Raw genomic sequence first — 57671 nt, 5'->3', positions numbered from 1 at the left:
CGAGGCCTGGTCCTCTGCTTTTTTCAGCACATCGGACAGGGCCGACAGCATTTGCTTGAGGACGGGAACGGAACTGCTGAACAGGGCTGGGGTCATGGGAATCCTGGCGGTAGGCGGCGGGCGCGGGGTGCGCCCGAGGGTGAAAGCCTACCAGCAATGTGGCGTTGCCCGTTGCGCCGGGTTCGGCACGCCGCCCTCTCGGAGACGCGGCGGACCTTCTCCGGGGAGTCCCTCCAAAGAGGTACCTGAGTGAGGTACCGTACCCTACCGGCCATGGGTAGGGGCGTCAATCGATGGGGATGCTTGTTTGTCCTTCGAACCCGCATGGAGAGAGATCAGCGCCAGAAAGCCGATTGCGCTTAGTCCGATGGAAACCCACAAGGCTCCCGCTCCCCAGCGATCCAGGCACAAGCCGAACAGCCAGGGGGCCAATGCTTGGGCGACACGGGCGGGAACCATGAGCATGCCTTGGCGTGCTCCGTAACCCTGAGGACCAAAAATCACGAGAGGTAGCGTGCCCTTGGCGATGGTCAGGATGCCGTTTCCTGCGCCGTGGAGGATGACGAAGGCGGAGGCAAGGGGAGCCCCGAAGCACAGGAGCAATATCGCCCCGATGGGATGCGTCAAAGTTGCCAATCGTGCTGAGAGCAAGGGATGCACCCTGCGCAATAGTCCAAATTCCAGGATTCGGGCACCCACCTGCGCCGGTCCCATCAAGGCACCAGCCGCCACTGCAGCCGCAAAGGTCGCTCCTGCCGCCACCAGCAGGCGGGGTAGATGCGCGGCCAGGGCTGTGCTGATGAACCATGTAATTGCAAAGACCACGGCCAACGCGATAGATGACCAGGTGGATCTGCCTTTTGGGACTTCACCCCTAGGCTTTTGTTGCCGTGCATGGTGGGCAGTGGCGGCTGGCGATGGCAGGATGTAATTCAGCGGCAAGGCCAAAGTCAGGTGTAGGCCCGCCCAGACGAAACACGCTTCCCGCCAGCCGAATTCGACCTGCAGGAAGCTGGTCAGGGGCCAGCCAACTGTGCTGGCAAAGCCCGCGATAAGTGTTATGCCCGAAATGGCGCTACGCGAATCTTGGCCGTATAGGCGTACCAGTGAAGCAAAGGCTGCCTCGTAGAGGCCACTGCCCATGCCGATACCTAGTACTGCCCAAGCAGCGAAAAGTCCCACGGTGGATTGGATGGCACCAAGCCAACCCAAGCCCAACGCAAAGATGAGATTTGTGGCCATCAGGACTGGCCTGCCGCCCCATCGGTCAATGGCCTTGCCAGCATAGGGGCCGAGGAAAGCGGAAATTAGAAGCGCAAAGGAGAATGCCGCAAAAACCGTTGGTACCGCGATGCCTAAGTCCCGGCCCATGGGCGCGCTTAGCATGGCTGGCAGGTAGTAGGAGGAGGCCCAGGCAAGTGTCTGAGTCGTCCCAAGTGCAGCAACAACGCTCGTACGGCTTGATAAGCGCATGGGTCAGATAGAACGTTGGTTCACGCGCTTGGAAAGCTGCTCGGCACTTTCCTTTCGTTCACTGTAGCGATCTACCAGATAGCCGCTGATGTCGCGGGTGAGTAGGGTGAACTTCATCAGATCCTCCATCACATCGACCACGCGGTCATAGTAGCTAGACGGTTTCATGCGCCCAGTCTCATCGAATTCCAGGAATGCCTTAGGCACTGACGATTGGTTGGGGATGGTCAGCATGCGCATCCATCGTCCCAGCACTCGCATTTGATTCACGTCGTTGAAAGACTGCGAGCCGCCTGATACCTCCATGACTGCCAAGGTCTTTCCCTGGGTGGGTCGGACCGCACCAGCCTCGTGTGCGGTTGACGATCCGTACCACAGGCAGCATCACGGGTACTTCAATCAAGATGCCCGCCACGGTAGCCAGCGCTGCTCCGGACTGGAAGCCGAATAGGCTGATCGCTGCCGCCACGGACAACTCGAAGAAATTCGAAGCGCCAATCAATGCTGACGGACATGCCACGTTGTGTTTTTCCCCTGCCTCTTGTCACGCCTTGCCGATGCCGCGCAATTCGTGCTGCAGGGACATGGCATCCAGGCGGGCTAGCGGCAAGGAAAGGAAAAGCTCGATGCGGCGTTTGAGCGTTACCGCAGTGTCGTGAAAGGCCTTGCGTTGGATTTCATCGCTACCTTGGACCGCAGCAGGATCAGGAACTCCCCAGTGCGCCGACATAGGCTTGCCAGGCCAAACGGGGCAGACCTCACCCGCGGCGTTGTCGCATACGGTGAAGATGAAATCGAACTGGGGGGCATCGGGTTGCACGAATTCATCCCAGCTCTTGCTGCGGTAGCCATCAGCGGGAAGGCGCAAGCGTTCCAGGGTTGCCAGTGCTAATGGATGCACCTCCCCTTTTGGCATGCTACCCGCCGAATAGGCGCGGAACTTTCCTGTTCCTAGTCCATTAAGGAGGCCCTCGGCCAGGATGGAACGGGCAGAGTTGCCGGTGCAAATGAAGAGAACGTTGTAGATTTGTTGGGACATCGCGGCCTCAGCAGCAAGTTTTTTTGGGTTGGCTCTGTGGTGCGCAGCAAGAGGGGCTGGCTATGTTTGGAGCCTCGTTGAAGACTGGGATATTGCCTAGCGTATGGAAGTACTCCCACGCAATACTTGTGGGTCGGTGACCCAATGCTTATTGCTGCGGACGTAGCAACAGGTGGTTTGCCCCTTATCAAGGATGTCAGCATGAGCGGCCCGAGCCTGGGCCTTGAGAACCGCTAGCTCCGCATCGTCGTCTGCCGGGATGCCGAAGTGATCGACGCCTAACTGGCTATCACGGGTTGAAATGGCGACGTTCACTTGAGGGCCTTCCAGCATCCACTTTGCGTAGTCCGCTTCGATGCGGGTGGGCTGTGTGGCGAAAAGGCGCGAGTAAAAAGCGATGCTGCGGTCAAGGTCAGCTACGTGAAGGTGGATATGGAAGCGCTGCATCGCGAGCTCCGAATTAGCAGGTTCGGCAAACGACCGCGGGACTGCTGACTTCGCACGTCTCGCCTTGGCAGCAGTGTTCAGTTAGGTAGCCCATCAGGCCGTTCATTCGATCGAAATTCGCGCGGTAGATCAGGTTGCGGCCTTGTTGCTCGATCGTCACCAAGCCCGCGTGCGCGAGTTCTTTTAAATGGAAGGACAAGGCATTGCGTGCTACCCCCAACCGATCAGCCATGACACTGGGTGTCAAGCCTTCGTAGCCTGCAACGACGAGCGAGCGAAAGACTCGTAGGCGCTGGGGATGAGCCAGCGCGGCAAGCGCGGTGACAGCTTCGTCTTCGATCATCGAGGATGTTAATTCAATGATTCAGGAATAATTGAATTATAGTGAGGCAACTGCGCTTGCGCAACATGTTGTAAGTGACTTTTCTTTGCAGTGACAGGGTTCTTGGTGTTTAGCGAGAACCGTTTTTCGCGGCGCTTGCCAGCCTCGGTGAACTGGTGGCGATAGTAGTAAACGCCATGCCGCGACTGAGCAATGCGAGTGGAAAGCTTCATGGGACCATCTTCCAGAGGAAGAGGTACCCCACTGAGTGACCCAAAGGAGAGGGCGCTAATGAAAAAGCCCCCGAAGAATCAGGGGCTTAGGAATGCTTGGCGGAGAGGGTGGGATTCGAACCCACGGTACGGGGTTACCGTACGCCTGATTTCGAGTCAGGTACATTCGACCACTCTGCCACCTCTCCGGGTATCCGTTTTTCCTTGCCAAACCCGAAGATCTGACCTGGAACGATTGCCTGGCTGGGTATTGCTACCCCGGGTGTTTCCACCTGCCGCCGTGGTCGTTGGCTTTCGTCCGGACTTCCGCTTCCGTAAAAGCGAAGACCGCGATTATACCAGAAAAAATATTCCCGGTGCAAGGCGGGCAAGCCGCAACGAATTCCTTGCGGTGCCCGCCACGCGAGCCGGCGGCACGGCCACCCGACGGGGGGGAAGGACGGCGTGTGCCCAGGCCCGCCTGGCGCGCCCTTGGGGCCGTCCTCCCCGGTCAGGCCACCCCCATCTCCGGATCGCTGACGCCGTCCTGGCCGGTCTCCAGCCGGCCGGCGAAACGCCGCTCGAAGCCGCCGTCCATGGTCACGGTGAAGTCGTACCAGTGGTCGGTGTCCGCCAGCGACCAACTGGGTTCCACCTGCATGCCGGGATCGACCGTGTAGGTCCACGGTCCATCCTGCCGGTACGCGTTGGCGCGGACGGTGATCTGTGCGGGGGCATCGCCCATGTTCATGATGGTCAGGTACACCGCGCCGTCCTCGGGCGCATAGCAGACACGGATTTCCGGATTCGGACCGCTGGCCAGGCCGCGCAGGTCGCCCTGGAACTGCCTGTGGTAGCCATTGGGACCGAGCACCCACAGGCTGTAGGCGCCTTGGTTGTCCGTCACCGCGTTCCAGTCGTCCGAGATCGTTTTTCCGGCTTCGACGGTGTAGCGGCGCGGATAGCGCGACAGGTTCAGTTCGTCATAGACGTGGAACACCGCGCCCTGGGTGCCGGTGTTGCTGAAGGTCAGCCAGACCTTGCCGTTGGGCAGGTCCACGTTGGCGCTGGTGTGCAGGCGATACGGCAGCGCCCGCGAAGGGCGGGCCAGCCGCTGCTGGGTGGGCAGCGGCACGGAGCCGACGTCCGGCACGGGAACGCTGCCGGAGGCCACTTGCTGGGCCAGCGTGGCGTCCGCTTCGGCACGGGTCGGCGCGGGGCGCAGCGTGGGCAGGTCCGCGTTGGGCGTCTTGAAGTTGAAGCAGGACAGCATGTCCCCGAACACCGTGCGCCGCCATGGGCTGATGTTGGGCTCCTGCACGCCGAAGCGTTGCTCCAGGAAGCGCAGGGTCGAGGTATGGTCGAAGGCCTGCGAGTTGACCCAGCCGCCTACGCTCCAGGGAGAGATGATCAGCGTGGGCAGGCGCGGGCCGGCGCCGAACGGGCGTCCGTCGGGCGTGACTTGGCTCGTGTCCCCGGGCGGGGCCGGCATGGTGTAGTACTCGTTCTCGATGTCGACGGTCGATTTGCCCCACTGCGTGCCGTCGGCCTCGCGCCAGGGCGGCGCGGGCGGCGGCACGTGGTCGAAGAAGCAGTCGTTCTCGTCGTAATTCAGGATGAGCACGGTCTTGCTCCATACCTCGGGATTCGCCGTCAGCATGTCCAGCAGCGTCTGTACGTACCAGGCGCCCTGGCCGGGCACGGACATGCTGGGATGCTCGCTGTAGGCGCCCGGCGCCACGATCCAGCTGACCTGCGGCAGCGCACCGCGCGCGATGTCGTCGGCGATGGCCTGCAGGAAACCGCCGTCCGGCATGGTGTTGCCGAAGCCCTTGTACAGCGGCGATTGGGCTTCCATCGCCGCCGTGTACGGCGCGGATGGAGACCCTTGCGCCGCCAGTTGCTCATTGACGGCGCGATAGGCCGCGAACGCCACCAACTGGTTGTTGTTGCTGTTGTTGCCCGGGGTGTTGTAGACCTTCCAGCTGACGCCGGCGGCCTGCAGCCGTTCGGGATAGGTCGTCCAGTCCAGTCCGTCCGCGGAGGGCCCCAGGCCACCCCAGTTGGCGTTGGTCACGCAGGCATGTCCGCTGACGTTGGCGCCGTTCGTGCCGCTCCACAGGAACATGCGGTTGGTGAAGGTGCCCGTGTTGATGGCCGTGTGATAGGCATCGCACACCGTGAACGCATTGGCCAGCGACCAGTGGAATTCCATGTCGGATTGCCGCAGGTGGCCCATGGCGACCCGCGTGCTCTTGGCCCGGGGCCAGGCCGCCATCCGGCCGCCGTCCCAGGCGGCCTGCTGGTCGCCCCAGTTGTGGGCCCCGCCCACGCGCAGGGCGTTGCCTTTGGTGGCGTCCAGGTAATACGGCTGCACGGCGCCGGACGGTCCCTGCTGGATCCATACCGATTGGCCGGAAGCCATGGGAATGGTGATGCGGTCGCTGAAGCCGCGCACGCCGGGCATCGTGCCGTAGTAGTGGTCGAAGGAGCGGTTCTCCTGCATCAGGATGATGACGTGCTCGACGTCGTTGATGGTGCCGGTCGCGTTGTTGGCGGGGATGGCCAGCGCGCGCCGGATCGAGGGCGGAAACGCGCCCAGTCCCGCGCTGGCCGCGGCGGCGCGCAGGAAATTGCGGCGATTCAGAGTCGTCATGGTGTCTGCCTCGGGATCAGGGGGCGCAGTCGAGCTGCGTGTTCAGGACCGGGGGGCGGACGGCTTCGCCCCCTTGCGCGACGTCGCAGCCCTGCGTGGGCGGGGCGACGATCGGCGTCTGCGCTTGCGCGCTGCCGTCCCGTGCCTGGGCCGTATCGGCGGAGTCCTCGTCCCCGCCGCCGCAGCCCGCGACCAGCAGGCTGGCCGCGCACGCTGCGGCCAGCGCGCGCAGGCTTCGGAATGGCATTGCGAATTCGATGGGCATGGCGCGGCGTCCTTTCATTGGATGTCCAGCGTGGACAGCGGCTTGTTCGACAGGAAGATGGATTGCAGTTCGGCATCCGTCAGCACGCGGTTCCACATGGCCAGGTCGCCGAACATCTGCTGGAAGGTCGGCGCGACGGTGCATTTGCCGGCGTAGTACGGGGGCGTCACCGAGCCGTTGCACTTGTTCATCAGGAACGTGCCCGTGCCATCGCTGCCCAGGCCCCATTGCGGATAGGGCGACAGCCGGGACAGGTCGACACTGCCGGTCGACTTGCCGACGGCGGCGCGATTGGTCACGCCCGTCACGGGATCGAAGACGGTCATGTTCATGGTGCGCGCCACGCCATCGACGGAGAACGCCAGGTATACCCAGCGGTCGACCGTGATCTGCGTATAGAGCGGCCCGTCGGCGCGCACGCCGCCACCCGAGCCGATGTTGAAGGCGATCCCGCACTGGTTGCCCGAACTGGAGAACAGGCCGATGGCGACGCCGGCATTGCCGCCGCTGACGTAGCTCTTGTTGGAGATGATGGTGACGTTGTTGCGGGCGATGCAGGTCGGCGTCTTGAACCACAGGCCGATGGTGAACTGCGGCGTGGTGCCTTGCGAGACGTCGAATCCCTGGGCGGGCGTCAGCTTGTAGCCTTCCAGGCCTTCGGCCGTCGCGTAGTTGGTGTCGACCAGCAGCCCGTTCGTGCCGGGGAACGGGCCGGCCACGACCAGGCCGGCGGCCGGCGGCAGGTCTGCGGAGTAGGGAGCCATCGTGCTGTGGCCCGTGGCGTCGACCGGGGGCAGGTTGGCGCTGAAGGGGTAGTAGGACACCAACCCATCGCGCAGCGTCTCGGCCAGCGGGACGGGCGGCACATAGCTGACGGGAGTCGTCATCGTCGCGCGTGCCGCCGTGCCTGCCGCGCCACTCACTTCCACCGTGTAGTTCAAGGCTTCGCGGGTCTTGGCCGAAAAGAACTGGCCGAGCTGGTTGTCGGTGAACGTGGCGGTGCCCGCGGGCAGTTGCGTGGCGATGGCTTCGCCATTGCGCAGCACGGACAGGGTGCCTTCCGGTGGCGCATTCCAATCCAGTATCACGCTGACATCCGCCGAACCGTCGTCCACGATGCGTGTGCTCAGCTTGGACACGGCCTGCTGCCCGACCAGCGCGCCGCCGTCCATCAGGTATTGCGCCGTGGCGGGCAGCAGTCCCAGGTGGCGCATCAGCGTGGGGGCCAGATCGGCCAGGCTGGCGTAGTCGTAGAGCGCGTCGAGCTGCTGCGGCACCTCCGCGCCGACGCCCAGCTCCGCCGTGTTGGCCGGCCTGTTCATGGCGATGAACGTGGCCGACTCCGGCACCAGGGGCAGCCCGTCGTCCTGGCTGTTGGCGCTGAAGCCGTGGTTGCCGGTCACGGCGATCAGCCAGTCTTCGTTCTTGCGCTGCGCGGCGGCGTCGACGAGGCGTCCGATGGCCTTGTCCAGCGTGACCAGGGTGCCCGCATACTGCGCGGAGTTCTGGCCATAATTCAGCACGGCGTCGCTGGCCGAGTGGTACTGCGCCAGCACGGTCGTGTAGGCGGCGTCGATCATGCGAGCCGCCTCGTCCGTCACGCAGTCGGTGGCCGGGGCGCTGACGCCGCAATCGGTCAGGGCGTCCAGGTTGCCTGTCTCGCGGTCCGTGGCCAGCAGCCTGGCCAGGCCCTGCGAGGCCACGGCCGCGCCCGCCAGGCCGACGCTGTGCTCTCTGGCGGCCTGGAACAGCGTGGGGCTGCGCAGCGCCTGGTCGGGCGCCGACGAGATCACGCGGTGGCGATTGCCCCACGTTCCCGTCAGGATCGTGGCCCATCCCGGCGTGTCCAGCGTGGGCTGCTGGCTGGCGCTGCCGGCCACGCCGCCGGCATAGGCCAGGCGGACCTGCAGCTTCGCCAGGTTGGGCAAGGTGCCGGCGGCGATGCCTTGCTGGACGGCGGCGTAGGTGGCGCCGTCCAGGCTGACCAGGAGCGTGCGCGGCACGGGGGGCGCGCCGCTGGACCCGCCGGGATCGCCGGCCACGGGTGGCGGCGCCGCGGCGCCGGAGTCTTCGTGATCGCCGCCGCAGGCGGCCAGGGCCACGCAGGCGGCGGCGGACAGGGTCCACAGGCGCAACGCGCCCAGACGGCGCATGGCGCGGGGCGTGGAGCGCGCCGCGGGACAAGCAGACGGTTGGCTGACGGCAGCCGGTGCTTCGTACGACATGGGATTCGCCTTTTGGGTAGGGGCTGGGTAGCGGGGGGCGGGGAAACGGTTCAGGAAAGCAAGGAGGCGGAGTCGGGACGCACGCCGATCCGGGCCATGCCGGCGATTTCGTGCAGCACGTTCGGCAAGTGCGCCACGCTGGGAATGACATAGTGGGCGCCGGCCTGGACGAGCTTTTCCTCGGCGCGGGCCACCCGGGCCGCGATCTCCGCGGCGGGCGCCTGGGCGTGCTCCCGCGGCGAGTAACCGACCTCGTTGCCCGACAGGCTCAGGCCGATGCTCCACATGCCGGCGTTGCGGCCTTCTTCGATGCCGGGACTGGTGTCATCGACCTTCACGCAGGCGCCCACGTCCGTGATGCCCAGGGCCAGTACGTTGGCCAGGGCCATGAAGGGGCCGGGGCGTGCGCCGGCCGGAAACTCGTCGCCGGCGACGACGTGATCCGGCGCGATGCCGGCGGCCAGCGCCTGGGGCAGCAGTCGGTCCAGCACGGCGCGGGGATATCCCGAGCATGAGCCGATCTTCATGCCCTGTTCCCTGAGCCATTGCAGGGTGGCCACGGCGCCGTCGATCGGCGCGGAGTACTCGCCCACCTTGGCGATCTGCATGGGCATGAAGCGGGCGTAGATGGCGTCGACGTCGGCGTCCGCGGGCGCCTGGCCGAAGGTGGCGAGCCATTGCTGGCGGATGCCGGGGTCCTGCAGCAGCCGATGGATGTGCTGCCATTTCGACAGCCCCATCGGGCCCCGGGCCTGGGCGAGCGTGACCCGGATGCCGAACGAGGCGAACGCCTCGACGAAGATCTGCGTGGGGGCCAGCGAGCCGAAGTCAACCAGCGTGCCGGCCCAGTCGAAGATGACGGCCTGCAAGGGCGAGAGAGAGCCGCCAAGGCGCCGTGCGCTGTCGGCGGAGGCAGAGGCGATGGCGAGGGTCGATGACATGATGCGTTCCTGTGGAGGGCGTGGGCAGTTGGGGGATAGGGATCAAGGGAAGCAGGCAGGCGGCGAGCATGGCCTTGCGTTAGGCCAGGGCCCGGATGAAGTTGCGGCCACGAGGCCCCTGCGCCGCCGACCGCACCATCTCGCGCCAGTCGGCGGGGGCCAGGCCGTATTCGGTCGGGTCGGTGGCCACGCCCAGGCCCTGCAGGAACCGGCGCAGGCGGGCCGAGGCGGCTTGGCCGCTGGCGGCATCGAATATGGACATCAGCGCCTGATCGACCCCATCGTCCGCGCCCAGCGCCATCTCCAGCACGATGGGCAGGCTGAACGAGCACGCAATGCCGTGCGCGATGCCCTGGCGCAAGGTGATCTCGTAGGACAGCGAGTGGGCCAGCGCGGTCTTGGTGTTGGAGAAGGCCAGGCCGGCCATCAGCGCCGCCTGGGCCATGTCGGCGCGCAGGCCGGCGTCGTGCAGGTCGTGCATCAGGCGCGGCAACACGTCCAGGATGCGGCGCGCGGCCTGTATGGCCAGCGCCATCGAGACCGGGTTGCGGTTGACGTTCCAGATGGACTCCAGCGCGTGCGACAGCGCATCCAGGCCGCTTGCCAGGGTCGCGGCGGCGGGCAGGCTGCCCATCAGCGCCGGATCGATGATGGCGGCTTCCGGCCATGTCCACGGTTGGTGCAGCGAATGCTTGCGGCCCTGGGCCTGGTCCCACAACGTGGCCCAGGGAGTCACTTCGCTGCCGGTGCCGGCGGTGGACGGAATGGCGATCAGGGACTTGTGCCGGCCCGCGGGCAAGGTCTCGCCCCGCTCCAGCGCCGCCAGCAGTTCGGCAAACGTGCCTGCCGGCGTCGCACACAGCAACGCCTTGGCCGTATCGATGACGCTGCCGCCTCCCAATGCGACGATGCAGGGCACGCCCGCGTGCTCGCGGTGTACGCGGTCATACAACGGCGCCAGCCAGCCCACGTCGGGATTGGGCAGGATGTCGTCGATCACGCCCCGCAGGCGGTCGCCGGCAAGGGCGCGGATCGTGTCGACCAGCCCCAGACCGTGGGCCTCGGGAAACACGACCAGCAGGAAATCCCGGCGCTTGAGCAGTGCCGGCAGCCGCTGCAGGCAGCCGGGGCCGGCATGGATGTCGACAGGGTTGTGATAGGTCCACATGATGATTTGCCTTTGATACGGACGAGACGGGCCGCGGGCGGGGGCGATGGGGGGCCGCGGCCGTGCAGGGTGTGTTCGGGTGCCGTCCGGCTCGGCCGGACAGCCTGGGCGGGCGGGCTGCCGCCAGCGGGCCGCCGGGCCGGCGGCGCGGGGCAGTGTCAGTGCCGATGGCCTCGCTGTATGCGCCGCCGCAGCGTGCTCGACGCCAGGTCGGCCAGGATCACCATCACGGTGATGACGATGATGCAGGTGGCGGTTTCCTGGTAGCGGAACAGCTTGAGGCTGGCCACCAGTTCGAATCCCAGGCCGCCGGCTCCCACCATCCCCAGCACGGTGGCCGAGCGCAGGTTGACTTCGAAGCGGTACAGCACCACGGCGATCCACGCGGTGATGGCTTGCGGAATCACGCCGAACACGATGACCTGCAGCGTGTTGGCGCCCGCGCTGCGCAAGGCTTCCAGCGGGCCCTCATCGATCTCCTCGATGCTCTCGGCGAAGAACTTGCCCAGCATGCCCATGCCGTGCAGCGCCAGGGCCAGCACGCCAGGAAAGGGGCCGAGCCCGACGGCCGATACGAATACCAGGGCGAGGATCAATTCATTGATGCTGCGCACGACGTTCAGGAACTGCCGCGTCGCCACGCGCAGCGCGTTCCAGCCGTGCAGGTTGCCCGCGGCGATGAACGAGAGGGGCAGGGCGAGCAGGATGCTGAGCAGCGTGCCCCAGATCGCGATCTGGATCGTCTCCAAGGTGGGCCGCCACAGCCTGTCCAGGATGTCCAGGTCCGGGGGCACGGAACGGGAGAGGAAATCGGCGATCTGTGGCAGGCCGGCGGCCAGTTCGCCCCAGCTCATCTGCGCGCCCTGGGCGCTCCATTGCAATGCCCAGGCCAGGGCCAGCGCGACCGCGGCGGCGCCCAGCCAGCCCGTCTTGCCGTGCGGACGGCCGGCCGTCCAGCGATAGGGATCTCTTGCCGTCAGGGGGCTCACGAAAGTTCTCCGGTAGTGAGGGCGCTGTGCCAGGTCTCGGCGATGGCGGGGCCGGCCGCGGGCGGTTGCGCGTGGTAGATGGCGTCGAGCGAGGTCTCGTCCAGGCCGTCGGCCGGACCGTCGTACCGGACCCGGCCTTGCGCAAGGCCGACGATGCGATCGCCGAATTCGCGCGCATAGTCGACCTGGTGCAGGTTGCATACGACCGAGATGCCCAGCCCGCGGGTCGCGTCGCGCAGGTACTGCAGCACCGTGCGGGCCGTCTTGGGATCGAGGCTGGCCACGGGCTCGTCGGCGAGGATCACCCGGGGCTGCTGCGCCAGCGCCCGGGCGATGCCCACCCGCTGCATCTGTCCGCCGGACAGGGCCTCGGTGCGCTCGTGCGCCTTGTGCGAGAGGCCCACCCGGTCCAGGCATTCGAGGGCCAGATCGAGGTCGCTCCTGCGAAAGAGCTGCAGCATCGAAGACCACGTTCCCGTGGCGCCCAGGCGGCCCGTCAGCACGTTCTTCAGGACCGAGAGCCGGGGCACCAGATTGTGATGCTGGAACACCATCGCAACCTGACGCGCCAGCACCCGGCGCGAGTGCTGCTGCATCAGGTCGATGTCGCCAACCCGCAGGACGCCTGCGTCGGGCCGCACCAGGCCGTTCATGCAGCGCAGCAGCGTCGATTTGCCGGCGCCCGACAGCCCCAGCATCACGACGAACTCGCCCGCTTGCACGTCCAGGTCGATACCGTGCAGCACGTGGTTGCCGCCGTAGCGCTTGCGGAGTTGGCGTAGATGGATCATTTCATCTTGCCCAGATCGAGGTTCAGCGTCTTGGCCGTCTGGCGGATGACGTCGTAGGCCTGGTCGTTGGTCGGCGCAAAGCCGTTGAGCACGCCCTGGTCTCCCCACGGCAGGTCCTTGATCTCGCTCATCGCCGCCGAGACCTTCCGCTTGGTGGCCGCGTCCAGCTTCTTGCGCCAGACCATGGGCGATTCGGGAATGTCGGGCGAGCGCCACACCATCTGGATGTCTTCCTTCTTCACCAGGCCCTTGGCGAACGCCGAGTCCAGGATGCGGTCGGCGACGGCGGCGCCGTCCACCTTGCCGTTGGCCACCGCCATGATGCTGGCGTCATGCGAGCCCGAGAAGATCACGCGCGAGAAGTGCTTCTCGGGATCGAAACCGTCTTTCAGCAGGCCGGCCTTGGGGAACAGGTGGCCGGAGGTCGAACTGGGATCGACGAATGCGAACGTATGGCCCTTCAGCTTGGCCACGCTGTCCAGGCCCGAATCCTTGCGGGTGATCAGCAGGCTGTGATACGAGCTCGTGCCGGTCTTCTTGGTGACCGCCACGGCGAAAGCTTCGGCGTCGGCCACCTGGCTGGCCAGGACATAAGAGAAGGGGCCCAGATAGGCGATGTCCAGCTTGCCGGAACGCAGCGCCTCGATGACGCCGTTGTAGTCGGTGGCGACGAACGGCCGCACTTTCATGCCGGTCTTCTGCGCCAGCTGGTCCATGACCTGCTGGCTGGCGTGGATCATGGCCTGTGCGTCTTCCGAGGGGATCAGGCCCACGCGCAGTTCCGCCGTCTGGGCGGAGGCGGCGCCGGCAGTGGCCAGGGCGAGCAGCGTCGCGCTCGTGAATTTCATCCAGGTCTTGCGAGTCATCTTCATGGCGTATTCCGTTTTCATCTGAGGCTGGAGAAGGCCAGCCGGGAGGGAGGAGGGAGCGACGACCATGCTAGGGATGACACGTTGCCTTCATGTGAAGAAAGTAGACTGATATTTTCTTGATTCTGAAGATTTATCCTATAGATGACCTCCGCCCGTTACCGCGCTTTCGTCGCCGTGGCCCGCCATGGCAGTCTCAGCGCGGCTGCCCGCGCCCTGCACGTCAGCCAGCCGACCGTGTCTGCCCAGATCGCCTCGCTGGAACAGCAAAGCCATCTCGAGCTGTTCCACCGCCGCGGCTACCGCATGAACCTGTCCGTGGCCGGCGAGCAACTGTTGCCCCTGGCCCAGAAAATCCTGGCGCTCGAGGCCGAGGCCGAGTATTTCCTGCGCGATGCCGGCCAACTGAACCAGGGCACGCTGCACCTGGGGGCGGTGGGGCCGTTCCACGTGATCGAGATGGTCGCCGCCTATCGCCAGCGCCATCCCGGCATGAAGCTCTCCATCCGCATCGGCAACTCCCGCCAGGTCCTGGAGGATCTGGTCAACTACGCCACCGACCTGGGCGTCCTGGCGGGCAGGCACGACAACGACGCGCTGGATGCGCTGCTGTATGCCAGGCACGCCATCATCCTGTTCGCGCACAAGGATCATTTCCTGGCGCGCCATCGCAGCGTGCCGCTGGCCATGCTGGAGGGCGTCGAGTTGTTGCGGCGCGAAGCGGGTTCGACCACCCAGGCCACGCTGGACAAGGCGCTGCACGACGCCGGGGTGCGCACGGAGTGCGCGCTGGAGGTCGGCAGCCGGGAGTCGCTGCGCGAGGCGGTCGCGCGCGGACTGGGCGTCGGGGCCGTGTCCGAGGCCGAGTTCATCCCTGACCCGCGGTTCAGGCCGATTCGCATCGAGGGCGACCCCGCCATTACCAGCACCTACATCTACTTCGCCCGCGAGCGGCGGGAAAGCGTGCTGGTCCGCTCGTTCCTGCAGGCGCAGCAGAAGGTCCTCGAATCGGCCGCCAGCATGATGCAAAGCCCGCTATCCTAACGGGATCGTCTCGCGCCACCCGCATGGAACTCCTCACGCTCCTCCTGCTTGCCGCCGTCCTGTGCGTCCCGTTGGCCACGCGCCTGGGGCTGGGCGCCATTCCCGGCTATCTGCTGGCCGGCATGCTGATCGGTCCCTCCGGGCTGTCCATGGTCAGCGACGTGCCCGCCATCTGGAACATCTCGCAATGGGGCGTGGTGATGATGCTGTTCCTGGTCGGCCTGGAGTTGGCGCCGGCGCGGCTGTGGGCCATGCGGCGGGAGGTCTTCGGGCTGGGCACCTTGCAGATGCTGGGCTGCGGGCTGCTGCTGGGCGTGGTCTTCGGGGTCGGCCTGCGGCACCTGGCCGGCATGACCTGGGTGGGCGCCGTGCTGTGCGGCCTGTCATTGGCGCTGTCCTCCACGGCGGTGGCCCTGCGCCTGCTGGAAGAGCGCGGCCTGCTGCGCACCCCCTTGGGCCATTCCGCGCTGGGCGTGTTGCTGTTCCAGGACATGGCGGCGATTCCCATGCTGGTGGCGGCCGGCCTGCTGGGCGCCAGCGGGCAATCCGAACCCTCTTTCGGCGCCGCGCTGGTGGCGGTGGTCGTGGTGGCGGTCGGCTACAAGCTCAAGCTGCTGGACTGGGCCGCGCGCTCGCAACTGCACGAACTGTTCACCGCCGCCGCGCTGCTGGTGGTGCTGGGCACCGCGCAACTGTTCGACTATGCCGGGCTGTCGGCGGGCCTGGGCGGTTTCCTGGTCGGGGTGTTGCTGGCCGACTCGCGCTACCGCGACGACCTGGAACAGAACATCGAACCCTTCAAGGGCTTGCTGCTGGGCCTGTTCTTCCTGGCCGTGGGCATGTCGGTCAACCTGCATGAAGCGCTGGTGTATTGGCGCTATGTGTGCCTGGGCGTGCTGGCCCTGCTGGCGATCAAGGGCGCCATCCTGTACGGCATCGCCCGGCTGGCGGGGTTGCCGCACTATCACCGGCTGATGTACGCGCTGGTGCTGGCCCAGGGCGGGGAGTTCAGCTTCGCCATCTTCGCCGAGTCGCTGGACAACCACATCATCACCCGCTCGCAGAGCGACCTGCTGACCATCGTGGTGGCCCTGTCGATGGGCGTGGCGCCGCTGATCCTGAAGCTGGCCGAACGCCTGCCGTCGCGCTACGGCGGCATCCGGGGCATGGCCGTGCGGCCCGCGGGATTCTCCGAGACCGGCGCCGTGGAGGAACCGGCCGCCAAGGCCGGCGTCAAACCGTAGGCCCGGCCTCTGGACCTTCCCATGCAGGCCATGATTCATCTTCGCACCAGCCGGCAGGCGGTAGCATGTCGGCTGTCACTGTCCTCGTAGATCCCGCGCCCGGCGGCTACACTGCCGTCCTGCGCACCACTCTGTAGGAGCACGTTCATGCTGAAAGGTAAAGTTGCCGTCGTCACCGGTTCGACCAGCGGTATCGGCCTGGGTATCGCCACGACCTTCGCGCAAAATGGCGCTGACATCGTCCTGAATGGGTTCGGCGACGCCGCTGAAATCGAGAAGCTGCGCGCCGACCTGGCCGAGCAGCACGGCGTGAAGGTGCTGTACGACGGCGCCGACCTGTCCAAGGGCGAGGCCGTGCGCCAACTGGTGGCCAACACCGTGCAAAGCCTGGGCCGCATCGACATCCTGGTCAACAACGCCGGCATCCAGCACACCGCGCTGATCGAGGATTTTCCCGTCGACAAGTGGGATGCCATCATCGCGCTGAACCTGTCCGCCGTGTTCCACGGCATGGCCGCCGCGCTGCCACACATGAAGAAGCAGGGCTGGGGCCGCATCATCAACATCGCCTCGGCGCACGGCCTGGTGGCCTCGGCCAGCAAGTCGGCCTACGTGGCCGCCAAGCACGGCGTGGTGGGCCTGACCAAGGTCGCCGCGCTGGAAGCCGCCGGCCAGGGCGTCACCGCCAACGCCATCTGCCCGGGCTGGGTCCGCACCCCGCTGGTCGAGAAGCAGATCAGCGCCATCGCCAAGGACAAGGGCATCTCGCAGGACGACGCCGCGCGCGAACTGCTGGGCGAGAAGCAGCCGTCGCTGCAGTTCGTCACCCCCGAGCAACTGGGCGGCACCGCGGTGTTCCTGGCCTCGGACGCGGCCGCGCAGATCACCGGCGCGTCGATTTCGGTCGACGGCGGCTGGACGGCGCGCTGAGCGATTCATCTCAAGGAAGATTCCATGCTGTTCCTGTTGTCCCCCGCCAAGAAGCTCGACTACGACTCGCCCGTGCACGTGCAGACGCACACGCAGCCGCTGTTCGTGGATCAGGCCGCCGCGCTGATCAAGGTCCTGAAGACCAAGACCGCCGAGGATATCTCGGGCCTGATGGACCTGAGCCCGGCCCTGTCCGAGCTCAACGTCTCGCGCTATGCGGCCTGGAAGAAGACCTTCACGCAGGCAAACTCGCGGCAGGCGGTGCTGGCCTTCAATGGCGACGTCTACGAAGGCCTGCAGGCGGACAGCCTGTCCGAGCGCCAGCTCGAATGGGCGCAGGAACACGTGGTGATCCTCAGCGGCCTGTACGGCGCCTTGCGTCCACTGGACCTGATGCAGCCGTACCGCCTGGAAATGGGCACGCGGCTTGAAACGTCCAAGGGCGCCAACCTGTACGACTACTGGGGCACCACGATCGCCGACTACCTGAACGAGCGCCAGGACGGCAAGCGCGGCCCGGTCATCGTCAACCTGGCCTCCGAGGAATACTTCAAGTCGGTCGACCGCAAGGTCCTGAAGGCCCGTGTGGTGCAGTGCGTGTTCCTGGACTGGAAGAACGGCGCCTGGAAGATCATCAGCTTCCACGCCAAGCGCGCGCGTGGCCTGATGGCGCGCTACGCCATCGAGCACACGGTCGCCAAGGTCGAGGGCCTGCAGGGCTTCGATGCCGAGGGCTATGCCTACGACGCCAGCGCCTCAACCGAAGACAAGCTGGTGTTCCGCCGCAAGCTCGACTGAACGCTGGAATGCAAAAATCGCCGCCGCCTGTAATAGGGTGGCGGTTTTTTTTTGGGCGGGCCGTCAAAGATAAACTGTGGGCAGGCAGCGTGAACTCGTGCTTCAGGCGGCGGTGTGGGGGGCTGCGAGATGGGGATCGTTTCGTCCGCCCTGGTATCCGGCCTCCTCGAGCGTAGCGATGTACTCTTACCAAATCGCCATCACCGACGACTACCGCGACCGCGAGGATCGCTACTGATGGCGGTATCGGCGTGCGTGGTCGATACCTCGGCCTGGATCGAATGGCTCGTCGGAAGCGATGTCGGCAAGCGGTTGGGCAAGCAGTTCCCGGACAAAGCCGCAGTGCATCGTGCCGACCATTGTGCAAACCGAGCTGTCGAAGTGGCTGGTGCGCGAACTCGGCGAGGAGCGGGCTGACCAGGTGATCGCTTACACGCAGAAGTGCATTGGTCGTGCCTCTGGATACCTCCATCGCCCTGTTTGCGGCGGAGCCGCAGCGCGAACACAAGTGCTCTCGGAACCCGGGGGAAGCAAGAGCGGGCGGTTGATCGAAAAAGGCTTTGCTATGCCGCCGCCGTCGGCTGCGGGGCCGGCCGCACGGTCGGCTCGGCCAGCCCGATCAGTTCCTGGCGGATCTGCGTGCCCGCGCGCAGCATCTGCTTCAACGGATAGGCCAGCGCGGCCAGTTCGCCCTCGGTCTCGAACTGGGTGGGCAGCGTGGCCGGGGCAGGGCGGTTCTCGTCCAGCAGGTCCAGGATGCACTCCAGCGCGATGCGCATGTTCTCGGGCGTCTGCGGCAAGGCGGCCAGCGTGGGAATCGACGCCGTGATCTGCGAGGCCAGCACGTGGTTCTGGATCAGCAGGTTGTTGAACTCGGGCACGTTCACCTGGTGCGACTGCGGCTCGCTCATCATGCGGTAGAACGCCTCGGCATAGTTGCTGAAGGCGATGTGCACGTTCTTGCGGGCCAGCCGCCAGGCCACTTCGGATTCGGCCGCCTCGGTGGCGGCCTCGGCGGGCAGTTCGGCCGGCGCGATGCCGGCGTTCTTCTGCGTGGCGCGCACGTAGCGCAGCCCCGCGTGCAGGTACTCGCGGTTGGCGCGCGTGGCGGCCCGCGCCAGCGGCTTCATGTAGCGCGCTTCCCACCAGGGCAGCACGTAGCTGCACACCAGCGCCACGGCGCAGCCCAGCACGGTGTCCAGCGCGCGCTCGCTGATCACTTCCAGCGACACGGTGTCCGGCGCCACGAAGTGGAACACCAGCACCACGTACAGCGTATTGAAGATGGCGCTGCCCATGTAGTTCAGCAGCACCAGGCTGTTGCCCATGATGCAGGCGGCCAGCAGGGCGGCGAACAGGATGGCCGGCTTGGTGGTGATGGCGAACAGCCCCAGCGCCAGCAGGCAGCCTATCAGCGTGCCCATCAGCCGCCAGCCGTTGCGCTGACGGGTCAGCGCGAACCCGGGCTTCATGATGATGACGATGGTCAGCAGCACCCAGTAGCTGTGCGCCGCCAGATTGGCCGTCAGCGCGCTGCCGATCAGTCCCATGGCCACCGCGGCGGCCAGCGCCACGCGGCAGGCGTAGCGGAAGTGGGGGGAATCCAGCCGCAGGTTGCTGGTCAGCATGCCCAGGCGCAGTTCTTGTCGCGACATGAAGCGCGTCAGCGACTTGTCGATGCGCAGGTCGGTGGTGGGTTGGGGGTGCACGCTGTCCTGGGTATCGACGGCCAGCCGGTCGACGATGCGCGAGGCGTTGCGCAGGCGGCGCAGCACCTGCACCAGCAGGGCGATGATCTCGGGGTTTTGCCTGGCGATCTCGTGGTTGCGCAACTGCTCGATCTCGTATTCGATGGCGCGCAGTTCGGCGCGGGCGCTGCTGCGGTACTGCGTGGGGCGCGCGCGCGAGACGTCCAGCGCGATGCGGTTGAGTTCCAGCGACATCTTCACCATGGCGTCGCGCGCGAACAGCAGCACGTCGTGGCCGGCCAGCACGCGGCGCAGCGTGGCGTAGTCGGTCTGCGTGGCCACCAGCGTGTCCAGCAGCTGGAGCATGTCCACGAACATGTTCCAAAGCATGGTGCGCGCGCCGTCGCGGAATCCGTGGCCGCGCGGCAGGCTGCGCAGCACCACGTCGCGCGCGGCCTGGTGCTTCTCGGTCATCACCGACTGGCTCTGGATCAGGCGGCGGTACGACTCGTCCAGGTCGGCGGTCTCGTCATAGAAGCTGGCGCGGGCGGCCATGTAGTCGGCCGTGGCGAACAACGCCACCGACATGTTCTGGCGCTCTTCGCGCAGCCAGAAGATGCGGCTGAAGCCCAGGCTGAAGGCCACGTAGAACAGCGCGCCGCCCAGCGTGGCGATCGAATGCACGAAGACTTCGCTGGGGTGCAGGGGCGAATGCATGGTCAGCGTCATGATGAGCAGGCCGGCGAAGCCGATCAGGCCGCCGCGCTTGCCGAACACCGAAAACATCGAGAAGACGAAGCACTGCAGGATCACCACCAGCCACAGCAGCACGGGGTAGGTGGAGGCCGCGCCGGTCAGGGTGACGGCGACGGTGCCCAGCAGGGCGCCGCCCAGCATCTCGTTGGCGCGGTGGCGCTGCGGCCCGCCGGGCTGGTCGATGATGGCCACGCACTGCGCCCCGAAGGTGGCGACCAGGCCGATGGCGTAGTGCCCGAACAACACGCCGACCACCAGCACGGGCAGCAGCATGCCCGCGGCCTGCCGCACGCCGCCAAAGAAATAATGGCTGTACAGAAACCGCCGGAGGCTGGCGATGCGCAAATCCATGGTGCGTGCGGGATGGCCTTGAGAGGGGTGCCGGGGAGGGACTCGACGCAGACCCCGGTCAGGGCGTCCGCGACTGGCTAAGTATAGAGAGGGCGGTTACCTTTTTGGGGTCGGATGAAGGGGTTTTTACACACGGATAAACGATTTGCTCCCGATGCCGCAACGCGGTACAGTTCCCGCCTTGCGCCGGAAGACTATCCGCACCGGCGCGCGGGACAGCGGGCCCGCCGGACCACCTGCCGGTCTGCCCGCCCCAGCATTACCCTGCCGTTGGCCGCGCCAAAAGCGTGTGTTGCCAAGGCTTCCATTTCGACCTCCGACGTCCGCACTCCGGGCGTTTTGCACTGCGATCCTGACGGGCGCGTGCCGGGTCGGCAGGGTGTCCGGGTGGCGTGGCTCCGTGAGCCGCAAAGCGCCGGTCATGTTGTCGAAGCGGTATTCGTTCAGTTGCTGCCGTATCAGGGCAGGCAACGGCCAGGCAAGCAGGGCCGGCAATGAAAGGAATACAACATGGAAACCAATGGCGCCGATATCGTCGTGCGCTGCCTGGCCGATGAAGGCGTGGAACACGTCTTTGGCTATCCTGGCGGCGCGGTGCTCTACATCTACGACGCGATTTTCAAGCAGGACAAGTTCCAGCACATCCTGGTCAGGCATGAACAGGCCGCCGTCCACGCCGCCGATGCCTATTCGCGCGCCTCGCAGAAGGTGGGCGTGTGCATCGTCACCAGCGGCCCGGGCGTGACCAACGCCGTCACCGGCATCGCCACCGCCTACATGGACTCCATTCCGATGGTGATCATCAGCGGCCAGGTGCCCACGGCGGCGATCGGCGAGGACGCCTTCCAGGAGTGCGACACGGTCGGCATCACCCGTCCCTGCGTCAAGCACAACTTCCTGGTGCGCGACGTGAAAGACCTGGCCGAGACCCTGCGCCGCGCGTTCTACATCGCGCGCACCGGCCGTCCCGGTCCCGTGCTGGTCGACATCCCGAAGGACATCACGCTCACCCCCTGCAAGTACGTGCCGCCCAAGGGCGAGATCAGCATGCGCTCGTATGCGCCCGTCACCAAGGGCCACCAGGGTCAGATCAAGAAGGCCGTGCAGATGCTGCTGCAGGCCGAGCGTCCGATGATCTACACGGGCGGCGGCGTGATCCTGTCCGAGGCTTCCACCGAACTGCGCCAACTCGCGGCGCAACTGGGCGCGCCCGTCACCAACACGCTGATGGGCCTGGGCGCCATGCCCGCCAGCGACCGCCAGTTCGTCGGCATGCCCGGCATGCACGGCACGTACGAGGCCAACATGGCCATGCAGCACTGCGACGTGCTGCTGGCCATCGGCGCGCGCTTCGACGACCGTGTCATCGGCAACCCCAAGCATTTCGCCCAGAACGCGCGCAAGATCATCCACATCGACATCGACCCTTCGTCGATCTCGAAGCGCGTGCGCGTCGACGTGCCCATCGTGGGCAACGTCAAGGACGTGCTGCACGACCTGATCGCGCAGTACGAAGCCGCCCGCGCCGAGACCAAGCCCGCTTCCATCGAGAAGTGGTGGCAGCAGGTCGAGGCCTGGCGTGGCCGCGAGTGCCTGAAGTACGCCAATTCGGACGAGGTCATCAAGCCGCAGTTCGTGGTCGAGAAGCTGTGGGAAGTGACCGGCGGCAACGCCTTCGTCACCTCCGACGTGGGCCAGCACCAGATGTGGGCCGCGCAGTACTACCGCTTCAATGACCCGCGCCGCTGGATCAACTCCGGCGGCCTGGGCACCATGGGCGTGGGCCTGCCGTACGCCATGGGCGTGCAGATGGCCAACCCGGGCGCGCAGGTGGCCTGCATCACCGGCGAGGCCTCCATCCAGATGAACATCCAGGAGCTCTCGACCTGCCAGCAGTACCGCCTGACGCCCAAGATCGTCTGCCTGAACAACCGGTTCCTGGGCATGGTGCGGCAGTGGCAGCAGATCGACTACGGTTCGCGCTATTCCGAGTCGTACATGGATTCGCTGCCCGACTTCGTCAAGGTCGCCGAGGCCTATGGCCACGTGGGCCTGCGCATCGAGCGCCCGGCCGACGTCGAGCCGGCGCTGCGCGAAGCGTTCGTCAAGCACAAGGATCGCCTGGTCTTCCTGGACTTCATCACCGACCGCACCGAGAACGTGTGGCCGATGGTCAAGGCCGGCCGCGGGTTGACCGAGATGCTGCTCGGTTCCGAAGATCTGTAATCAAGGAGAGGCGATCATGAAACACGTGATTTCGGTCCTCATGGAGAACGAGCCCGGCGCGCTGTCGCGCGTGGTGGGCCTGTTCTCCGCGCGCGGCTACAACATCGAAACCCTGACCGTGGCGCCCACCGAGGACGCCACCCTGTCGCGCCTGACGGTCGTCACCGTCGGTTCGGACGAAGTGATCGAGCAGATCACCAAGCACCTGAACCGCCTGGTCGACGTGGTCAAGGTGGTCGACCTGACCGAAGGCGCCCACATCGAGCGCGAACTGATGCTGATAAAGGTTCGCGCCGTGGGCAAGGAACGCGAAGAGGTCAAGCGCATGGCCGACATCTTCCGCGGCCGCATCATCGATGTGACCGACAAGTCCTACACCATCGAGCTGACCGGCAACCAGGACAAGATCCAGGCCTTCATCGAGGCCCTGGACCGCAGCGCCATCATGGAAACCGTGCGCACCGGCGTGTCCGGCATCGGCCGCGGCGAACGCATCCTCAAGCTTTGAGCGGCGCGCCGCGCCAGACAAGTCCCGCATTCAACACCATCCAAACATTCGAAAAACCTGGAGCACCCCATGAAAGTTTTCTACGACAAAGACTGCGATCTCTCCCTCGTCAAAGGCAAGACCGTGGCCATCATCGGCTACGGTTCGCAAGGCCACGCCCACGCCCTGAACCTGCATGAGTCGGGCGTGAAGGTCGTGGTCGGCCTGCGCAAGGGCGGCGCCTCGTGGAACAAGGCCGCCAACGCCGGCCTGCAAGTGGCCGAAGTGGCCGAAGCCGTCAAGCAGGCCGACATCGTCATGATGCTGCTGCCCGACGAGAACATCGCCTCGGTGTACCGCAACGAAGTGCACGCCAACATCAAGGCCGGCGCCGCGCTGGCCTTCGCCCACGGCTTCAACGTGCACTACGGCCAGGTCGTGCCGCGCGAAGACATCGACGTCATCATGATCGCCCCGAAGGCCCCCGGCCACACCGTGCGCGGCACCTACAGCCAGGGTGGCGGCGTGCCCCACCTGATCGCCGTGTACCAGGACAAGTCGGGCGCCGCCCGTGACGTGGCCCTGTCGTACGCCAGCGCCAACGGCGGCGGCCGCGCCGGCATCATCGAGACCAACTTCCGCGAAGAAACCGAAACCGACCTGTTCGGCGAACAGGCCGTGCTGTGCGGCGGTACCGTCGAACTGATCAAGGCCGGTTTCGACACGCTGGTGGAAGCCGGCTACGCGCCCGAGATGGCCTACTTCGAGTGCCTGCACGAGCTGAAGCTGATCGTCGACCTGATCTACGAAGGCGGCATCGCCAACATGAACTACTCGATCTCGAACAACGCCGAATTCGGCGAGTACGAGACCGGCCCGAAGGTCGTGACGGACGAGACCCGCGCCGCCATGCGCCAGTGCCTGAAGGACATCCAGACCGGCGAGTACGCCAAGCGCTTCATCCTGGAAAACGCCGCCGGCGCCCCGACCCTGACCTCGCGCCGCCGCATCAACGCGGAATCGCAGATCGAACAGGTCGGCGCCAAGCTGCGCGCGATGATGCCCTGGATCGCCGCCAACAAGCTGGTCGACAAGACCAAGAACTGATGCCGGCGGCGGGGCGGGCGGGCCGCGAGGGCTTCCCGTTTCGCCGGGTGTCGCGCCAGGCCGGCGTGCGCCGGCTCTTGGCTTCGTACGGCACGCCCGCCCCGGCGTGCCGTTTTCCATTCTTCTGCCAGCGGGCCGCCGCAAGGCAAGAAGTGTCCCACCGGGACGGTTGTGCAATATTGCCTGACATAAATCTGAATGAGGTTGACAGGTCGAGCGAGGCTTGATGTAATCGCGGTTCACTCTCTCGGGGAGTAGCCGGGGCCTGCAGTCGGGCTCCCGCAGTGTCGTCAGTACGGAAGCCTGGTGGCCATGATGCGCCGCCCGGAATCCCGGCACTGTGGTCCGCGTCACGAACGCGGCTGGCGAGACCGGCATGGGTTTTTTCATCCCCCATCCCGTCATAAAGGGTCTCGCCATGGTATCTGTCGGTACGCCACTCCTGTGGTCGCTGTTCACGGTTTTCGTGATCGTCGCACTGCTTCTCGATTTCTTCGCCCTCAATCGCCAGGGCGCCCAGAAAGTCTCCATCCGCGCTGCCGCCATCTGGTCTCTGGTCTGGGTGGCAACCAGCTTCGTGTTCGTCGGTCTGCTGTGGTGGGGCCTGGGCGGCATGGGCGACGATGCGGCCGCGCGCGCACTCGCCAATGACAAGGCGCTGGAATTCATCACCGGCTACCTCGTCGAAAAGGCGCTGGCCGTCGACAACATCTTCGTTTTCCTGCTGCTGTTCAGCTACTTCGCGGTGCCGGCGGAATTCCAGAAGCGCGTGCTGATGATCGGCATCCTGCTGGCGCTGGTGCTGCGCGGCATCCTGATCCTGGTCGGCGCGTGGCTGATCGCCCAGTTCCACTGGATCCTCTACGTCTTCGGCGCCTTCCTGGTCTTCACCGGCGTCAAGATGTGGTGGGCCGCGGGCCAGGAACCCGACCTGGACAACAACCCCGCCCTGAAATGGGTGCGCCGCAAGCTGACGATTTCGCCCGACTATGACGGCGAGCGTTTCTTCACGAGGATCGATGGCAAGAGGATCGCCACGCCCATGCTGGTGGTGGTGATGCTGATCGGCATCGTCGACGTGGTCTTCGCGGTGGACTCGATCCCGGCGATCTTCGCGATCACGACCGATCCCTTCATCGTGCTGACCTCCAATGTCTTCGCGATCCTGGGCCTGCGCGCCATGTACTTCCTGCTGGCCGGCATGCACGAGCGTTTCCACCTGCTGCCTTACGGCCTGGCCCTGGTGCTGGTGCTGATCGGGACGAAGATGCTGCTCATCGACCTCTACAAGATCCCGGTCATGTGGTCGCTGCTGGCCACGGCCACCATCCTGGCGGTGACGATGATCCTGTCGCTGGTCATCCCGGCCAAGACGGACGAGCCCACCGGCGGCGCCTATCCCTTCGACGGCAAGGGCAGGGACGGCGAAAGGAAAACCTCCTGAGCGGCACGCCTGATCGAGGAAGGCGCCCCGCCGTTGAACGGCCTCTCGAAAGGTGGACGGGGGTCCAACCGTCGGGGGGCGGTTCACATGGATGTTTTTTCCGCCGGGCCGCCCAAAGACAAAAGACACGCCCTCGGGAAGGCGGCGCGCCGAGGCCGCGACGGATGGCGCGCCGCAGCATGCAATGTCGCATATGCCCGGCGCGCAGGGGCGGGACATGGGTTAACCTGTCAGCTGTCCCCAGTATGCGCGAGCAACCAGCACTGATGCCACAATTCTCCATGCGCGATCCCGAAAATCGCCATCGCAGCATTTACCTGCTGCCCAATGCCTTCACCACGGCCGCCCTGTTCGCGGGCTTCTACGCCGTCGTGCAGGCCATGAACGACCGCTTCGAGACGGCCGCCATCGCCATCTTCGTGGCCATGGTGCTCGACGGCATGGACGGCCGCGTGGCCCGTCTTACCAATACCCAGTCGGCCTTCGGCGAACAATACGATTCGCTGTCCGACATGACCTCGTTCGGCGTGGCGCCCGCGCTGGTGGCCTACGAATGGATCCTGCAAGACCTCGGGCGCTGGGGCTGGCTGGCGGCCTTCGTCTACGTGGCGGGAGCCGCGCTGCGGCTGGCCCGCTTCAACACCAATATCGGCGTGGTCGACAAGCGCTTCTTCCAGGGCCTGCCCAGCCCGGCCTCGGCCGCGCTGGTGGCGGGTTTCGTCTGGCTGGCCATCGACAACAAGCTGCCCATCCACGACGGCTTCATGGCCTGGGCGGCGTTCATCATCACGATGTATGCCGGCGTGTCCATGGTGTCGAACGCGCCGTTCTTCAGCGGCAAAAGTTTTGCCCTGGGCCGCAGCGTGCCCTTCTGGGGCATCCTGGTGGTGGTGGCGGTGTTCGTGTTCGTCTCCAGCGACCCTCCGGTGGTGCTGTTCGGCCTGTTCATGCTGTATGGCCTGTCGGGCTGGGTGGTGATGGCGTGGCGCTGGAACCGCGCCCGCCGCCTGCAGCAGGGCCGCCGCCTGCCGCCGCCGTCGGCCTGATCGCCGGGGCAGGGCATCGATCTCGGGGCCGCCGGTGCGGCCCCGTTTGCGTCAGGCGCTTGCCTGTCTACCAGCCCCAGCCGAAACGGTCGTCTTCGTACATGGGATCGGGACCGGGATGAAAGCGCGTCACGCGCTGGCCGTCCCGGCCCAGGTAGACGTACATCAGCGAGTTCCAGACGCTGTCCTGGCGGTAGCGGTACGACCACACCACTTCCCGCACGCTGGGCAGGCCCACTTCCTCGACGCGGGCAGGCGGGCCGAATTCGCACTGCACGCGCTGGGCGGTCCATTCGGTGCCGTCGGCCAGCAGCTTGAAGTGCTCGTCGGTCAGGATGGATTCCATGCGGACCACGCGGCCATCGGGCGTGACGTCGGTGCCCCAGGCGTACTGGCCCAGCGGCTGCTGGGTCCAGATGGCGCGTTGGACGCCATTGGGCTTGACGCAGGTGAAGTTGGGCCGGCCATACTGGCTTTCGGCGGTGGCCATGGGCGAGCCAGGGGGGATGTTTTGCACCATCGTGGTGCAGGCGCTCAGGGCGGCAAACCCGAGAGTCAGCGCGGCGGTGCGGGCAAGCAGACGGACGGGCAGCATGGCCTTGTCTCCTGGAAGCGACTGGCCGGGCGCGGATGGCACGGCAAGTTTGGGACATTCTAGCGAATCGGCTACAATGCTTTTTGCCCGACGAACGTTGTCGGGCATCGTTGTTTGAACGGCGTGCGTTGAAGCGCGTTGTTCTCGAATGGCGTGTCCGTAGTCGGGCACGCCCACGCAGTGTGCATTTGTCGTACACGTTATTGCCAACCCACGGCTGGGCGCCTCGGCCCTGCCGCATGTCCGAAGAGGTCATCAATGTCTGTCGCTGACATCAAAAAGTCTGAAATCGTCTCGCAATTCCAGCGCGCTCAAGGCGATACCGGCTCCCCCGAAGTTCAGGTGGCCCTGCTCACCGCCCGTATCAACGAACTGACCGGTCACTTCAAAGAACACATGAAGGACCACCACTCGCGCCGCGGTCTGCTGCGCATGGTCAGCCGCCGCCGCAAACTGCTCGACTATCTCAAGGGCCGCAATCCCGATTCGTATCGCGCTCTGATCGAAAAACTCGGTCTGCGCAAGTGATCGACGGGGCTGGCTCCCCTTGGGGTATAGGCTCCCCATAGCAACCGTGGTCGCCGCGATGTCATCGCGGCGGCCACGGTTTTTTATTTGCAAGGGATATCCGTCATGTTCAATAAAGTCACCAAAACGTTCCAGTACGGCCAGCACACGGTCACGCTGGAAACCGGCGAGATCGCTCGCCAGGCATCCGGGGCCGTCGTGGTCTCGATCGAGGATACCGTTGTCCTGGCCACCGTCGTGGCCGCCAAGAAGGCCAAGGCCGGCCAGGATTTCTTCCCGCTGACCGTCGACTACATCGAGAAGACCTACGCAGCGGGCCGCATCCCCGGCGGCTTCTTCAAGCGCGAAGGCAAGCCCTCCGAGAAAGAAACCCTGACGTCGCGCCTGATCGACCGTCCGCTGCGTCCGCTGTTCCCCGAAGGGTTCTACAACGATGTGCAGGTCGTCCTGCACACGCTGTCCGTCAACCCGGAAATCGATCCCGACATCGCCGCCATGATCGGCGCCTCGGCCGCGCTGGCCATCTCGGGCATCCCCTTCAACGGCCCGATCGGCGCCGCGCGCGTGGGCTACATCAACGGCCAGTACGTCCTGAACCCGACCGCATCGCAGGTCAACGAGTCGGACCTGAACCTGGTCGTCGCCGGCACCGAAACCGCCGTGCTGATGGTCGAATCCGAAGCCAAGCAGTTGTCCGAGGAAGTGATGCTGGGCGGCGTGGTCTACGGCCACGAGCAGATGCAGACCGTCATCAACGTCATCCATGACCTGGTGCGCGAAGCCGGCAAGCCCGACTGGGACTGGCAGCCCGCCGCCAAGAACGAATCGCTGATCGCCGCCGTGTCGGCCGCCGCCCAGGAAGGCCTGGTCGCCGCCTACCAGATCCGCGAGAAGCAGGCTCGCACCACCAAGCTGCGTGAAGTCTACGCCGACGTGCACGCCAAGCTGGCCGAGCAGGCCGCCACCGCCGGCCAGGTCGCTCCCGATGGCGTCGCCGTCGACAACGTCCTGTTCGACATGGAAGCCCGCATCGTGCGTGGCCAGATCCTGAACGGCGAGCCCCGCATCGACGGCCGCGACACCCGTACCGTCCGCCCGATCAGCGTCCGCCTGGGCGTGCTGCCCCGTGCGCACGGCAGCGCCCTGTTCACCCGCGGCGAAACGCAGGCCCTGGTGGTCGCCACGCTGGGCACCAAGCAGGACGAGCAGATCATCGACGCGCTCATGGGCGAGTACCGTGACCGCTTCATGCTGCACTACAACATGCCCCCCTTCGCCACCGGCGAAACGGGCCGCATCGGCGTGCCGAAGCGCCGCGAAATCGGCCACGGCCGCCTGGCCAAGCGCTCGCTGGTCTCGCTCTTGCCGGCGCCGGAAGACTTCCAGTACACCATCCGCCTGGTCTCCGAAATCACCGAATCCAACGGCTCGTCGTCGATGGCTTCGGTGTGCGGCGGCTCGCTGGCCATGATGGACGCCGGTGTTCCGCTGAAGGATCACGTGGCCGGCGTGGCCATGGGCCTGATCCTGGACAACGGCAAGTTCGCCGTGCTGACCGACATCCTGGGCGACGAGGATCACCTGGGCGACATGGACTTCAAGGTTGCGGGCACCGACAACGGCATCACCGCGCTGCAGATGGACATCAAGATCCAGGGCATCACCAAGGAAATCATGCAGGTGGCCCTGGAGCAGGCGCGCGAAGGCCGCCTGCACATCCTGGGCAAGATGCGCGAAGCCCTGGCCGAATCGCGTGGCGAGCTGTCGGCCTTCGCGCCGCGCATGCTGACCATCAAGATCAACCCCGAGAAGATCCGTGACGTGATCGGCAAGGGCGGCGCCACCATCCGCGCGCTGACCGAGGAAACCGGCACGCAGATCGACATCTCCGACGACGGCACCATCGTCATCGCCAGCGTCGACGAAAGCAAGGCCAAGGAGGCCCAGCGCCGCATCGTCGAACTGACCGCCGACGTCGAAGTGGGCCAGATCTATGACGGCTCGGTGCTGCGCCTGCTGGACTTCGGCGCCATCGTGCAAGTGCTGCCGGGCCGTGACGGCCTGCTGCACATCTCGGAAATCGCCAACTACCGCATCGCCAACATCAACGACGTGCTGAAGGTCGGCCAGGCGGTTCGCGTCAAGATCATCGAGGCCGACGACAAGGGCCGTCTGCGCCTGTCCGTCAAGGCCATCGGCGGCATCGAGCAACAGCAGGCCCAGGCCGCTGAGGCCGCGCCCCAGGCGGCTCCCCAGGCCGAGTAACCTCCGCCGACGGGCGGGCCCCACGGCACGTCCCTGCAGCACCCAAGAACCCTTCCGGGAAACCGGAAGGTTTTTTTTTGGGGTGCGCTCAGCATGAGCGCGCTCCCGCGGGTGCAAGTCCCCTTGTAAATAGATCACGGCGAACGAAGCGAAGCCGATCGCGGGCCGGCGCAACAGCGGCAGGCTGCTGGGCAGCGTACTGGCCGTGGCATGGTTCGACCGCCTGGGCTTACCCCGACTCGCCTGACCTCAACCTCTCGAACCGCCCGGTGCGGACCCGCATGCCGGGCGGTGCGGAAGGGGCGCAGCCCTCATGGCCGGCCCCCTATGCCGATCAGCAACTTTAACCGCGCACGAGGCGCCGCCACGGTGCCTGGACCGCTGGCAGCAGGATGCCGCGCCCGTGCAGCCGCTGCCTGCCCAGAGTCTGGGGCAAGCGCATGAGGGCGCTGCCAGCTTATCCCTTCTTTGCAATCCAAACAGTTTTCAAATAAACACAATTGTGTTTAAATATTGAAAACACAAACGTGTTTGGCGGAATGCTTGATTGTCCCAGGATCGCCAGCTTGCCTGGCAGAAAATTCGGCATGGGTGAGGCGGTATGTTTTTTCGGGCAAGTTCCTGGCTGATCTCTCTGTCGCGCTGGCAGAAGATGGCACTGATGCTAGCGGCCGATTTCGTTGCCCTGACGGTGTGCTTGTACCTGGCGTCGGCGCGTCCGGAAGCGGTCCTGGACGCGACGGGATGGGGGACTCAGGCGTTGCTGGCCGTGTTCACGTTGCCCATTCTGTCCGCCTGCGGTCTGTACACGCAACTGGTGCGATTCGTTGATGCCCGCTTCCTGCGCGCGGCAGCGCTGGGCGCCGCCGCTTTCGGCATCGAGGCCCTGCTGGTCAGCTATGCCGCGGCCGATCTCGTCTCCCTGCGCAGCAGGATTCCCGTGCTGGTGCCCAGCGTGTTTTGCTATCTGGTGCTGTCGCGGTTCGGCGCCGGCAAGTACCTGCGCGTCATGGGCAGCCGCCAGCCGCGCAGGATGCGCGTGGCGATCTACGGCGCAGGTCGCGCGGGCTTCGAATTGGTCACGGCAATGCGCGCCAGCGAGGTCTACCGGCCCATCGCTTTCATCGATGACAATGGAGAACTGTACAGACGCTCGCTGGCCGGGCTGCGCATCCTTGCCTTGTCGCAGTTTCTGAGCCTGCGCGCCGATCTCGGCGTGGAGCAGGTCATTCTCGCCATGCCCTCCGCGCCAGCCGAGCGGCTGCGCGAAATCTACCGGCTGCTCAACGGCGTATCGATGCCGGTTCGCACGCTTCCCACGCTGGCCGAGGCCGCCAATGCGCCGGTGTCGCCTCAGTCCGTCCGGGAGGTCGCGCTGGAAGACCTCCTGGGCCGCCGTCCGATCGCGCCGCGCCAGGATCTTTTTGCGCGCTGCGTGGCCGCCAAGGGCGTGCTGGTCACGGGCGCCGGAGGGTCGATCGGCAGCGAGCTTTGCCGCCAGATCCTGGGCCTGAGCCCCAGCGTGCTGGTGCTGCTCGATCACTCCGAATACGCCCTTTACGAGATCGAACGGGAACTGCGCAACCGGTGGCCGGACCAGCGCATCGTGACGGTGCTCGGCTCGGCGTGCGTGCAATCGCTGGTCGAGCAGATACTGACCGAGCATCGCATCGATACGGTCTATCACGCCGCGGCTTACAAGCACGTCCCCATGGTCGAGGCGAACATCGCCCAGGGTATCCGCAACAACGTGCACAGTGCATGGGTGGTGGCCCAGGCAGCGGCTCGGTGCGGCGTCGCCACCTGCGTGCTGGTATCGACCGACAAAGCCGTGCGTCCGACCAACGTGATGGGCGCCAGCAAGCGTGCCAGCGAGCTGGTATTCCAGGCGATGGCGGCGCAGCCGGGGATGAAGACGGTGTTCAGCATGGTGCGCTTCGGCAACGTGCTGGGCTCGTCGGGATCTGTCGTGCCGCTGTTCCGTGAGCAATTGCGACGGGGCGGTCCCCTCACCGTCACGCACCCGGACGTGACTCGCTACTTCATGTTGATCCCCGAAGCGGCGCAACTGGTGATCCAGGCCGGCGCGATGGCCAGTGGTGGCGACGTATTCGTGCTCGACATGGGCGAGCCGGTGCGGGTGCTGGACCTGGCGCGCACGATGATCCAGTTGTCGGGCATGACGGTGCGGGGCGCGCCGCGCGCCAGTGGCGGCATCGAGATACGCATCACGGGCCTGCGCCAGGGTGAAAAGCTCTACGAAGAACTGTTGATCGGCGAATCGGCCGAACCCAGCGAGCATCCCCGCATTCTGTGCTCGCACGAGCACTTCCTGCCGCTGGACGTGCTGCGCGGGCGGCTGCGGACGCTGATGGCGGCGTGCGAGGGGGCGTCGACGCTGGCCATGTTGCAGGCGCTGCAGGCCCTGGTCGACGAGTTCACGCCCTATTCACCATTCTTGGCGGCGTCGCGCCACGAGCCCGCTGCGACGGTACGGTCCGCGGGCGCGCCGGCCGTCAGCCCCGCGCCCCTGTTGCAGCGACTGGAAGCCTCATCGTGATCAAGCGTACCCTGGACGTCGTCCTGGCGTTGTTGGCATTGTTGTCGTTGAGCCCCGTCCTGCTGACTGCCGCCCTGGTGGTGAGGGTGTCGCTGGGGCGCCCGGTGCTGTTCAGGCAGGCACGCCCCGGCCGGGACGGCGCACTGTTCGAGATGCTCAAGTTCCGCACCATGCGGGACGCCTGCGACGCAGAAGGCCGGCCGTTGCCCGATGCGCAACGCATGACGCGCGTCGGACGCCTGCTGCGCAGTTCCAGCCTGGACGAATTGCCCGAGCTGTGGAACGTGCTGCGTGGCGACATGAGCCTGGTGGGGCCGCGGCCGCTGTTGCCGGCCTATCTGCCGCTTTATTCGGCGCAGCAGCGCCGACGCCACGAGGTGCGTCCGGGCATCACCGGGTGGGCGCAGGTCAACGGCAGGAATGCCGTGGCGTGGCCGGAACGTTTCGAGATGGACGTCTGGTACGTCGACCATCGATCGTTGGCGCTGGATCTGCGCATTCTCTGGCTGACGCTGGGAAAGGTGCTGCGCCGTCAGGGCATCAGCGCCCACGGTAGCGCCACGATGCCCCCCTTCCAAGGCGAGCAGCAGGGCGCTGCCGTCCCGTCCCACGAAGTCCGCGCCGACCGGCGCCCGGAGTACCCCGATGCTTGATACCACGCTTTCCCCCTGGCCCAGTTTTACGGAAGAAGAGGCGGACGCCGTGCGCCGCGTCATTCTGTCCAACCGGGTCAACTACTGGACCGGCGTCGAATGCCGGGAGTTCGAGCGTGAATTCGCCGCGTGGACGGATACGCGCCACGCGGTCGCGCTGGCCAACGGCACGCTGGCGCTGGACATCGCTTTCAAGGCGCTGCAGATCGGGCCCGGCGACGAGGTCATCGTGACGCCGCGTACCTTCCTGGCGTCGGTATCGAGCATCGTCAATGCGGGGGCGCGGCCGGTATTCGCCGACGTCGATCTGGAAAGCCAGAACATCACGGCGCAAAGCATCGAGGCGGCGCTCACGCCGCGCACGCGAGCGGTGCTGTGCGTCCACCTGGCCGGTTGGCCCTGCGACATGGATCCGATCATGGCGCTGGCCCGGCGCCACGACCTGTACGTGATCGAGGACTGCGCCCAGGCGCATGGCGCGCGCTATAGGGGCCGGTCGGTCGGCGCGCTGGGCCATATCGCCGCGTGGTCTTTCTGCCAGGACAAGATCATGACGACGGGCGGCGAGGGCGGCATGGTGACGACGGACAACGAAGCCTGGTGGTCCGCGATGTGGTCGTACAAGGACCATGGCAAGAGCTGGGATGCCGTCTATCGCCGTGAGCATCCGCCGGGATTCCGCTGGGTGCACGACACGTTCGGCACCAATGCGCGAATGCTCGAAGTTCAGGCCGTCATCGGCCGGCTGCAGTTGCAGCGCATGGCGTACTGGACGGCGCGCCGGCAGGCGCACGCCGCCCGCTTGAACGAGGTGGCCGAACGCCACGCCGCCGTGCGCGTGCCACGTGTTCCCGACGACATCGTGCATGCGGCCTACAAGCATTATCTGTTCATTCGCCCGGAGCAGCTTGCGCCGGGCTGGAGCCGTGACCGCGTCATCGAGGCGATCAACGCCCGCGGCATTCCCTGCTACCAGGGCTCGTGTGCCGAGGTCTACCTGGAGCGGGCGTTCGACGCCTCGGACGTGCGCCCAGCCCAGCCGTTGCCCAACGCGCGCCTGCTGGGCCAGACCAGTCTCATGTTTCTCGTGCATCCCACCATCACGCCGGCGCAGATGGATCGCATGGCCGCCGTGCTGGACGAGGTGCTTGCGCAGGCTTCGGCGGATCCCGGCCTGTCGGCACATGCGGCCTAGCCGCCCCACGCCCCTTTCTTCCCTGGAAACCCAAGCATGTTGACCGGCAAGACTCTCATGATCACCGGTGGTACCGGTTCCTTCGGCCAAGCCGTGCTGCGCAGATTCCTCGATGCCGACGTGCGCGAGATCCGCGTCTTCAGCCGCGACGAGAAGAAGCAGGATGATCTGCGCAAGCGCTATGCGCATTCCCGCCTCAAGTTCTACATCGGCGACGTGCGCGACTATGCCAGCGTGAGCAACGCCCTGCGCGGCGTGGACTTCCTTTTCCATGCCGCCGCGCTCAAGCAGGTGCCTTCCTGCGAGTTCCATCCCATGGAGGCCGTCAAGACCAACGTGCTGGGCACCGAGAACGTACTGGAGGCGTCCATCGCCAACGGGGTGGGCCGGGTGGTGTGCCTGAGCACGGACAAGGCGGTCTATCCCATCAACGCCATGGGCACGTCCAAGGCCATGATGGAGAAGGTCATGGTGGCCAAGTCTCGTCACCTGGACGGCGCGACGACGATCTGCGGCACGCGCTATGGCAACGTGATGGCGTCGCGCGGCTCGGTGATTCCGCTGTTCGTGCAGCAGATCCGCCAGGGCAAGCCCATCACCATCACCGACCCGTCGATGACGCGCTTCATGATGACGCTGGAGGATGCCGTCGAACTGGTGCTATACGCGTTCACGCATGGCGGCAATGGCGACATCTTCGTCCAGAAGGCGCCGGCGGCCACTGTCGGCGTGCTGGCGCGCGCCATCTCCGAGTTGATGGAGTGCCCCGACCACCCCATCGACGTCATCGGCACGCGGCATGGCGAGAAGCTCTACGAGGCACTGCTCAGCCGGGAAGAGTGCGTGTCCGCGCGGGATGAGGGGCGCTATTTCCGCGTACCGCCGGATCTGCGCGACCTGAACTACAGCAAGTTCGTCGAGCAGGGCGAGCGCCGCATCTCGATGGCGGAGGATTACAACTCGCACAACACGCAGCGGCTGGACCTGGATGGGATGAAGCAACTGCTGTTGCAATTGCCGTTCATGCATTCCGTGCTGCGCCGCGAACCCGTGCTGCTGGAGGACTGACATGCGGATACTGGTTACCGGAGCGACGGGTTTCATCGGCAAGAACCTGATGCTGCGTCTGTCCGAAATGCCGCAGATCCAGGCCATCCCCTGGACGCGATCCGACGACCGCGCCAGGCTGCCCGCCGTCCTGTCGGAAGTGGATGCAGTGGTGCACCTTGCGGGGGTCAACCGCCCGCAAAGCGATGACGAATTCGCTACCGGCAATACCGAGCTGACGCGCTGGCTGGCCACATGCCTGATGTCGTGCGGGCGGAAACCGCCCGTCATCATGGCGTCATCCCTGCACGCCGAGCGGGACTCGCCGTACGGCGCCAGCAAGCGGCGCGCCGAAGACGCGTTGCGCGGTTACGCGCGGCACAGCGGCGCGCCGGTCTACCTGTACCGGCTGCCCAATGTCTTCGGAAAATGGGCCAGGCCGCACTACAACTCGGTCGTGGCGACGTTCGCGCACGAGATCGTCCATGGGCGACCTATCGTCATCTACGACCGCAACGTGAGCCTGCGCCTGGTCTACGTCGACGATGTCATCGATGCATTCCTGGATGTGCTGCAACGCTGTCCGCCGCCGCCTGAGTTCTGCGACGTGCCGGTCGAATACCACGCCACTGTCGGCCAGATCGCCGACACGCTGCACGGCTTCGAGCGCGACCGCGAGGCGCTGTGCGTCGACGCCGTCGGAACCGGCCTGGTCCGGGCGCTCTATGCCACGTACGTCAGCTACCTGCCTCCGTCGCGCTTCTGTTATGCGATCGCGCGTCACGCGGACGCGCGCGGCGAGTTCGTCGAGATGCTCAAGACCGGCGAATCGGGTCAGTTCTCTTATTTCACGGCCGCGCCCGGCGTGACGCGCGGCTCGCACTATCACCACAGCAAGACCGAGAAATTCCTGGTGGTGCGGGGCCAGGCGCGTTTCGGCTTCCGGCACATGGTCAGCGGCGAGCGCCACGAGATCTACACCAAGGGCGGCGAGCCCTCGATCGTCGAGACCGTTCCCGGCTGGACGCACGACATCACCAACATAGGCAGCGAAGAAATGGTCGTCATGCTGTGGGCCAACGAGGTGTTCGATCGCCAGCGGCCGGACACGATCTTCTCCCCCGTATGAGCGGCTGCCCTTCATCCGTTTTTCCCTGACGAGCAATCCATGCTGAAAAAGCTGAAAGTGGCCACCGTGGTCGGCACGCGGCCCGAGATCATTCGCCTGTCGCGCGTGATCGCGGCGCTGGAGCGGCACACCTCGCACCAACTGATCCATACCGGCCAGAACTACGACTACGAGCTCAATGAGATTTTCTTCCAGGACCTGGCGCTGAGGACGCCGGACGTCTTCCTGAACGCAGCGGGCGACACCGCGGCCAAGACCATCGGCGCCATCATCATGGCCGTCGACGCCTGGCTGGCCGAGAACCGGCCGGACGCGCTGCTGCTGCTGGGCGATACCAACAGCTGTCTGGCGGCGATCGCGGCCAAGCGCCGGCGCGTGCCGATTTTCCACATGGAGGCGGGCAACCGCTGCTTCGATCAGCGCGTGCCCGAGGAGACCAACCGGCGCATCGTGGACCACATCGCCGACATCAATCTGACCTACAGCGACATCGCGCGGGAGTACCTGCTGCGGGAGGGCATCCCGCCCGACCGCATCATCAAGACGGGCAGCCCCATGCGGGAGGTCCTGAATCATTATCGGCAGGGGATCGACCAGTCGGACGTCCTGCAGCGCCTGGGCCTGATCGAAGAGCAGTACTTCGTGGTGAGCGCGCACCGCGAGGAGAACGTCGACTCGCCGCGCAATCTGTCGCGCCTGATCAACCTGCTCGACCAGGTGGCGGCGCAGTACGAATTGCCCGTCATCGTATCCACCCATCCTCGCACGCGCAAGCGCCTGGACTCGGCTTCGCTGCTGCTGTCGTCTCGCGTGCAACTGCTCAAGCCCATGGGCTTCAAGGACTATGTGAAGCTGCAGATGCACGCGCGGGCCGTGCTGTCGGACAGCGGGACCATCACCGAGGAGTCGTCGATTCTCAATTTCCCGGCGCTGAACCTGCGCGAGGCGCACGAGCGTCCCGAAGGCATGGAAGAGGGCGCCGTGATGATGACCGGGCTGAGCAACGACCGGGTGCTGCAAGGCCTGGCGATCCTGGCTGAGCAACCGCGGGCCGGCCGCCGCCTGCTGGCGCCGGTGGCGGACTACAGTGCCGACAATGTGTCCGAAAAGGTGGTCCGTATCCTGCACAGCTACACGGATTACGTCGGACGCGTGGTCTGGCAGAAGTGCTGAGCGGCCTGTCATGCGCATTCTCTTCGTGACGCAGTGGTTCGATCCTGAACCGGTTCCCAAGGGCCTGGCCTTCGCCCGTGCATTGCAGGCGGCGGGCCACAGCGTCGAGGTCTTGACGGGGTTTCCCAATTACCCGGGCGGGAAGGTCTACCCGGGATATCGCATCCGGCCCTGGCAGGTGACGGAACTGGACGGCGTCAGGGTGGTGCGGGTGCCGCTCTACCCCAGCCACGATGGGTCGGCGCTGCGCCGGGTGTTGAACTATGCATCGTTCTGCGCCAGCGTCGCGATGCTGGGACCGCTGCTGACCCGGCGCTGCGACGTGATCTATGTCTATCACCCGCCGGCCTCGGTGACGCTGGCCGCGGCCTTCCTGGCGAAGCTGCGCCGCGTGCCGCTGGTGTGCGACATCCAGGATCTGTGGCCGGACACGCTGCGCGCCACCGGGATGGTCAACCGCTCGTGGATGCTGAAGCTGGTCGGCACAATGTGCCAGGCGCTGTATCGGCAGGCGGCGCGTATCGTCGTGCTGTCGCCGGGCTTCGCGCAGCGCCTGGCGGAACGGGGCGTGCCTGCCGAGAAGATCGACGTCGTCTACAACTGGTGCGACGAGGCGGCCCTGCGCCGCCCGGCGTGCCTGCCTCCGCCGGCCGCCATGCGCGACCGTTTCAACGTGGTTTTCGCGGGTACCATGGGGCCCGCCCAGGCGCTCGACTCCCTGCTTCACGCGGCCGCTCGGTTGGCGGACGCCGCGCCGCACGTGCAGTTCGTGCTGGTGGGTGGCGGCATCGACCGCCAGCGGCTGCAGGCGCTGGCCCAATGGATGGCGCTGCCCAACGTGGTGTTCCTGCCGCGCATGCCCATGAACGAGATCGGCAGCGTGCTGTCGGCCGCCGAGGTGCTGCTGGTGCACCTGAAGGATGATCCGCTGTTCGCGATCACCGTGCCATCCAAGCTGCAGGCGTACTTCGCGATGGGAAAGCCCGTGATCAATGCGGTGCGCGGCGATGCGGCGGCGCTGGTGGCCCGCGCCGGGGCGGGCCTGAACGTTGCGCCCGAACAGCCGGGCGCCCTGGCCGATGCCGTATTGGAACTGGCGGCGTTGCCGCCGGTCGGCCGCGCCCTGCTGGGCCAGGCCGGCCGCGATTTCTACGATCGAGAGTTGTCGCTGTCGCGAGGCGCCGCGCGCATCCTGGAAGTCCTGGCGCGCGCGCGCGGCAGCGATAGGGCCGCGCACCGGTCTTATCGGTCGGCCTGTTGAAGTTCGTCGAGGAACGCCGCTTCATTCTTCAACAGGTCGCGCGCGCGCGATTTCAGGCGCCTGGCCGGTGTGCCACCGTAGATGCCCCACGGTTGCAGGGTCCGGTTGACCAGCGTGAGCGCGCCGACCGACGCGCCTTCTCCGAGCGTGACGCCCGGCAGCACCACGCTGTTGCTGCCGACAATGACGTGACGTTCGAACGTCACCGGGGCAGCCTGCACATTCTTGTAGCGCGCGGGTACGCACGGATTGGTCAGCGTCTGGCCGGAATAGTCATCGGACACGCTGTATATGTGGACCCCCTGCGAGATGTTCGCGAAATCGCCCAAGGTGATGCCCGCCCCTCCCCCCAGCGAACTTCCGCTGCCGATGTGGATGTACGAGCCTATCCGGATGTAGCCCGTGGTGGCTGTCAACAGGGTGGGGCCATCGATGCGGACGTGATCGCCCAGCGAGATGTTCTGCAGGCCGACGATGGTGCAATCCTTGGAGACCTGGACGTGCCTGCCGACGCTGGCGAAGCCGAAGCCGGCCAGTTCGGTTTCGTTCCAGTATCCCCGTTGAAACGGATTTGCCGGGTGGCTTGGGTTGAGGGACGTCATGATGCGGGTTCCTTGTCGTTGGTCGATGGATGAGTCAGTCCAGCAGAATCGTGGCGTTGCCGCGGGCGTCGAGCAGGCGGCCGATGCGCAGCGGCGCACAGCCCGCAGGGACGGTCAGGCCGGCGGTGCCGTCTCGTTGCAGGTACAACGGCGCCATATGGGCGGCGCCGCGGACATCGAGTGCGAGGGACACCACGGCGCCGCGGCGCCGCATCTCGACCGGGCGCTCTGCTGGCGTGGCATACGGCTGCCAGCCGAAGAACATGCCGTAGTCCGTGCCATTGGCGCTGGCTCGCAACGTCGCGACGGCGGGGCCTTCGCCCGCGTCCGAGCGGCGGTGTCCCACCAGCCGCAACGCGGTGCCTGCTGCCAGGGGTTCGACCGCCACGCCCAGGCGCAGGTCTGGACTCGAGCGCCGGAACAACCCGCGCAGCGCATCCTGCACGGGCAGGTCGTCGATGTCGTTGTCCCACGTCGTTCCGACGCCGTGGCTCAGCGCGGCGTCCGTCGTGGTCGCGTAGTCGGAGGCGGCGTAGCCGCCGTGGCGCTCGCCGCGGATGTCCAGGCGCCGCACACGGGCATCGAGCAGCAGCGGTGATTGCTTGGGGGGGAAGCTGCCGCCGCTGAAATGGTCGTTTGCCCACAGGCGCAGGTTCGTCATGGCGGAGCCGGGCGGCAGGCCCGCCGCTTCGATCAGGGCGACGTCGTGCTGCACAGGCACGATTCCTGGCCGGACTTCCGGGCCATGCCGGTTTTTCAGCAGCAGGCCGTTGCGGTTGCCGGCTATTCCCGACGCGTTGCGCACGATGATGTCGGCCAGGCCGCCATTCGACTCGAAATCGGCATTCGAGACGAGGAACGTGGGGCACTCGAGCAATAGCGCACCCGCGGCGTTGTCGGTGAACAGACTGCGGTCGTCCACGGTGAACAGGTCGCAATAGGCGCCAACGTAGACCGGCGCCGCGCATTCGCGCACGGTGCAATGATGCAGAGCCAGGAAATACACCGCCTCGCCGCAATGCACGGCGGGGCCGGCCACACCGTAGATGCCCACGCCTTGCAGCGTGATACCGGGCTGCGTGCGCGCGCCGATCAGGATGCCGCAGCGGGCGCGTTCGGCCACTACGCTGATGTTTTCCATGGCGAAGCTGCGCACGTTCTCCGGGGCGGAAGACAGCGTTTGCGTACGGGAGTTCACCACGATGGCATCGCTGCCGCCGGTGTATTTCAGCACCACCGAGCCAGGCGGGCCTGCCGCGGCCAGGCGCAGGTCGCCGTCCAGTTCCAGGGTCTGGCCGTACTCGTAGATGCCCGGCGTCAGCATCACCTCGCCCGCGCCGTAACGCAGCTTGAGCCGCTTGACGGGGAGACTCTGCCGGGAATGGGCAAGCCGGGCCCGGTCCTGCAGCGTGTAGCCCCCCGGGGTATGCTGCGCCATGGCCCGCAGGGGCAGCGCGGCCGCGCCGTGGCCGGCCAGTTGCGCCAGGAAGCCGCGCCGCCTCATGCCTCGTCCCCTGGGTGGCCTGGCCCGAACAGTCTGGCGCACGCGCCGGCGTCGACGGCCTGCTCGATGTACTGCCGGGCGATGGCCTGCGCACCCTGGCGATAGCGCAGTATGGTCCTGGTGTCCATGTCCGCAAAGCGCTGCAAGGCCGCCCGCAGCGCGTCGGGCGCCTCCAGGTCGAGATCCTCGCCGGCCATGCGGTCCCGCAGGTTGCGCCATGGGGTGCGATCGCTCAGGATGACGGGCAGGCCGTTGGCGAGCGCTTCGTAGATGGCGTGGCCGAAGTTCTCCCCCATGGTCGGCAACGCGAACACGTCATAGCCCTGCAAGGTCGCGCCGACGCGGGCTGGGGCAACGGCCCCCACGAACCGGACCCGTTCCGGCTGGCCGAGCGCCGCTGCCAGCGCCTGGCATTGCGCCAGGTATGGCTGGTCGTCGGCGGGGCCGTAGACGTCCAGCGTCACCCCGGCAGGAAGCTGCGCCATGTCCTGGATCAAGCGGTGCAGGTTCTTCTTGGGCGATACGCGCGACAGGAAGACCATGCGCAGGACGCCCGGGACTTTCTCGTGCATCGAGTGCATGGCGTCCGGCCGGCTCATCGGCAGATTGCGCAGCAGCATGATGCGGTCGCGCGCGACGTGCAGCCGTGACGCGATCTCGTCCACCTCTTCCTCGCAGGTGGCCTGGAAGCGCACGCCACGATGCAATGCCAGCAGCCGCATCGCGGCCAGCGCCAGGCGCTTCTTGGCCGGCCGCAGGGCCAGCGCGCCGGCCGACAGTTCGCCGCGTGGCGCCACCACGATGTGCCTGGGCCGGATCAGGCGCAACCGGGCCAGCAGAAGGGGCAGCAACGACCAGCCAGGGCTGAAACTGCTCTGCAGGTACAGCGTGCGGCCCTGGCATGCGCCGCGCAGCGCCCGCAGCGCCTGCCAGGCGCTGGCGCAGTAGCGCACCTGCGCCGTACTGACCGCCAGCCAGCGGCCTGTCGGGATGTCCGGGTACGCCTGCCGGTCGGTGTAGTCCCGGTTCAGGGTGAGCACCCGGATCGACAGGTTTTCGGAATGGAAGGCGATCAGGCCCAGGATGCTCTGCAGCGGCCCGCCGATCTTGAAACCGGGGGCGAAGTGGGGCATGAAGACCAGAAGGGCGGGGCAGGCGCCTGGCTCGGCTCGCAGTGTCATGTGCTGGATTTCCTGAAGAAACGGATGAGAACGTTCAGCGCCAGGCACACCGCCAGCACCTGCAGTATCTGCACGAGCCGCAGCGGGGACACCTGGAAGTTGTAGGCGAAGCACACCAGGAACACCATGGGCAGCGCCTTCCAGGCGCCCAGCCGCAGGCTGAAGGCCAGGCGGAAGCACCATGCTTTCAGAGCAAAGAAGGCGGCGACGCCGGCCATGCCGAACGCCGCGTAACCGTTGCCCAGCGTCTCCGGCGGCAGGGACGAAGGGTAGAGATCCCTGGCCGGGATGGGCGGCGTCAGCGCGTAGCCTTCGAGCAGCGATCGGATGTAGACGCCCTCGTCCACGGGCGGCTTGTCGGGATACAGCAGACTGGGCATGAAGGAGGCAGGCAGGTTCTGGAAGATGGAGAACCACCAGTAGTCGGCATGCTGGAAGTACGACACGATGAAGAGGTACGTATCGACGTAGCTGAGCGTCTTGAAGAACGTCGACAGGTTGCGCAGTCCGTCGCCGGCCACCGCCAGGGGATCCGCCGAGACCATGTCCAGTCCGCCGAGCTGGCGTGCGGCGCCCAGGAAATAGCTGTACGCGGCGACGCACACGAAGACCGTGGGGAACACCGGAGAGGTCCAGCGCAGCGGCCGGACGAGGCTGGCATACGCGATGAGGGCCGTGCAGGCCAGCAGCAGGGCATCCTTGCGGCCACCGAAGGCCGACATGCCCAGCGCGCCGATGGTGATCACGCCAATGAAAACCGCCCAGTCGAACAGGCAGCGCCTCGCGCAGACCCGCTGCAGCGCGGCGACGGTCGCAATGGCGAAGCAGGCATAGGCCGGCGTCACCAGAAAACCGTAACCCGCCGTGATTTCGGCGCGCAGCGCCAGGTTGGCCAGCAGAAAGCCCAGCCCGCCGGCGGCCTGCACGCGGATGACCACCAGCACCAGTGCGACCGCCACCAGCAGGACGATGGCCCACAGGCCCGGAGGGCGGGCAGGCCGCGCGGAGGCCGGCGCGGCGGGGCACCATTCCAGGCGCGCCCCGCGCAGCAGGTAAAAGAACAGCACCGCGCCCAGCAGTTCGCATGCCAGGTACGTACGGATCACGCCTTCCAGTTCCACCGCGCCGATTGTGTGATAAATGCGCGAGTCCATCATGCCCGGATCCACCAGCACGGCGACCATGTAGGGTCCCAGCCGCATCAGGTTGATGGCGGCGTAGAAGGACCGCGGGGTCAGGGCGTTCTGTCGGCCATGGCGCAACATCATTGCCACGTAGAACGCGCACAGGGCGGCGAGCAGCGCAGCGTTGAGCGTCATGCGGCGCGCATCCCGGTCGAGCAAGCGGGGCTTCCGCCGGGGAGGCGGCCGCCTGCCGCATTGCGCGGGAGGCGGTCAGTCCTGCCAGCCATCATGATGGATGAAAACCTCGAGAAGGGCGGCGGTGCTGACCGCCAACCGCGTCACCATGGCGGCGACGTAGGCGTTGACGCCTGCAAGCACGCCGGGCGTTTGCAGCGCCATGGCAACGCCCGCCGCGACGGCTGCCGCGCATATCGTGACCAGGTGCGCCCGGTAGCGGCCGCGCGCCTGCAGAGCGATGCCGTTCATGCTTGCCAGATACCATGCCAGGCCGCCCCACATCACGATGGCCAACTGGCCGCCAGTGTGAGAGAACTCCCGGCCGTACACCAGCGGCATCAACCTGTCGCCCCACAGTCCCGCCACCGCTGCTCCCGCCAGGCCCAGGAAGGCGACCGAGCCCTGTGCGCTTGCGAGCATGCGAAGGTAGTCAGAGCAGGCCCGCGCAGTGCGCAAGCGGCTGATCATCGTATGTCCGATGCCGCTGACGATCACCGCTCCGATCATGGGAATCTGTATCAGCGCGGTGAACAGGGCCACCGACGCCAGGTCCACGCCGTTGCCCAGTTCCAGGCGTGGAATCGCGATCACCAGTGCATCCACGGCCGCGGCGGCACCGCTGAGCAGGGCCAGCGGCAGTACCCGCGCGGCCGCGTTCGGCGCCGTGTGGTCCGCCAGCTTCGCGGTCGCGGCGCGCTCTCCCAGCAGATACAGCGCTGCGGAGCCCGCGAACACGCCTGCCATGGCCAGCGCAGGCGGCAGGCGCGCCCAATGCGCCAGCACGGCGAACGTCGCCACGGTCAGCACCGCACGGGCGAACTTGCGCCTGGCGATCGGCCCGGTCCGGTGTTGCCGTTGCAGGAAGCCGTAGCGGCCTTCGGCCAGCGTGTCGACGACCTTGGCCACCACCACGGCCACCAGCAAGCCGGTATACGCGAAGCCGTGGTCACGCAGCAGAAAGGCGCCCGCCACCACAGAGGCCAGCGCGGCCACCGTCACCCCCCACGCCTGGAGTTGCAGCAATTGCCGCGGCGCATAGGCACTTTCAGGCAGGCTGCTGGCCAGGGCGCGCAGGTTCAGTCCGCCAAGCAGAAACAACGGCGAGACCACCGCCAGCGTCAAGCCATAGGCGCCAAGGGTGTCCTTGCCGTACAGGTGGGCGAACATCACTACCAACAGCCATTGCGAGGCTGACGCCGCGGCGTTGGCCGCGGCGTTCAGGGCCGCATGTTGAGCGAGCCGCCGCATTTACGCTGGCGACGCGATGCTGCGTCCCGTGCCGATGCCGAAGTACGCGATGCCCGCGCGCTCGACCGTCGCGGGATCGTAGATGTTCCGGCCGTCGAAGATGACACGGTCGCGCAGCGTGGCGGCCAGGCGGTCGAAGTCCGGACTCCAGAATTCCTGCCATTCGGTCACCACGACCAGCGCATCGGCGCCGTCCATGGCCGCCTCGGCCGAGCCGCAGAGCCGCAGGTCGCTGCGTGCCCCGAAGATCCGGCGTGCTTCATTCATCGCCGCCGGGTCGTAGGCCGAGACGGTGGCTCCCGCAGCCCAGAGCGCTTGCAGCAGCGCGATGCTGGGTGCCTCGCGCATGTCGTCCGTGCGCGGCTTGAAGGCCAGCCCCCAGACGGCCACGTGCCTGCCGGCCAGCGAACCGGCATAGAACGTGCTGAGCATGTTGAACAGCTTTTGTTTCTGCTCTGCGTTGACCTCCTGCACGGCCTCCAGGATGCGCGCCGGATAGCCGTGCGTGGCCGCGGTGTGCACCAGCGCGCGCACATCCTTCGGAAAGCACGAACCGCCATAGCCGGCGCCGGCGTAGATGAACTGATAGCCGATGCGGGTGTCCAGGCCTATGCCCTGGCGCACCATTTCGATGCTGGCGCCGACGCGTTCGGCGATGTTGGCGAACTCGTTCATCAGGCTGATGCGCGAGGCCAGCATCGCGTTGGCCGCGTACTTGGTCAGTTCGGCCGAGCGGGGATCCATGACCACGATACGATCGTGCGTGCGGTTGAACGGCGCGTACAGCGCTCGCATCGTTTCGGTGGCGGTCTCGTCATCGCTGCCCAGCACGATCCGGTCGGGACGCATGCAGTCTTGCACCGCGGCGCCTTCCTTCAGAAATTCGGGATTGGAGACCACGCGCAAGTCGTCGGCGCGGCCGGCGCGCTGCTGGGCTGCGTGCAGCGCCTGCCTGACGCGGTCCACCGTGCCCACCGGCACCGTGGACTTGTTGACCACAACCAACGGTCCTCGCGCATAAGTGCCGATCACGTCTGCGACCGCCAGCACGTGGCGCAGGTCGGCGCTGCCGTCTTCATCGGGAGGCGTGCCCACCGCGATGAACGCCACCTGCGCCTCGGCCAGAGCGCGTTCGGCGGAGGTCGTGAAACTCAGGTGCAACAGTTCGTGGTTGCGGGTGACCAGGTCCTCCAGACCGGGTTCGTGGATCGGCATGATCCCGTTGTTCAGCCCGGCGATCTTCTCCTTGTCGATATCGATGCCGACAACGTTGTTGCCGACCTCAGCCAGGCAGGCCCCCGTTACCAGCCCGACGTAACCCACACCGAAAACCACGACTCTCATTTTCCCGCTCCCGAAGTTGCATGCGGACGACCTGGCCGCATGGCATTTATCGACTTTTCCCGTACCGGTAGTAGTACTGGTACGACGTCTTGAAACGTATGCGGCGCTGCATCACCCCGTTGAACAGCAAGCCCTTGACGTTGCCGCCCGCGCCGACGACTTTCTTGATCGCCATGCGCACTTCGTCGACGGTGCTGCGCTCGGCGCGCACGACCATGAAGGTGCTCGCGGCCAGGCCGGACACGGCGAGTGTGTCGCTGATGGGAAGTACCGGCGGCGCATCCAGCAGGATCTGGTCATACTTGCCCTGTACGTCCTGCATCAGCGCGCGGAATGCCGCGCTCTGCAGCAACTCCGCGGGATTGGGCGGCAGCGGCCCCGAGGCCATCACATGCAGCGTCCCCGCTGCCACGGGACAGTTATGGATGGCGGCTTCGAACGGCACGTCACCGATCAGCAGATCGGACAGACCCTTGCTTCGGCGCGGCAGGCCGAAATATTGATTCAGCTTCGGTTGGCGCAAGTCCGTCTCTATCAGCAGGACGCGCTTTCCCGTGGCCGCCAACAGGATCGCGAGGTTGGCCGAGATGAAACTCTTGCCGATGCTCGCGGTGGGACCTGTGATGACGATGGATTTGTCGCGCGCCTCCAGCCTGGCGAATGCCAGGCCGATACAAAGCGCCCGCAGGCTTTCCACCGCCGGTTCATCGGGATGCAGCAGCGCCAGGAGCTTGTGATCTCCCGTGGTTCTCTTGTGCTTGTCCAGGCGCAGCCGTTCCTGCGCGCGGCTTTCCGGAATGCTTGCGTATGCGGACAGCCCCGTCAGGCGTTCGAGCTCCTCGACGTCGCGCAACGTTGGACGAAGATTGCGTGCCGTCATCGCAGCGGCGATGCCGAGCGCCGCGCCGAGCAGGGCGGAGCCCAGGGCGACCAGCAGTTTGCGGGGTGCAACGGGCTCGTCGTCGTGAATCGCCAGGTCGATGATGCGTACGTTGCCCGTCGTGCCGGCGCGCGCCACCTTCAACTGCTGCACCGTGTCCAGAATGGCGGTGTAGAGCTGGGTGCTGACGTTCACGTCGCGCTGCAGCCGCAGCAGGTCGCGTTGGCCTTCGGGCACTTCGCTGATCCGCTGCATCAGTTGTTTCGACGCCTGGCGCGTCTGCGACAGCTGACTGTCGATCGCCTTGACTGCCGGGTGCGACGCAGTGAATCGCTGCAGAAGCTCCTGGCGCTGCAACTCCAGTTCCAGCCGGCTTTTTTCTATGTCCACGCCCTGCTTGAGCAGCGCTTCGACGGACTTGTCGACATCGACGACGCCGGTGCGCGTGCGAAAGTCATTGAGCGAGTTCTCGTTTTTCTCGACGTTGCGCTCGATCTCGGGCAACTGGCTGCTGAGGAAGTTCAGGCTCTGCTGGGCCTCCGCGCTGCGCCGTTCGACGTTCTGCGCCAGATAGGCCGAGGCAATGGCGTTGACCAGGGCATACGCACGCGAGGAATCGGGATGCTCGTAGCTCAGCCGGATCATGTTGCTGTCGCGGCCGCTTTCGGCAACGATCAACTGGCGCAGCACTTCGCGGTAGGCCGTTACCGGCGCGAGCCTGATCACGTCGAATTCAACGTTTTGCTCTGTCGGCATCCGCGTCACCGTGATGCTGGCCGGCAGGCCGTCGATGGTGAATGTCTCGGCCTGGCCGACCTTGCCTTGCGTCAGCGCCGTGCCGTCGTCGTACTCCAGCCGGTAGGACCCGTCCGGACCCGTGCGCAGTCTCAGTGGTTTGTCGAGGTACGGCTGCGGGACGGAGAGGTCATCCACTTGCAGCGCCGACTCGCCGGCGCCGCGCGGCGCCAGCCAGCAGCCCATCACGGGCAGGCAGCGGCGATCTCGGATGCGCACATACGCGTGAGTGCTCTCCAGCGCCTTCAGGATCACGCCGCGCGAGCGCAGGATCTCGATCTCGCCGGTGACGGGGCTGGTGGACGCGCCCAGCGTGTCGGCCAGGTTCTGTATGCCTTCCAGGGCGGCGGGCTTCTTGTCTTCGACCTGTATCAGGACATCGGCCCGGAAGATGGGCGTGGCGAGAAAGGCATAGGCCAGGCCCGCGGCCAGCACCAGCCCGAAGGTGACCATCGCCAGCCCGCCGTGTTGCAGCAGGGTATCGATCCAGTTGGAAAACGAGGCCGCTTCGGCATCCGCCGAGATGTCGGGGGTAGGATTCATGTCAGGTCGGATCACTGTTGGAGCGTTGCGCGCAGCAGGGTCGCGCTCGGGAGGATGTTGTTCACCACTCGACCGAAACGGGCAACGCCGGCGGGGTCTACGTAGACGATGTCACGGGCCTGCAAGTCGAAGCGGTCCGCCAGTACCAGCGCGTCCGGACTGCTGGCGTCGAGGTACCAGATCTGTGGGCGGCCGGTCGCGCCCGCGCGGATTACGTAGAGATGGGCCGGATTGCTGGTGAAAGGATTGACGCCGCCCGAGTCGGACAGCGCCTCGGCAAGACTCATGCGGCCACGCGGCAGTTGCAACGACTGGGGACGTGTCACCTCGCCCAACACGAATACCTTGTTGTACCGGTTCTCGGGCACCGTCAGGATGTCGCCCGCCTGTACCAGCACGTTCTGGCTGAGGTCTCCGTCGTAATAGAGGGCATACAGATCGATCTTCCGCGTCGTGCCATTGCGCACCAGCGTGGTGGCGCGCAGGTCCGCGCTGTCGGTCAGCCCGCCGCTCTGCGCCACCAGGTCGCTCACCCGCATCGGGACTTCGGTGATCGGCGCCATGCCCGGCTTGGCCAGTTGCCCCATGGCGTACACATGCTGGCTGCGGAAGCTCATGACCGCCACATCCACCTGGGGATCGGCGACGTTGCGGGACAGGGCACGCACCAGCGTGTCGCGGACTTCGGAGACGGTCCTGCCGCGGGCCGGTATCTTTCCGGCGAAAGGGTAGAAGAACGTGCCGTCTTCATTCACTTCCTGGCCGGTCTGGCTGTCGGAAAGACCGCCGGGGTTGGTCAGCTCTGGATGATTCCAGACCGTAATGCGCAGCACGTCGTGGGTGCCGAGGCGGTATTGATAACGCGGCGGCGATGCCATCGGGCCGGCGGCGATGCCTTGCGCGATCTTGCTGGCCGCTGACAGTCGGGCCTGTTCCTGGCTGGCGATGGCCGCGGCCGTGATGCGCATGACATCGGCGCGTGCCGCCACGTCCTGGACGGCGGTGTCGTCGTCCAGGGCGGGCGGCACGGCGTTGAGGTAGTGGCCGGGCACGGCGCAACCGGATATCGACGCGATCGACAACAGCGCGAAGGCGCGGATCCTTGTGCGGGTCACAGGGCGCATGAACAGAATTCTCCTGATGAGATCGAACGCAGCGGGGTGGAGAAAGGGGCGATCAGGGCCGCCTCACCGTCTGGCCATCGGCCAGCAGGGAAGCCTGCTTCAGGCGCAGGATCCATGCGCGGACCCCCCGATCGATCCGCTGCCACACTGCCTCGAAGACGTTCTGCGGCTGTCCCAGGGGATCCGGGATGTCTCCCTCCTCATCGAGCAGGAAAACCTTTCCGGCAGCGTGCGGATAGCGGGCGATCAGCGCTTGCCGATGGTGTGATTCCATGGCAAGCAGCACCGTCGCGGCGGCGACATCCTGTGAATCGATGGTCGTCGCGCGCTTGGAGGCGTCGATCTCGACCTGTTCCAGCGCCGCGACGGCCAGGGCATGGCGGTGGGGGGGATCGCCGTCGCAGGCCTGCAGGCCGCGCGACGCAACCCGGGCCAGCAAGCCGAGATGCCGCAGATGATGATTGAACAGCGCCTCGGCTATCGGGCTGCGGCACAGATTGCCAGTGCAGATCGGGATCAGCAGGGGCAGGGGGGGGGAAGCGATCATCTTTGAGTCGAGCTCGCGCAGCCGTCAGGCCGAGCCTGTGGAAGTCTCGGGCCGCCGAAGCCGATGCCTCGGTGGTGCCAAAGCGTGTATGATAAACACATTTGTGTTTCAATAAAACACATATGAATTTTTCTGGCGAATTGCATGTCCTCCGCCCAAGCAGCGAGGAGGCTTATTGCGGGATGAATCGGGATTCGGTCGGGGGGCGGCTGTGCGCGGAGCGGGGCGAGGGGTTTGGCCGGTCTCAGGAGACAGTCCAGCTTCTTGTCAATTGGCGGGGCAGAGGAGACAATCGTCCCTCTCCCCGCCTACGGCGCTTGGGGCCAAGCAGTACGTCTGGAAGGCCAGCTAGCGTACCGGGCGTTCGCGGCCAGGCAATGCCTGCCGGGCGACCCCCAAATAGAACCGTCATCAAATCCCGTGTAATTGGAACTAGTTTACAAGTGGAAACATTCGGGCAACGCCTGCGATTGGCCAGACTAAAGGCTGGCTGGACCCAAAAAGAATTGGCTACTGCAAGCGGCCTGACACAAAGTGCCATAGGAAACTACGAAAGCGGTCAGCGCCGCGAGCCTGCCGGAGCGTCGCTCATCCGTCTGTCGCAGGCCTTGCAGGTCACGGCGGAATGGCTCAGCCAGGGTCAGGCGTTTGCCGAGGACGGTGAGACCAGTGCCAGTGCCAGCGGCAGCGGCAGCCGGGCCAGGACCTTCGCGCCGTCGCCGTGGCCTTTCCGGGAGGTTAGCCCGGAGGACTGTGCCAGTCTGACGGCCAGCGAGAGACGCACCCTCGAGGCCCTCATTTCCACATTCGTCAAAACCTGCAGGGAACGGCGCTAGGGCTTGGTGACACTAAAAAGAGCGCCGCATGCGACAGAAACGCGTGGACAGCGTGCGTCGTTGGGCAGATCTTGCGTGGATTAAGCACGCAAGATCTGCGCGGCTGGCCTGCCGTCCGATTCCCCGGCTGTGCGAGGCTTTCTTCAGTGTCAGCAGGCCCTACAGGCCAAGGCTGGGTTTCCCGTCGCACCGGGCTTCAGGATAGCCCTCCCAAAAAAGCGGACGAGAGTCTCTCGCCCGCTTTTTTTATTTCAAACGATGCCGTAGCGCGAAACAATGGCCAGGAATTTGTCGGTCGCTTGCATTGAAATAATCACAAGCGTGTTTATTTTCAGACTGATTGCCGGTACGATATCGGCGAGGAGTACGTCCTTTGAGCCCGGCAAAAAACTCCATCCGCAGTGCCGTCTCAAGCCCGCTAGAAGGGCAAGACGCCTTTTCATGGCAGGTTCTACCGGATCCGAGAGTGTTCCTTAGACATCCTATGAATAGCTTATATGTCCCGGTGAATATGCAAATCAAGAAGCAAGAAACCTCAACCGTTGGCAAGCGGTTCGATCACGCGACCTATACGGCCGCCGTACGTTACGAAGTCGATGCGACCCCGTTGCTGGCGGCGCTGGAGTCGTCCCGCGTCCTGGCGTGCGGCGTCGTGTCGCTTTTGACGCTCGTGAAAAACCATGGCATTTCCGAGGATGGCCAGGGAGCGGATATTCTTCTGGATCACATGCAGATCGACGAACTGCTGGGATTTTGTGTCGAATCCATGTCCTTGTTGAATTCTCGTATCGAATCTCTGGCGGACTTGATGTCGGGCCGCCATGGCATGGGCTAGGATCGGGCAGCTTGAGCGTCTTCCCGTCGGGGAATGCTCAGCGGATCGCAAAGGTGTCGGGTGGCGGCGGCGACGTCATCGTGGTGGACGGACAAGTAAGGAACCAGGCTGGGGCAGTCTTTTGCATGGCTTCAGATTTAGACTGGTTGTTACATATAGTTTTTTATAGTTCAAAATATTTCCGACGGTGTCTCGCTGCCCCTGTCTCTGGCGCCGCCCACCGGGCGAGGAAGGGCGAGCTGCTCCTTCCTCCCGGCCTTACTGTGCGGTGCGTTCGGGACTGCTGGCGCCGTCGATGAAAATGTAGCCTTCACCTCGCACGCTGCGGATCGGCAGTTGGACGCCCTGCTGAGCCGCTTTGCGCCGCAATCGGCTGATTACCGTATCCAGATTTCTGCGTGGCCCGCGCAACGAAGGGGGGCAATCGACATCGTTGCCGTCCCGGGAGCGCTTGAGCTGACCATCTGGGCTGCCAAGCAGCTCAACCAGCAAATGCCGCTCGGCATGGCTCAAGTCGAGCACGGTTCCGTTGGGGGTAGACAGGTTCCAGCCGCCATTGATCAACTGCCACCGGGAAACGGGGGGCCGGTCATCAGCCTCCTTGTGGAGCAAGCCGACCTTTTGTTCCGGTTCCATTGGCCGGGCGGGCTGAGTCAGATGCAGCCGTCGGTGCAGGGCCAGTAACGTGGCAACCAGTTCCAATGGATCGGGCCGGATGTCCACGCACGCGTCGGCGCCTGACAACAGCGCGCCGACCTTGCTCAGCCTGTCGGGAAAGCTGGCAATGGCGACAATGCCGGCATCCGCATGTTGGTTGCGCAACTGCCCGATAGCCAGGTGGATGGATTCCGGCGAAGCAAACAACGTCAGCAGTGGCAATGCCGCACCGTGTAGCGCCCGCGCGGCTGACGAGAAATCCGGGCAGGACACGGGGTCGAAGCCGAATGCGCGCAGATTCTCCCGGTGTCCGTGCATGTCCGCATTATTCAACGACAGCATGCACAGCTTGATGGGAGGGGCGGCGCCCAGTGGCGTGGCGCCGGCGTTGGCATATCGCGCCGAGAGAATGCCGCCCAGCAGCGATTGCGGGAGGGGGCCGACACCGCCGCCAGCCGATTCGGCTTGGGGCGCCAGGGCGCGTGCCGACTCGTTCATATCGATCTCCCGGTATTTCAAGTATGGATGGCTTGAAGATAAACACGTTCGTGTTTGGATTTAAGCATACGAAGTCGGGCGGCGGCAATGGTGCAATTATTTGCAGGCGGGGAGTATGCGCTGTTGGGGGGCGGGGCCTCGCGGCATTGTCGATGCGGTATTTCCGGTAAAGTCGTGCCTCGGCCCTGCGCAGGGCCTCTGCGCGATCCGCTCGCGGTCGCCAGCCTCGTTGTGGGAAGAAGGAACAGAGGGCGATGGCAAGTCGGCTGTTGACGGTGCGCGTGATCGGGTTGGCCAGCGGATTGGTCAGCGCGATGCTGCTGGCGGGGTGCGTCATGCCTCAGGGCACCGCGCCGTCGGGCGCGTCTGCCCAGGGCCCGCGCCAGGAAGGCATGTCGGCCGACCAGTTGATGCAGACCGATTTCAACCGCACGGTCACGCTGGCCATGCGGGACAACCTGTCCAGTCTGTACACGCTGCTGGACAAGCTCTACCGCCGCAATCCGCGCGAATGGCGCAAGGCGGGGCAGGCCGACCAGGCGGCCGCCATCGCCCGCGTGCGCGGCATGATCGAGCAACGGCGCCCGCCGCCGGGCCTGGCCGGCCTGCGCGACATCCAGGTGCTGGCGGTGGCGCTGGACCCGGCCTACCAGGGCGACCGCGTGGCGGCGTTCGTCTACGGCCTGGCCGACACCATCCTGGCCGCCCACGATGGCAAGATCCGCTTCTACGCCACGGACGCCCTGGACGGGCAGCGGATCTACAATGCCGCTCGCAATGTCGAGGCCGCCGCGTGGCTGCTGGCCTCGCGCCGCAACCCGCAGGGCGGACCGCTGCTGCTGGCCAACGAGATGTCCGCGCAGGCCATCAACCTCAGCTTCGAGCGCGAGTTCGGCGCGCTCGTCGGCCGGCTCGATCTCATCGCCAACCTGCTGGGTGAAAACACGCGGCGCATCGGCATCAATTACGCGCAAGGGCTGCTGTTCTTCAATTTCCTGCCCGTGCGTTGAACCGGAAAGACCTATCGTGATCGACCTTGCCGCCATCCAAGCCGCCCGCCTCCAGTTGCAGGGCCAGGTGCAGAAAACCCCGTTCAAGCACTCGCGCACGCTGTCCGACATCCTGGGCGCCGAGATCTGGCTGAAATTCGAGAACCTGCAGTTCACCGCCTCGTTCAAGGAACGCGGCGCGCTGAACCGCATGCTGGCGCTGTCCGAGCAGGAGCGCAAGCAGGGCGTCATCGCGGTCTCGGCGGGCAACCACGCCCAGGGCGTGGCCTATCACGCGCAGCGGATGGGCGTGCCCGCCGTCATCGTCATGCCGCGCTTCACCCCCACCGTGAAGGTCGCCAACACCCGGCGTTTCGGCGCCGAGGTCGTGCTGGCCGGCGATACCTTCGACGACGCCAAGGCGCATGGCTACGAGCTGGCCCAAAGCCGCGGCCTGGCCATGATCCACCCCTACGACGATCCCGCCGTGATGGCGGGGCAGGGCACGCTGGGGCTGGAAATGATGGAGGCCCGGCCCGACCTGGACATGCTGGTGGTCGCCATTGGCGGCGGCGGGCTGATTTCCGGCGTCGCCACGGCCGCCAAGGCCATCAAGCCGGATATCGAGATCATCGGCGTGCAGACCGAGCGCTTCCCGTCCATGTATGCCGCGATACGGGACGTGCCCATGGCCTCGGGCGCCTACACCATTGCCGAGGGCATTGCCGTCAAGTCGCCGGGCACGTTGACCGAGCAGGTCGTGCGCCGCCTGGTCGACCGTATCGAACTGGTCAGCGAGGGCGAGATCGAACATGCCATCGTGGTGTTGCTGGAAATCGAGAAGACCGTGGTGGAAGGCGCGGGCGCCGCGGGCCTTGCCGCGCTGCTGCAGGCCCAGGCCGCTGGCCGCACCGACTTCCGGGGCAAGCGCATCGGGCTGGTGCTGACCGGCGGCAACATCGATCCGCTGATGCTGGGCGAGCTGATCGAACGCGGCATGGTCCGCGCGGGCCGCCTGGCCCGCATCCGCGTCGATCTGCGCGACCTGCCGGGCGCGCTGGCGCACGCCACCAAGCTGATCGCCGATGCGCACGCCAACATCACGGAAGTGCATCACCAGCGCGCCTTCACATCGCTGCCGGTCCGCAACGTCGAAGTGGATTTCGTGCTGCAGACGCGCGGGCCCGACCACATCCAGGAAGTGATCGAAGTCTTGAATGCGGCGGGATTCGCCGCGAGCAACCACGATCACTGAGCCGCGGCGGACAGGCCTGCGCGGCTTCAGCCTTGCTGGTGGCCCTGCGCCGACACCAGCTTCTTCAGGCGGTGCAGCCGCTCGCGATGCAGGGTGTTTTCCAGCGGCTCGGGCTCGCGGCCCAGCGCCACATAGTCTTCGGACACCTGCCGCACCGCGGCCTCCAGTTTCTGCGCGTCGGCCTGCCACCACTGCGCCAGGAAGTGGTCGGGCGCAAAGGCGTCCAGCCCTTGCCGGCGCAGTTCCGAACGGTTGAAGTCCTTCAGGTTCCAGGTCATCACGCGCACCGTCGGCGTGTGTTGCAGGCCGCAGCGCGCCCGGCGGGCCAGGCCCGCCGCGATCACGTGGAAGTCCTTGGGATCGCTGTAGCGCAGCACGGCCTCGTAGGCCTGGATGTCCGATTCCATCGCGCCGGGAAAGCGCTGGTTCATGGCGTCCCATCGCTCGGCCAGCATGTCCGGCGGCACCTGCCACAGGCGCGCGGCGTTGCGCCGCCATTCCTCGCCGATGCGCTCCGTCCACACGGGTTGGAACACCCCCAGGTCGGCCACGCGCAGCAGTAGCTGGCGAAGCACCGTGGACATCAGTACGCAGGCGTCCAGGACGACGAAAGGCGGCGAGGCAGTAGACATTGCGGAGCGAAGCGGCGTGGCGGCGGAGAACGGAGTGCCGCGATTGTTGCGCCACGCCGCCCGATGCGCAAATCCAGGCTGGCCAGAGGTCCCGCTGGAACGGCAGGCGCGGCGCGCGCAGGCCTGCCGATCGGACCGCGACCTAACTGGCCGCGGCTTCGGCCGCCATGCTCAGGCGTGTGACCAGCAGCAGCAACTCGGCCTGGCGGCGCGTGCCGGTCTTGTGGAACAGCGAGGCCAGTTGCGTCTTCACCGTGGCGTACGACACGCCCAGCGATTCGGCGGCCTGCGCCAGGCTCAGGTCCTGTTGCAGCAGTTCCAGCAGGCGCGCCTCGGCGGGCGTCAGCCGGAACAGATCGGCGAGGCTGCCTTGCAGGGACAGCGGCTGCCCCGCGGCGCTGCGCACCAGCACGAGCGCCAGCGGCTGCGTGTGGGAGGCCGCATGACCGTGATCGGGGGCCAGCGGCGTGGCCACGACGTAGTCGTCGCTGGGGTTGTGCAGGCGGAAGGCGGCTGCCCGCGCCGGTCCATGGCGGCCACAGGCCGTGTGCAGCACGCGTTGCCAATTCGCGAGGGCACGCAGCTTCTTGCCATGCTGCGCCTGCCATTGTTCGCCAGCGGCATTGGCCAGCGCCACGTGGCCCTGCGCATCGGCGACGAGCAATGGCGCGGCGATCGCATCCAGGGAGGTCTTGGTCAGCGCGGCCTGGCGCTCCATGTCCGACAGGCGCAGCCGCAGCCGGATCGACTCGCGCAGGTGCGGCACCAGCCGCAGCAGCGCGCGCTCGTCTTCGGCGGCGAACGGCCCGCGATCCTTGGCGCGCTGGAACGAGATGTACCACTGCGCGCCGGGCAGGCGCACCATGGGCGCGCACATCAGGGCGCCCATGCCGTGGCGATGGAAGAAATCCTGGTAGAACTCGGAGGCCCGCATGCGGGCTTCGCCGAAATCGCGGTGGTCGACGTAGCACTCGCCCACCGGCGTCCGGGGGGCGAACTCGTGGCCAGGGTCGTGCGCCGCGTAATAGGTTTCGTAGTCGTCGATGACCGGTTGCGGCAGATCGGGCGTATCGGCCACCACCACGCGGCCGGGCGGCTCCAGCAGCATCAGCGCCGAATGTTGCCCGCCGACGTGCGTACAGACGGCCTTCAGGGCCGCGTGCCATTGGTCTTTGTGCAGAATTCCGGAATACAGCTTGCCGACGATCTCTGCTTCTTCCCTCGTGGTGTCGCCCATGCCTGTGCCGGAGTCCGGAGTAGACCTGCCAGTGACGGAATGCCATCCAGCCCGATGGTACCGTTAACAATCGGGCGCCGCGACAGGTATAACCCTGAAACGGGCGGCCTGAAAAGGGGGAGGAGAGGGCTGGTGCATCCACCCGGGATCGAACCGGGACGCCTTGCGGCGAGGGATTTTAAGTCCCTTGCGTCTACCAATTTCGCCATGGATGCGCGGCGCGCGATGACCGGGCATGCGCCGGATCCGGGCCGAAAGAGGCGGCAACTATACCACCGGCCTGCAGTGGGGCATTTGCGACGGAATCACATCTTGCAATCCTGGTGACACATTGCAACCACAGGATGACACCCTTCCCAAACAGCCACCAGAGCCAAAGAGCAGCCATGCCCATCCCTACCGCCTCCCCGTCCCAACCCTGGTTCCAACTGCACCGCCGTGCCGCCCGCGTGGCCGCGCTGGCCCTGCTGCCCCTGGCCCTGGCCGCTTGCGGCGGCAGCGACGATGACGACGAAGTCGCCGACGACACCCCGGTCACGCAGCCGACGCCCGAAGCGCCCGCGCCCGGCGATACGCGCAACCAGGCCTACCTGAAGGCCGCCGAGGGCGACATCCTGAAGGTCAAGATCAAGGAACTGATCCCCACGCAGCCGTCGCTGGGCTACGACCAGATCTACTA

General features: G+C 66.0%; 50 protein-coding genes, 2 tRNA genes and 3 pseudogenes (2 of these 55 running past the window's edge). 23 read left to right on the top strand and 32 right to left on the bottom strand.

Going from position 1 to position 57671, the window contains the following annotated elements:
- The 17 genes and pseudogenes from A6745_RS24275 to phnD form a co-directional block, all read right to left on the bottom strand.
- Positions 1-96: the start of a DUF1993 domain-containing protein gene (locus tag A6745_RS24275; protein WP_066133032.1), read on the bottom strand. 414 nt of this gene lie to the left of the window's left edge; the window shows 96 of its 510 coding nt (coding positions 1-96); the start codon lies at positions 94-96; its stop codon lies beyond the left edge, outside the window.
- A 168-nt stretch (positions 97-264) separates the two neighbouring features.
- Entirely contained in the window at positions 265-1473 is a 1209-nt protein-coding gene (locus A6745_RS24270) for an MFS transporter (protein WP_066133029.1), read from the bottom strand.
- A gap of 3 nt (positions 1474-1476) precedes the next feature.
- A pseudogene (locus A6745_RS24265) lies at positions 1477-1821 on the bottom strand (arsenical resistance protein ArsH); the annotation flags it as partial.
- Positions 1817-2008, bottom strand: a pseudogene (locus A6745_RS29470) (arsenic resistance protein); the annotation flags it as partial. The pseudogenes A6745_RS24265 and A6745_RS29470, both read right to left, overlap by 5 nt.
- A gap of 9 nt (positions 2009-2017) precedes the next feature.
- Positions 2018-2512: an arsenate reductase ArsC gene (locus A6745_RS24260; protein WP_066133028.1), complete on the bottom strand. Its 495-nt coding sequence runs from the start codon at positions 2510-2512 to the stop codon at positions 2018-2020.
- 7 nt (positions 2513-2519) lie between these two features.
- Positions 2520-2959 (bottom strand): annotated as a pseudogene (locus A6745_RS24255) (ArsI/CadI family heavy metal resistance metalloenzyme).
- Positions 2960-2972: 13 nt separating this feature from the next.
- Complete coding sequence (locus A6745_RS24250; RefSeq protein WP_066133025.1) at positions 2973-3302, bottom strand: ArsR/SmtB family transcription factor; 330 nt, start codon at positions 3300-3302, stop codon at positions 2973-2975.
- Positions 3303-3310: 8 nt separating this feature from the next.
- Positions 3311-3514 (bottom strand): hypothetical protein, encoded by a 204-nt coding sequence (locus A6745_RS28845; RefSeq protein WP_156513524.1) that lies wholly within the window; start codon positions 3512-3514, stop codon positions 3311-3313.
- Between the two features lie 97 nt (positions 3515-3611).
- Positions 3612-3702, bottom strand: a tRNA-Ser gene (locus A6745_RS24245).
- A gap of 302 nt (positions 3703-4004) precedes the next feature.
- Positions 4005-6149 (bottom strand): phosphocholine-specific phospholipase C, encoded by a 2145-nt coding sequence (locus tag A6745_RS24240; RefSeq protein WP_066133020.1) that lies wholly within the window; start codon positions 6147-6149, stop codon positions 4005-4007.
- 16 nt (positions 6150-6165) lie between these two features.
- The gene (locus A6745_RS24235) at positions 6166-6396 is read right to left on the bottom strand and encodes a hypothetical protein (protein WP_066133243.1); all 231 of its coding nucleotides are present in this window, start codon (positions 6394-6396) and stop codon (positions 6166-6168) included.
- Positions 6397-6428: 32 nt separating this feature from the next.
- A complete protein-coding gene (locus A6745_RS24230; protein WP_156513523.1) occupies positions 6429-8639 on the bottom strand; it encodes an alkaline phosphatase family protein in 2211 nt (736 codons plus the stop codon).
- Positions 8640-8689: 50 nt separating this feature from the next.
- Positions 8690-9580, bottom strand: a complete 891-nt coding sequence (gene phnX, locus A6745_RS24225) for a phosphonoacetaldehyde hydrolase (protein ID WP_066133017.1) — start codon at positions 9578-9580, stop codon at positions 8690-8692.
- A 79-nt stretch (positions 9581-9659) separates the two neighbouring features.
- On the bottom strand, positions 9660-10748 hold the full coding sequence (psrA, locus tag A6745_RS24220) for an iron-containing alcohol dehydrogenase PsrA (protein WP_066133012.1): 1089 nt from the start codon (positions 10746-10748) through the stop codon (positions 9660-9662).
- Between the two features lie 158 nt (positions 10749-10906).
- Entirely contained in the window at positions 10907-11737 is an 831-nt protein-coding gene (gene phnE, locus A6745_RS24215) for a phosphonate ABC transporter, permease protein PhnE (protein ID WP_082853264.1), read from the bottom strand.
- A complete protein-coding gene (gene phnC / locus A6745_RS24210) occupies positions 11734-12528 on the bottom strand; it encodes a phosphonate ABC transporter ATP-binding protein (RefSeq protein ID WP_066133009.1) in 795 nt (264 codons plus the stop codon). Before phnC ends, phnE begins: the two co-directional genes overlap by 4 nt.
- Complete coding sequence (gene phnD, locus A6745_RS24205) at positions 12525-13400, bottom strand: phosphonate ABC transporter substrate-binding protein (RefSeq protein WP_066133006.1); 876 nt, start codon at positions 13398-13400, stop codon at positions 12525-12527. The genes phnC and phnD overlap by 4 nt, the downstream gene beginning before the upstream one ends.
- A gap of 141 nt (positions 13401-13541) precedes the next feature.
- Here phnD and A6745_RS24200 point away from each other — a divergent pair, with 141 nt between their 5' ends.
- From A6745_RS24200 to yaaA, 4 genes are all read left to right on the top strand, one after another.
- Positions 13542-14441, top strand: a complete 900-nt coding sequence (locus tag A6745_RS24200) for a LysR substrate-binding domain-containing protein (protein ID WP_066133001.1) — start codon at positions 13542-13544, stop codon at positions 14439-14441.
- A 23-nt stretch (positions 14442-14464) separates the two neighbouring features.
- Positions 14465-15685, top strand: coding sequence for a cation:proton antiporter domain-containing protein (locus tag A6745_RS24195; RefSeq protein WP_066132998.1), 1221 nt, complete (start codon positions 14465-14467; stop codon positions 15683-15685).
- 147 nt (positions 15686-15832) lie between these two features.
- The gene (locus A6745_RS24190; protein WP_066132997.1) at positions 15833-16615 is read left to right on the top strand and encodes a 3-hydroxybutyrate dehydrogenase; all 783 of its coding nucleotides are present in this window, start codon (positions 15833-15835) and stop codon (positions 16613-16615) included.
- A 24-nt stretch (positions 16616-16639) separates the two neighbouring features.
- Positions 16640-17413: a peroxide stress protein YaaA gene (gene yaaA, locus A6745_RS24185; RefSeq protein ID WP_066132994.1), complete on the top strand. Its 774-nt coding sequence runs from the start codon at positions 16640-16642 to the stop codon at positions 17411-17413.
- Between the two features lie 563 nt (positions 17414-17976).
- On the opposite strand, the gene A6745_RS24180 is transcribed toward yaaA, so the two are convergent.
- On the bottom strand, positions 17977-20208 hold the full coding sequence (locus A6745_RS24180) for an FUSC family protein (RefSeq protein WP_066132992.1): 2232 nt from the start codon (positions 20206-20208) through the stop codon (positions 17977-17979).
- A gap of 510 nt (positions 20209-20718) precedes the next feature.
- Between A6745_RS24180 and A6745_RS24175 the strand changes: the two genes are divergently transcribed.
- The 5 genes from A6745_RS24175 (at position 20719) to pssA (ending at position 26518) form a co-directional block, all read left to right on the top strand.
- Positions 20719-22434: an acetolactate synthase 3 catalytic subunit gene (locus A6745_RS24175; RefSeq protein ID WP_066132989.1), complete on the top strand. Its 1716-nt coding sequence runs from the start codon at positions 20719-20721 to the stop codon at positions 22432-22434.
- A 16-nt stretch (positions 22435-22450) separates the two neighbouring features.
- Positions 22451-22942: an acetolactate synthase small subunit gene (gene ilvN, locus A6745_RS24170; RefSeq protein ID WP_066132986.1), complete on the top strand. Its 492-nt coding sequence runs from the start codon at positions 22451-22453 to the stop codon at positions 22940-22942.
- A 69-nt stretch (positions 22943-23011) separates the two neighbouring features.
- A complete protein-coding gene (gene ilvC, locus A6745_RS24165) occupies positions 23012-24028 on the top strand; it encodes a ketol-acid reductoisomerase (RefSeq protein WP_066132983.1) in 1017 nt (338 codons plus the stop codon).
- A gap of 418 nt (positions 24029-24446) precedes the next feature.
- Positions 24447-25472 (top strand): TerC family protein, encoded by a 1026-nt coding sequence (locus tag A6745_RS24160; protein ID WP_066133235.1) that lies wholly within the window; start codon positions 24447-24449, stop codon positions 25470-25472.
- A gap of 266 nt (positions 25473-25738) precedes the next feature.
- Entirely contained in the window at positions 25739-26518 is a 780-nt protein-coding gene (gene pssA / locus A6745_RS24155) for a CDP-diacylglycerol--serine O-phosphatidyltransferase (protein WP_066132980.1), read from the top strand.
- Positions 26519-26585: 67 nt separating this feature from the next.
- On the opposite strand, the gene A6745_RS24150 is transcribed toward pssA, so the two are convergent.
- Entirely contained in the window at positions 26586-27113 is a 528-nt protein-coding gene (locus tag A6745_RS24150; protein ID WP_066132977.1) for a hypothetical protein, read from the bottom strand.
- A 258-nt stretch (positions 27114-27371) separates the two neighbouring features.
- Between A6745_RS24150 and rpsO the strand changes: the two genes are divergently transcribed.
- The 9 genes from rpsO (at position 27372) to A6745_RS24105 (ending at position 38924) form a co-directional block, all read left to right on the top strand.
- Complete coding sequence (gene rpsO, locus A6745_RS24145; RefSeq protein WP_066132974.1) at positions 27372-27641, top strand: 30S ribosomal protein S15; 270 nt, start codon at positions 27372-27374, stop codon at positions 27639-27641.
- A 105-nt stretch (positions 27642-27746) separates the two neighbouring features.
- Positions 27747-29906 carry a polyribonucleotide nucleotidyltransferase gene (gene pnp / locus A6745_RS24140; RefSeq protein ID WP_066132968.1) on the top strand — a complete coding sequence of 720 codons (2160 nt, stop codon included), beginning with the start codon at positions 27747-27749 and terminating at the stop codon, positions 29904-29906.
- Between the two features lie 661 nt (positions 29907-30567).
- Entirely contained in the window at positions 30568-32466 is a 1899-nt protein-coding gene (locus tag A6745_RS24135) for a polysaccharide biosynthesis protein (protein WP_197488227.1), read from the top strand.
- The gene (locus A6745_RS24130; RefSeq protein WP_066132962.1) at positions 32463-33119 is read left to right on the top strand and encodes a sugar transferase; all 657 of its coding nucleotides are present in this window, start codon (positions 32463-32465) and stop codon (positions 33117-33119) included. Before A6745_RS24135 ends, A6745_RS24130 begins: the two co-directional genes overlap by 4 nt.
- A complete protein-coding gene (locus A6745_RS24125) occupies positions 33112-34314 on the top strand; it encodes a DegT/DnrJ/EryC1/StrS family aminotransferase (protein ID WP_066132958.1) in 1203 nt (400 codons plus the stop codon). Before A6745_RS24130 ends, A6745_RS24125 begins: the two co-directional genes overlap by 8 nt.
- A 36-nt stretch (positions 34315-34350) precedes the next feature.
- Complete coding sequence (locus A6745_RS24120) at positions 34351-35382, top strand: polysaccharide biosynthesis protein (protein WP_066132951.1); 1032 nt, start codon at positions 34351-34353, stop codon at positions 35380-35382.
- 1 nt (position 35383) lies between these two features.
- The gene (wbjC, locus tag A6745_RS24115; RefSeq protein WP_066132947.1) at positions 35384-36490 is read left to right on the top strand and encodes a UDP-2-acetamido-2,6-beta-L-arabino-hexul-4-ose reductase; all 1107 of its coding nucleotides are present in this window, start codon (positions 35384-35386) and stop codon (positions 36488-36490) included.
- A gap of 42 nt (positions 36491-36532) precedes the next feature.
- Complete coding sequence (wecB, locus tag A6745_RS24110; protein ID WP_066133233.1) at positions 36533-37663, top strand: non-hydrolyzing UDP-N-acetylglucosamine 2-epimerase; 1131 nt, start codon at positions 36533-36535, stop codon at positions 37661-37663.
- A 10-nt stretch (positions 37664-37673) separates the two neighbouring features.
- Positions 37674-38924, top strand: coding sequence for a glycosyltransferase family 4 protein (locus tag A6745_RS24105; protein ID WP_066132943.1), 1251 nt, complete (start codon positions 37674-37676; stop codon positions 38922-38924).
- Here A6745_RS24105 and A6745_RS24100 read toward each other — a convergent pair.
- From A6745_RS24100 to A6745_RS24060, 9 genes are all read right to left on the bottom strand, one after another.
- A complete protein-coding gene (locus tag A6745_RS24100) occupies positions 38906-39526 on the bottom strand; it encodes an acyltransferase (RefSeq protein WP_082853263.1) in 621 nt (206 codons plus the stop codon). The genes A6745_RS24105 and A6745_RS24100 overlap by 19 nt on opposite strands.
- 34 nt (positions 39527-39560) lie before the next feature.
- Entirely contained in the window at positions 39561-41030 is a 1470-nt protein-coding gene (locus A6745_RS24095; RefSeq protein WP_066132940.1) for a hypothetical protein, read from the bottom strand.
- Positions 41027-42211, bottom strand: a complete 1185-nt coding sequence (locus A6745_RS29140; protein WP_066132938.1) for a glycosyltransferase family 4 protein — start codon at positions 42209-42211, stop codon at positions 41027-41029. The genes A6745_RS24095 and A6745_RS29140 overlap by 4 nt, the downstream gene beginning before the upstream one ends.
- Positions 42208-43530, bottom strand: a complete 1323-nt coding sequence (locus A6745_RS29135) for a hypothetical protein (RefSeq protein WP_197488226.1) — start codon at positions 43528-43530, stop codon at positions 42208-42210. The genes A6745_RS29140 and A6745_RS29135 overlap by 4 nt, the downstream gene beginning before the upstream one ends.
- A gap of 75 nt (positions 43531-43605) precedes the next feature.
- Positions 43606-44820, bottom strand: a complete 1215-nt coding sequence (locus A6745_RS24080; RefSeq protein ID WP_066132932.1) for a lipopolysaccharide biosynthesis protein — start codon at positions 44818-44820, stop codon at positions 43606-43608.
- Complete coding sequence (locus tag A6745_RS24075) at positions 44821-46164, bottom strand: UDP-glucose dehydrogenase family protein (protein WP_066132929.1); 1344 nt, start codon at positions 46162-46164, stop codon at positions 44821-44823.
- A 46-nt stretch (positions 46165-46210) separates the two neighbouring features.
- Positions 46211-48382, bottom strand: a complete 2172-nt coding sequence (locus tag A6745_RS24070) for a polysaccharide biosynthesis tyrosine autokinase (protein ID WP_066132926.1) — start codon at positions 48380-48382, stop codon at positions 46211-46213.
- 11 nt (positions 48383-48393) lie between these two features.
- Positions 48394-49506 (bottom strand): polysaccharide biosynthesis/export family protein, encoded by a 1113-nt coding sequence (locus A6745_RS24065; RefSeq protein WP_066132923.1) that lies wholly within the window; start codon positions 49504-49506, stop codon positions 48394-48396.
- A gap of 52 nt (positions 49507-49558) precedes the next feature.
- A complete protein-coding gene (locus tag A6745_RS24060; protein WP_066132916.1) occupies positions 49559-50053 on the bottom strand; it encodes an arsenate reductase/protein-tyrosine-phosphatase family protein in 495 nt (164 codons plus the stop codon).
- 122 nt (positions 50054-50175) lie between these two features.
- Between A6745_RS24060 and A6745_RS29655 the strand changes: the two genes are divergently transcribed.
- Both A6745_RS29655 and A6745_RS24050 read left to right on the top strand, forming a co-directional pair.
- Positions 50176-50889, top strand: a complete 714-nt coding sequence (locus A6745_RS29655; RefSeq protein ID WP_082853262.1) for a helix-turn-helix domain-containing protein — start codon at positions 50176-50178, stop codon at positions 50887-50889.
- Between the two features lie 511 nt (positions 50890-51400).
- On the top strand, positions 51401-51724 hold the full coding sequence (locus A6745_RS24050) for a hypothetical protein (RefSeq protein WP_066132909.1): 324 nt from the start codon (positions 51401-51403) through the stop codon (positions 51722-51724).
- Between the two features lie 258 nt (positions 51725-51982).
- On the opposite strand, the gene A6745_RS24045 is transcribed toward A6745_RS24050, so the two are convergent.
- Entirely contained in the window at positions 51983-52879 is an 897-nt protein-coding gene (locus A6745_RS24045) for a helix-turn-helix domain-containing protein (RefSeq protein WP_066132906.1), read from the bottom strand.
- A 314-nt stretch (positions 52880-53193) separates the two neighbouring features.
- Between A6745_RS24045 and A6745_RS24040 the strand changes: the two genes are divergently transcribed.
- Positions 53194-53889 (top strand): hypothetical protein, encoded by a 696-nt coding sequence (locus A6745_RS24040; RefSeq protein WP_407922753.1) that lies wholly within the window; start codon positions 53194-53196, stop codon positions 53887-53889.
- A gap of 16 nt (positions 53890-53905) precedes the next feature.
- Entirely contained in the window at positions 53906-55123 is a 1218-nt protein-coding gene (locus tag A6745_RS24035) for a threonine ammonia-lyase (RefSeq protein ID WP_066132900.1), read from the top strand.
- A 26-nt stretch (positions 55124-55149) separates the two neighbouring features.
- Here the strand turns inward: A6745_RS24035 and A6745_RS24030 are convergent, their stop codons facing one another.
- The 3 genes from A6745_RS24030 to A6745_RS24020 all read right to left on the bottom strand — a co-directional run bounded on the left by A6745_RS24030 (position 55150) and on the right by A6745_RS24020 (position 57207).
- Positions 55150-55755, bottom strand: coding sequence for a PIN domain-containing protein (locus A6745_RS24030; protein WP_066132898.1), 606 nt, complete (start codon positions 55753-55755; stop codon positions 55150-55152).
- Positions 55756-55897: 142 nt separating this feature from the next.
- A complete protein-coding gene (locus A6745_RS24025; RefSeq protein WP_066132894.1) occupies positions 55898-56992 on the bottom strand; it encodes a helix-turn-helix transcriptional regulator in 1095 nt (364 codons plus the stop codon).
- A gap of 130 nt (positions 56993-57122) precedes the next feature.
- Positions 57123-57207: transfer RNA gene (locus A6745_RS24020), tRNA-Leu, on the bottom strand.
- A gap of 171 nt (positions 57208-57378) precedes the next feature.
- On the opposite strand from A6745_RS24020, the gene A6745_RS24015 reads away from it, so the two are divergent.
- Positions 57379-57671 carry the 5' end (the start) of a ParB/Srx family N-terminal domain-containing protein gene (locus A6745_RS24015; RefSeq protein ID WP_082853261.1) on the top strand. It continues 1060 nt past the right edge of the window, so only the first 293 of its 1353 coding nucleotides appear in the window; it begins with the start codon at positions 57379-57381; its stop codon lies off the right edge, out of view.

The sequence above is a fragment of the Bordetella ansorpii genome (assembly GCF_900078705.1).
Lineage (GTDB): Bacteria > Pseudomonadota > Gammaproteobacteria > Burkholderiales > Burkholderiaceae_B > Bordetella > Bordetella ansorpii_A.
The sequence above is the reverse complement of the archived record's forward strand: the minus strand, read 5'-3'. Positions and strand labels throughout refer to the sequence as shown.

Bases quoted from the DNA above. Each gene is read 5' to 3' on its own strand.
- A6745_RS24270 (WP_066133029.1), bottom strand. From the start codon at position 1,473: ATGCGCTTATCAAGCCGTACGAGCGTTGTTGCTGCACTTGGGACGACT.
- A6745_RS24260 (WP_066133028.1), bottom strand. From the start codon at position 2,512: ATGTCCCAACAAATCTACAACGTTCTCTTCATTTGCACCGGCAACTCT.
- A6745_RS24250 (WP_066133025.1), bottom strand. From the start codon at position 3,302: ATGATCGAAGACGAAGCTGTCACCGCGCTTGCCGCGCTGGCTCATCCC.
- A6745_RS28845 (WP_156513524.1), bottom strand. From the start codon at position 3,514: ATGAAGCTTTCCACTCGCATTGCTCAGTCGCGGCATGGCGTTTACTAC.
- A6745_RS24240 (WP_066133020.1), bottom strand. From the start codon at position 6,149: ATGACGACTCTGAATCGCCGCAATTTCCTGCGCGCCGCCGCGGCCAGC.
- A6745_RS24235 (WP_066133243.1), bottom strand. From the start codon at position 6,396: ATGCCATTCCGAAGCCTGCGCGCGCTGGCCGCAGCGTGCGCGGCCAGC.
- A6745_RS24230 (WP_156513523.1), bottom strand. From the start codon at position 8,639: ATGTCGTACGAAGCACCGGCTGCCGTCAGCCAACCGTCTGCTTGTCCC.
- phnX (WP_066133017.1), bottom strand. From the start codon at position 9,580: ATGTCATCGACCCTCGCCATCGCCTCTGCCTCCGCCGACAGCGCACGG.
- psrA (WP_066133012.1), bottom strand. From the start codon at position 10,748: ATGTGGACCTATCACAACCCTGTCGACATCCATGCCGGCCCCGGCTGC.
- phnC (WP_066133009.1), bottom strand. From the start codon at position 12,528: ATGATCCATCTACGCCAACTCCGCAAGCGCTACGGCGGCAACCACGTG.
- phnD (WP_066133006.1), bottom strand. From the start codon at position 13,400: ATGAAGATGACTCGCAAGACCTGGATGAAATTCACGAGCGCGACGCTG.
- A6745_RS24200 (WP_066133001.1), top strand. From the start codon at position 13,542: ATGACCTCCGCCCGTTACCGCGCTTTCGTCGCCGTGGCCCGCCATGGC.
- A6745_RS24195 (WP_066132998.1), top strand. From the start codon at position 14,465: ATGGAACTCCTCACGCTCCTCCTGCTTGCCGCCGTCCTGTGCGTCCCG.
- A6745_RS24190 (WP_066132997.1), top strand. From the start codon at position 15,833: ATGCTGAAAGGTAAAGTTGCCGTCGTCACCGGTTCGACCAGCGGTATC.
- yaaA (WP_066132994.1), top strand. From the start codon at position 16,640: ATGCTGTTCCTGTTGTCCCCCGCCAAGAAGCTCGACTACGACTCGCCC.
- A6745_RS24180 (WP_066132992.1), bottom strand. From the start codon at position 20,208: ATGGATTTGCGCATCGCCAGCCTCCGGCGGTTTCTGTACAGCCATTAT.
- A6745_RS24175 (WP_066132989.1), top strand. From the start codon at position 20,719: ATGGAAACCAATGGCGCCGATATCGTCGTGCGCTGCCTGGCCGATGAA.
- ilvN (WP_066132986.1), top strand. From the start codon at position 22,451: ATGAAACACGTGATTTCGGTCCTCATGGAGAACGAGCCCGGCGCGCTG.
- ilvC (WP_066132983.1), top strand. From the start codon at position 23,012: ATGAAAGTTTTCTACGACAAAGACTGCGATCTCTCCCTCGTCAAAGGC.
- A6745_RS24160 (WP_066133235.1), top strand. From the start codon at position 24,447: ATGGTATCTGTCGGTACGCCACTCCTGTGGTCGCTGTTCACGGTTTTC.
- pssA (WP_066132980.1), top strand. From the start codon at position 25,739: ATGCCACAATTCTCCATGCGCGATCCCGAAAATCGCCATCGCAGCATT.
- A6745_RS24150 (WP_066132977.1), bottom strand. From the start codon at position 27,113: ATGCTGCCCGTCCGTCTGCTTGCCCGCACCGCCGCGCTGACTCTCGGG.
- rpsO (WP_066132974.1), top strand. From the start codon at position 27,372: ATGTCTGTCGCTGACATCAAAAAGTCTGAAATCGTCTCGCAATTCCAG.
- pnp (WP_066132968.1), top strand. From the start codon at position 27,747: ATGTTCAATAAAGTCACCAAAACGTTCCAGTACGGCCAGCACACGGTC.
- A6745_RS24135 (WP_197488227.1), top strand. From the start codon at position 30,568: ATGCTAGCGGCCGATTTCGTTGCCCTGACGGTGTGCTTGTACCTGGCG.
- A6745_RS24125 (WP_066132958.1), top strand. From the start codon at position 33,112: ATGCTTGATACCACGCTTTCCCCCTGGCCCAGTTTTACGGAAGAAGAG.
- A6745_RS24120 (WP_066132951.1), top strand. From the start codon at position 34,351: ATGTTGACCGGCAAGACTCTCATGATCACCGGTGGTACCGGTTCCTTC.
- wbjC (WP_066132947.1), top strand. From the start codon at position 35,384: ATGCGGATACTGGTTACCGGAGCGACGGGTTTCATCGGCAAGAACCTG.
- A6745_RS24105 (WP_066132943.1), top strand. From the start codon at position 37,674: ATGCGCATTCTCTTCGTGACGCAGTGGTTCGATCCTGAACCGGTTCCC.
- A6745_RS24100 (WP_082853263.1), bottom strand. From the start codon at position 39,526: ATGACGTCCCTCAACCCAAGCCACCCGGCAAATCCGTTTCAACGGGGA.
- A6745_RS24095 (WP_066132940.1), bottom strand. From the start codon at position 41,030: ATGAGGCGGCGCGGCTTCCTGGCGCAACTGGCCGGCCACGGCGCGGCC.
- A6745_RS29140 (WP_066132938.1), bottom strand. From the start codon at position 42,211: ATGACACTGCGAGCCGAGCCAGGCGCCTGCCCCGCCCTTCTGGTCTTC.
- A6745_RS29135 (WP_197488226.1), bottom strand. From the start codon at position 43,530: ATGACGCTCAACGCTGCGCTGCTCGCCGCCCTGTGCGCGTTCTACGTG.
- A6745_RS24080 (WP_066132932.1), bottom strand. From the start codon at position 44,820: ATGCGGCGGCTCGCTCAACATGCGGCCCTGAACGCCGCGGCCAACGCC.
- A6745_RS24075 (WP_066132929.1), bottom strand. From the start codon at position 46,164: ATGAGAGTCGTGGTTTTCGGTGTGGGTTACGTCGGGCTGGTAACGGGG.
- A6745_RS24070 (WP_066132926.1), bottom strand. From the start codon at position 48,382: ATGAATCCTACCCCCGACATCTCGGCGGATGCCGAAGCGGCCTCGTTT.
- A6745_RS24065 (WP_066132923.1), bottom strand. From the start codon at position 49,506: ATGCGCCCTGTGACCCGCACAAGGATCCGCGCCTTCGCGCTGTTGTCG.
- A6745_RS24060 (WP_066132916.1), bottom strand. From the start codon at position 50,053: ATGATCGCTTCCCCCCCCCTGCCCCTGCTGATCCCGATCTGCACTGGC.
- A6745_RS29655 (WP_082853262.1), top strand. From the start codon at position 50,176: ATGAATTTTTCTGGCGAATTGCATGTCCTCCGCCCAAGCAGCGAGGAG.
- A6745_RS24050 (WP_066132909.1), top strand. From the start codon at position 51,401: ATGCAAATCAAGAAGCAAGAAACCTCAACCGTTGGCAAGCGGTTCGAT.
- A6745_RS24045 (WP_066132906.1), bottom strand. From the start codon at position 52,879: ATGAACGAGTCGGCACGCGCCCTGGCGCCCCAAGCCGAATCGGCTGGC.
- A6745_RS24040 (WP_407922753.1), top strand. From the start codon at position 53,194: ATGCTGCTGGCGGGGTGCGTCATGCCTCAGGGCACCGCGCCGTCGGGC.
- A6745_RS24030 (WP_066132898.1), bottom strand. From the start codon at position 55,755: ATGTCTACTGCCTCGCCGCCTTTCGTCGTCCTGGACGCCTGCGTACTG.
- A6745_RS24025 (WP_066132894.1), bottom strand. From the start codon at position 56,992: ATGGGCGACACCACGAGGGAAGAAGCAGAGATCGTCGGCAAGCTGTAT.